A 57,113-nucleotide genomic window follows, 5' to 3' on the forward strand; every position below is an offset into this window, starting at 1 on the left:
GAAACCTGAGGCCGGGGATGTCAACATATCTGGCGTTGACTTTTGGCACGCTGTTGAGTTCTCAAGGAACGGACACTACCTTCGGTCTGCCTTCCAGCAGGCCCTCCGGGCGCTTCGTTCTTTCGTGTTTCCAGCTTATCAGATGTTTTCCGCTCCGTTTTCCCGGAGTTTCATTTCATCGGATTCGCTTTCCGCTTGTCCCCGCTCTCTCGCGGCGACTCCGGAACTGTACGGGGCCGGGCCCGCCACAAGCAAATCGTCCCGCCCTGCGGCTGCAGGGCGGGACGATCCGTCGTTCGGGCACCGTCAGGCGCGGCCCATCTCCTCGGCGATGGCCGCGGCGAAGGCGTCGATGTCGGCCTCCGTGGTGTCGAAGGCGCACATCCAGCGCACCTCGCCGGTGTGCTCGTTCCAGAAGTAGAAGCGGTAGCGCTTCTGCAGCCGCTCGCTCACCTCGCGCGGGAGGATCGCGAACACCGCGTTCGCCTGGACCGGGCGGACGACCTCGACGCCGTCGATCTTGCGGACGGCGGCCTCCAGGCGGCTGGCCATCGCGTTGGCGTGGCCGGCGTTGCGCAGGTAGAGGTCGCCGGAGAGCAGCGCCTCGAACTGCACGGAGACGAAGCGCATCTTCGAGGCGAGCTGCATCGAGGTCTTGCGCAGGTACTTGATGTTGCGCACCCGCTCGGGGTTGAGCACCACCACGACCTCGCCGAGCATCAGCCCGTTCTTCGTCCCGCCGAAGGACAGCACGTCGACGCCCACGTCCGTGGTGAAGGCGCGCAGCGGCAGGCCGAGCGAGGCGGCGGCGTTGGCCAGGCGGGAGCCGTCGACGTGGACGAGCATGCCGAGCTGGTGGGCGTGCTCGGTGATCGCGCGGATCTCGTCGGCGGTGTAGAGGGTGCCGAGCTCGGTGCTCTGGGTGATCGAGACCGCGAGCGGCTGCGCGCGGTGCTCGTCGCCGAAGCCCCAGGCCTGCTGGTCGAGCAGCTCGGGGGTGAGCTTGCCGTCCGGGGTGGGGACGGTGAGCAGCTTGATGCCGCCCATCTTCTCCGGGGCGCCGCCCTCGTCCACGTTGATGTGGGCGGTCTCGGCGGCGACCACGGCGCCCCAGCGCGGGAGCAGGGCCTGGAGCGCGACGACGTTGGCGCCGGTGCCGTTGAAGACGGGGTAGGCCTCGGCCTTGTCCCCGAAGTGGCGGCGGAAGACGTCCTGGAGGTGCGTCGTGTAGTCGTCCTCGCCGTAGGCGACCTGGTGGCCGTCGTTGGCGAGGGCGATCGCGGCGAGGACCTCGGGGTGGATGCCGGCGTAGTTGTCGCTGGCGAAGCCGCGGACGGCGGGGTCGTGCCGCCGTACCGCGTCCGTGCCGGTGGGGTCGGTCATCGGGCTGTCAGCCACAGGTGCTGTCCGTTCAGTTCTGCTGCGGGGCGGTCCCAGAGGCCCGCGAGGTGTCCGGCGAGGTCGGCCGTGTCGGTGAAGCCCGCGAACTTCGCGTCCGGCTTCTCGGCCCGCATCTCGGGGCTGACCAGCGCCTTGATGACCAGGATCGCAGCAGCGGCGGTGGGCTCGCCGTCGGGGTCGGTGGTCTCCTTCTTGAAGGAGTCCGCCATGGCGAGGGTCCAGGCCTCGGTGGCCGCCTTGGCTGCCGCGTAGGCGGCGCCGCCGGCGGTGGGCTTGTGGGCGGCCGCGGCGGAGATCATCGCGTACCGGCCGGCGGGGCTGCGGACCAGCGCGGGCTGGAAGGCCAGCGAGGTGTGCTGGAGGGTCCGCACGACGGTGTCGTGCAGGAAGTCCCAGTCGTCCAGCCGGCTGTCGAAGAAGGTCTTGCTGCCGCGCCAGCCGCCGACCAGGTGGAACAGGCCGTCGACGTGGCCGTGCTCGGCCTCCAGGTGGTCGGCCCAGTCGTGGACCTCCTGCGGGTCGAGCAGGTCGATCACCTGTCCGCTGACCTTGGCGCCGCGCACGGCGATCCGGGTGGCGTCCAGGGCGGACTCGAGGCGCTGGGCGTCGATGTCGGCGCCGATCACGGTGGCACCGTCGGCGGTCAGGCGGCGCAGCACGGCCTGACCGGCCGGGCCGCTGGCTCCGGCGACGGCGATGACCTTGCCGGCCAGCGGGGCGTTGGCGGTCGTGGTCACGCGGCGACTCCCTGGATACCGGCGCCGGTGATGCCGGCGGTGGCGGCGATGACGCCGCCGAGCTTCTTGGACAGGGCCTCGTAGAACATGCTCAGCGGGAACTCGTCCGGGAGCACGGCGTCGCACAGCGCCTTGTTGAGGGCCTTGCCGTCGGTGATGTCGAGCGGCAGCGCCTCGGAGCCCTTCGCCCAGGTGGAGGCGGGGTGCGGGGTGAGGTAGCGGGAGACCAGCTCGTAGGCGGCGATCCAGTGGGCCGGCTTGGGCCGGTCGATGCCGTCGCGGTAGAGGGTCTCGATCTCGGCGCACAGCTCGTTGGTGACCTGCGGGGCCCGCTCCCAGTCGATGCTGAGGCGGTTGTCGCGCCAGCTCAGCGCGCCGTTCTTGTGCAGGTAGGCGAAGAGCAGCTGACCGCCGAGGCCGTCGTAGTTGCGCACGCGGTCACCGCTGACCGGGAAGCGGAACATCCGGTCGAAGAGGATCGCGTACTGGACGTCGCGGGCGTGGGCGTTGCCCTCGGCCTCCAGCTTCACCGCCTCCTTGAAGGTGGTGAGGTCGCAGCGGAGCTCCTCCAGGCCGTACATCCAGAACGGGCTGCGCTGCTTGATCATGAAGGGGTCGAACGGCAGGTCGCCGTGGCTGTGGGTGCGGTCGTGCACGAGGTCCCACAGGACGAAGGTCTCCTGCGCGCGCTGCTGGTCCTGGAGCAGGCCCTCGGCGTCGGCCGGGATCTCCAGGCCGAGCTGCTGGACGGCGCTGGTGGTGACGGCGCGGAAGCGGGCGGCCTCGCGGTCGCAGAAGATGCCGCCCCAGGTGAAACGTTCCGGCGCCTTGCGCACGGAGACCGTCTCGGGGAAGAGGACGGCGGAGTTGGTGTCGTAGCCGGCCGTGAAGTCGGTGAAGGTGATCGGCACGAACATCGGGTTGTCGAAGCGGGTGCGCTCCAGCTCGGCAAGCCAGTCGGGCCACACGACGCTCAGCAGGACGGCTTCCAGGTTGCGGTCCGGGTTGCCGTTCTGGGTGTACATCGGGAAGACGACCAGGTGCTCGAGGCCGTCCTCGCGCTGCTCCGCGGGCTGGAAGGCCAGCAGCGAGTCCAGGAAGTCGGGCTCGCGGTAGCCGGTGTCGGCCCACTTGGCGAGGTCGGCGTCGACGGCGGACAGGTAGGCGGCGTCGTGCGGGAAGTGCGGGGCGAGCTCCTCGACGGCGGCACGCACGGTGGCCACCAGCGGGTCGACGGTGTGCCGCTGTACGGCGGCGAGGTCGATGGAGCCGTCCTTGGACTGCAGCGGGCGCAGCGTCTCGACGGCCTCCTTCAGGCGCAGCCAGGCCGGGTGGCCGGCGAGGGTCGAGACCGGAGCGTCGGCCGCCGCAGCGAGCCTTGGCGAAAGATTCTGCATCGTGGACTCACTTCGACAGGAGTTATTTCAACGGGGACACCATAAGTACGAAAGGTTCTCCTGTTCAAGGGGGTCTCGACCGCCGAACCTCCGGCGGCGCCCCGGGTTCGCCTCCGCTTCGGCGCGGCGTCGGCCCCGGGTCGGCCGCGCGTCGGCTCCGGGCGGGCCGCGCCCCTTCCCGCGCCGGTTCGGAGGGCGAGACGGCGGCGGGCCGGCCGCGGGTCGGGGCCGAGTCCGGGGCCGGCGGCCGGCCGGGCGTCAACGCGGCCTCGCGGCACGCCCCCCGACGGTCCGTCGGGGCCCCGCGGCACCGCGGCCGCGACCTGGGCCCGCGGCCGGGTGTCCGGCATGTGGACAAGCTTCTGGATGTTCTGGACAGATGCGCCGTCGGGATGCGAACCTCCCGCCATGCTCCCGGCGGTGATCACGGTGGCCGAGCGCCACACCGACCTGTTCCGGGTGCCCTCTCGTTGTCGCGACTGCTGTCGCGCGTGCGGCCGCTGCCGCCGCTGTCGCTGATCCGGCTCGAAGGGCGCCGCGGACGCGGGCCCGTACGCCGACCATGCCGCGTGTGTTCCGGCGCCGCCACCGGGGGGAAGTGACCCGCCGGGCTCGCGGCCCGCGCCGCCGCCTCCGCCGTCCCGCCCGGTCCTTCTCCCTGGAGCCCCGCCATGACCCTCCGCAAGCCGTCCGCCACCGCCCTGCCCCTCGCCGTCCTGCTGGCCGCGGCCGCCGCGCTGACCGCGTGCGCGCCGCAGGACGCCAAGTCCGACGGGGCCGCCGCGGGCGCGTCCGGGAGCGCCGGAACGGCGGCGGGCTGCGCACCGGGGGCGCTGGCGACCCGGACGGCCGGCACGCTGACCGTCGGCACGGACAAGCCCGCCTACGACCCGTGGTTCGCCGAGGACAAGCCGGAGAACGGCAAGGGCTTCGAGTCCGCCGTCGCCTACGCCGTCGCGGACCGGCTCGGGTACCCCAAGGACAAGGTCACCTGGGTGGTCGCGCCCTTCGGCAAGGCCACCTCGCCGGGGGCCAAGGACTTCGACTTCGACATCAACCAGGTGTCCGTCAGCAGCGAGCGCAAGCAGGCCGTCGACTTCTCCTCCGGCTACTACGACGTGCGCCAGGCGGTCATCGCCCTGAAGAACTCCAAGGCCGCGGGGGCGAAGAGCATCGCCGACCTCAAGGGCGCCAAGCTGGGCGCACAGGTCGGCACCACCAGCCTCGACACCATCACCGGCACCATCAAGCCGAGCGTCCAGCCGGCCGTGTTCGACTCCAACGACCTCGCCAAGGCCGCGCTCAAGAACGGCCAGGTCGAGGCACTCGTGGTGGACCTGCCCACCGCCTTCTACATCACCGGCGCCGAGGTGCCGGAGGCACAGGTGGTCGGGCAGTTCGAGGGCGCCTCGCAGGGCGAGCAGTTCGGCCTGGTCCTGGACAAGGGCTCGCAGCTGACCGGCTGCGTCTCCCGGGCGGTCGACGCGCTGCGCTCCGACGGCACCCTGGCCAAGCTGGAGAAGCAGTGGCTCTCCGACGCCGTCTCGGCACCGGTGCTCAAGTGAGCGGCGAGGCGACGGCCACCGGGGCGGTGGCACCGGCGAAGGACGGGGGCGACGACTACCGCCCGTCCGAACGGCGACTGGCGCACGAGGCGTACCGGCGCGGCCGGGCCCGGCGGTCGGCGCTGATCGCCACCGCGTCCACCCTGGCGACGGCGCTCGTGCTCTACCTGCTGGTGGTCAACTCGCCCGGTTGGGAGGTGACCCGCCGGACGTTCCTCAGCGCCGACTACGCCCGCCAGGCGCTGCCCGAGGTGCTGAAGGGCCTGCGGCTGAACCTGGAGCTGATGCTCGGCTGCGGGGTCCTCATCCTGGTGTTCGGGCTGCTGCTGGCGGTGCTGCGGACGCTGCGCGGGCCGGTGTTCCTGCCGGTCCGGCTGCTGGCCACCGCGTACGTGGACTTCTTCCTCGGACTGCCGATGATCATCTGCCTGCTGGTGATGATCACCGGGGTGCCGGCGCTCCGGCTCACCGGCGTGACCACCGACCCGCTGCTGCTCGGCGGGGCCGCCCTGGTGCTGACGTACTCGGCGTACGTGTCGGAGGTGTTCCGCTCCGGGATCGAGTCGGTGCACCCGAGCCAGCGCGCCGCGGCCCGTTCGCTGGGGCTCACCAACGCGCAGGCCATGCGGTACGTGGTGCTGCCGCAGGCCGTCCGACGGGTGGTGCCGCCGCTGCTGAACAACCTGGTGAGCCTGCAGAAGGACACCGGACTCGTCTCGATCGGCGGGGCGATCGACGCCGTGTACGCGGCGAAGATCATCGCGGCCCGGTCGTTCAACTTCACGCCCTACCTCGTGGCGGGTCTGGTGTTCATCGTGCTGACCATTCCGCTGACCCGGTTCGCGGACTGGCTGACGGCCAGGACGAACCGCCGGCGGTTCCAGGGCGGTGCGGTGTGAACGCGCGCGGCGGGCGGGGGCAACGCCGCGGGCGGGGCCGGCACGGCGGGCGCCGGACCGGCGGGTACGAGACGGGGTGGCCGGCCGAGCGGTGCGGCCGAACGGGTGAGGTGAGCGGATGAGCACGGCCGAAGTGCTCCGGCTGGAGTCGGTGCGCAAGACCTACGGCGGCCAGGTCGTACTGCGCGACGTGGACCTCACCGTGCCCGAGCACTCGGTGACGGCGCTGATCGGCGCGTCCGGCTCGGGCAAGTCCACCCTGATGCGGTGCGTCAACCTGCTGGAGGGGATCGACGACGGGGCGGTCTTCCTGGACGGCGAGGAGATCACCGACCCCCGGACCGACGAGGACGCCGTCCGGCGGCGGATCGGGGTGGTCTTCCAGTCCTACAACCTGTTCCCGCACCTGACCGTGCTGGAGAACATCACGCTGGCCCCGCGCCGGGTGCACCGGCTCGCGCGGGCCCAGGCGGAGGCGAAGGCGCTGGAACTGCTGGAGCGGCTCGGGCTGGCGGCGAAGGCCCGGGAGTACCCGGACCGGCTCTCGGGCGGCCAGCAGCAGCGCGTCGCCATCGTGCGGGCGCTCGCCACCGGGCCGCGGCTGCTGCTGCTCGACGAGATCACCGCGGCCCTCGACCCGGTCCTGGTCGGCGAGGTGCTCTCGGTGGTGCGCGACCTCAAGGAACAGGGGATGACGATGGTCCTCTCGACCCACGAGATGGGGTTCGCCCGCGAGGTGGCCGACCAGGTCTGCTTCCTGGACGACGGCGTGGTCCTCGAACAGGGACCGCCGGAGCAGGTCCTCGGCGACCCGAGGGAGGAACGGACGCGGCAGTTCCTCAGCCGGGTCGTCGCCTCGGGCCGGCTGCAGGGCTGATCCTGCCGGAGCGGGTCCGGCGGGGTGCGCGCCCGAGGACGCACCCCGGCCGACACCACCGTGCGCCCCGGTGCGCGCCCTGGCCGCGCCCCGGCGGCAACGGTGATCGTGGACGGGACGGGGCCACCCGTCACCGATCGCGGGGGAGGCCGCCGTTGCACGGACCCGTCCTGATCAGCTGGCTGCTGGCCCTGCTCACCGCGGCCGCCGGGGCCTACTGCCTCACCCGGCTCCGCCGCTCCCCCTGCACCGCGGGCGCCCCGCCCCGCGCCGGCACCCGCCGACTGATCGCCCGCGAGTCGGACGCCGCCGAGGCCCTGATGGGGCTGGGCATGGCGGCGATGGCCGTCACCGGTGGAGCCGTCCCGGCCGCCGTCTGGGCCTCGCTCTTCGGGCTCCCGGCCGCGGTCTTCCTGCTCGCCGCCGCACACGCCCCGGCCCGCCGGGCGCACCGGCTACACCACGCGGTGGGCGCGCTCGCCATGACCTACATGGCCCTCACGATGGCCGCCGGCACCGGCCACCACCACGGAACCGGCGCCGGAACGCCGCTGGTGACCGGCGCTCTGCTGCTCTACTTCGGCGGGTACTCGCTCTGGGCCGGCGCCCGGCTCCTGCACACCTCCGCCGGAACCCTGGTGGTGGGCGCCGCCGGACTGCCGCGGGCCTGCCGCCTCACCATGGGGATCGGCATGTTCGCCATGCTGCTGACGATGTGAGCCGGCCCCTCCCCGCGGACGCGGAACCGCGGCCGCGGCCGTGCCCGAACCAACGCCCGCGCCCGCGCCCGCCGGAGGGGTGCCGTTCGGAGCCAAGGCCCCGCCCCTCGCGTGGCGTTGGTCACTGGCCGGTCGAAAGCCGTTCCTCCGGACGTCGCCAGCGCATAGGTTGGCAGGGAGCGCCTCGTCGCGTTCCGTGCGTACTCGGGGAGCCCATGCGATGCCTGCCCTGATCGGTCTGCTGCTGCTCGGACTGCTGCTCTCGACCGTCGCGCCCCGGCTGCTGGCCCGGGCCCGCTGGGTGGAGCGAGAACCGGTACTGGCGCTGCTGGTGTGGCAGTGCCTCGTCGTCGCCGTGCTGCTGTGCTGCGTCCTGAGCCTGCTGCTGGCCGCGTCCGCCGCCCTGCCCGAGCTGCGCGCCCTGGTCTTCGCGGGGGCCCCGCACGGCGTCGAGGCCGCGTACGGTCTGCAGGACGCCGAGGGCTGGGGCCGGCTGTGCGCCGCGGTGCTGGCGGCGGGCGGGTTGCAGACGGCTTTCGCGCTCACCCGGGAGGTCCGGACGGCCAAGGCGGTGCGCGATCGTCGGCACGCCCAACTGACCAGCCGGGCTCCCGAGTTGCCCGAGGCCATCGCTGCCGCCCGGAGCCGCCGGGAGCGGCTGGTGGTCCTGGAGAGCGTCCGCCCGGAGGCCTGGTCGCTGCCGGGCCCCGACTCCCGCCTGGTGGTGACCACCGGCGCGCTCCAACAGTTGACCGACCGGGAGCTGGCCGCCGTCCTGAGCCACGAGCGCGGGCACGTCCGGGCCCGGCACCACTGGCTGCAGCAGGCGTCGCAGGCGCTGGCCTCGGGCTTCCCGGGTGTCGGCGTGTTCAGCGCCTTCCGGGACCAGGTGGCGGAGCTGGTCGAGCTGGCGGCCGACGACCGGGCGGCACGGCGGCACGGCCGGCACACCACCGCCCTCGCGCTGGCCGAGATCAACCTGGACCGCGGGGTGTTCGGTTCCTGCCCGCCGGGGCTGGCGCAGTCCCCCCGCCGGGTCGACCGGCTGCTCGCCGGCCGGCCGCGGCTGTCCGTCCCCCACCGGCTCCGACTCACCCTGGTGGCCCTCGCCGCGCCCGCCGCCGCCGTACTGCTGGCGGTCGCTCCGGGGCTGGTCTCGCAGTTCTGAGGGCGGCCACCACCGGCCCGCCGGGCGCACGGAAGCGTCGCCCCGGTCGATCGCAAAGGCAGTACCGGCAGCACGGTTGACAGAACGTCAGGCGGATGGTCCGGGCTACCCCTCGACCGCCCCGCCCGAAGCGGTCGACCCACTCGACCCGGACGACGCGCTGGACCCGGACGGTCCGATCGGCCCGCCCAGGGTCAGTTCGAGCACCTCGCGGTGCAGCGGCCTGGCCTGCAGGTACCGCTCCTTGCCGGCCTCGGTCAGGGTGAGCATGATGCCGCGCCGGTCGCTCTCGCACATCGCCCGGGTGACCAGTCCGGCCTTCTCCAGTCGGGCGATCAGCCGGGAGAGCGCGCTCTGGCTGAGGTGGACGGTGTGGCCCAGCTCCTGGACCCGCACGGTGGGCCGGCCCTCTCCCGAGCACGCTTCGGCCAGGCGTTCCAGCACCTCGAACTCGCTCATGCCCAGCCCGCACTTCTCGCCCAGCTCGCGGTCGAGCATACAGGCCGTGGCGGCGTGCCGGGCCAGCAGGTCGCGCCACTGCGCGACGAGACCGGCCTCCGCCGGGGAGTCGAGTTCAGCCACGCCGCCACGGTAGCACATGCATCGGCAACATATGTGTTCACATCTTATTCATTTGCATTGAATGCACACGCATGTACTGTCCTCCCCATGACCACCGCGACCGCCACGCCACCCGACGCCCCGTCAACCAGCGGGCTGAACTGGACCCCCCGCCTCTGGGGCACCCTCATCGTGCTCTGCGCCGCCATGTTCCTGGACGCCCTGGACGTCTCCATGGTGGGCGTCGCCCTCCCCTCCATCGGCTCCGAGCTGCACCTCTCCACCTCCGCCCTGCAGTGGGTGGTCTCCGGTTACGTGCTCGGCTACGGAGGCCTGCTGCTGCTCGGCGGCCGCGCCGCCGACCTGCTCGGCCGTCGCCGGGTCTTCCTCGTCGCGCTGGGCGTCTTCGCCGCCGCCTCCCTCGTCGGCGGCCTGGTCGACGACGGCGGCCTGCTGATCGCGGCCCGCTTCCTCAAGGGCGTCAGCGCGGCCTTCACCGCTCCCGCCGGCCTGTCGATCATCACCACGACCTTCGCCGAGGGCCCCGCCCGCAACCGGGCCCTGTCCATCTACACCACCTGCGGCGCCAGCGGCTTCTCGCTCGGCCTGGTGCTCAGCGGCCTGCTCACCTCCGTCGGCTGGCGCTGGACCTTCCTGATGCCCGTGCCGGTCGCGCTGCTCGCCCTGCTCTTCGCGGTCCGCCTGCTCCCCCGCCCCGTCGAGGAGAAGGCCAAGGGCGGCTACGACGTGCTCGGCGCGATCACCGGCACCGCGACCGTCCTGCTGCTGGTCTTCACCGTCACCGAGGCACAGGGCGCCGGCTGGCTGAGCGCCCGCACGCTGGGCTCCCTGGTCGTGGTCCTCGCGCTGGCCGCCGCCTTCCTGCTGATCGAGAGCCGTACCGCCCACCCGCTCGTCCGGCTCGGCATCTTCCGCAACGGCTCGGTCGCCCGGGCCAACGTGATCGCCTTCGCGATGACCGGTGCGTACGGCGGGTTCCAGTTCGTCGTCACCCTCTACCTGCAGCACCTGCTCGGCTGGTCGGCGCTGCAGATGGCGCTCGGACTGCTGCCGGCCGGCGCCTTCATCGCGCTCTCGGCACCGTTCATGGGCCCGATCGTGGACCGCTTCGGCACCGGCCGGCTGCTGCCGATCGGCCTGGTCGCCCTGGTCGGCGCGTTCGCGCTGTTCCTGCGGCTGGACGAGCACAGCTCGTACCTCGGCCTGGTGCTGCCCTCGATGCTGCTGCTCGGCGTCGGCTTCGCGCTGGCCTTCCCCTCGGTGAACATCGCCGCCACCGACGGGGTGGACGACGAGGAGCAGGGCCTGGCCTCCGGGCTGGTCAACACCGCGATCCAGGTCGGCACCGCCGTGGTCCTGGCCGGGGCGACCGCGATGATCACGGCCGGCAGCGCCGGCGGCGACAGCCCGCAGGCCCAGCTGGACGGCTACCGGCCGGCCCTGGCGTTCGTCACCGCGGTCGCGCTGCTCGGACTGCTGATCGCCGCGGCGGGCGCCCTGACGGACCGGCGCAGGAATTCAACTCCCCTGACCTCGGCCGACTATGATGACTCGTCAGCCGGTTCGAAGGAGACCCGGGAGGAAGTGCTGACCACCCGCTGAGCCTCGGTCGCCACCCTGGCCGCCCCCCGGCGGCCATCGGCGATGTCGCCGGCTCCACCAAACCCCCGTCTTGGTGGAGCCGGCCGTCTTCGTACCGGTCGCGGGACCGGCGCCGAGCGGCGCCCGACCAGCACGCGACCACACGGTGCGACCCTCGGCTCCGCAAGTATATTGGCTCGCAGCCAACGAACGTTCGGAGCAGACACGATGGCACCTCGGGGGGATTCGGTCAATGAGGAGATGCGGCAGCGCTCCCGGCGGCGCATCATGCGGGCCACCGTCGAACTCGTCGACCAGCGCGGATACGCGGGCACCACGCTGACCGACATCGCCGAGCGGGCCGGACTCGCCCGCGGGCTGCTCTCGTACTACTTCGACGGCAAACGGCTGCTGATGCAGTCCGCCACCCACCGGATGATGCACCAGGCCCTTTCCGGCGCCCTGGCCGAACTGGCTCCGGACGCCTCGCCGGAGGCCCGGCTCGCCCGCGCGATAGACGCCGTCCTGGCCCTCGCGATGGAGCACCCGCGGGTCATGCGCTCGCACCTCGCGCTGATCCTGGACCCGGACACCGGGGCCTTCGTCCAGGATCCGGAGCAGCAGCAGCTCGGCGCGATCCTGCAGGGCCTGCTCGCGGACTGGGGCGCCCCCGATCCGACCGCCGAACACGCCGTCCTGCGCAGCGCGCTGATGGGCGGCTGCATAGGCGTGCTGCTGCCGGGCGCCGAGCTCCCGCTCGCGCCGATCCGGGCCGACCTGTTCCGCCGCTACGAACTGCCCTGGGAGCTGGGCCGCCCCCCGCAGGCCGCGCCGCCGGAACGCGAACGGCCGCCGGCCCGCGGTTGACGGCGGGAGGGCGGCTCGACGGCACGGGGCCGGACGGGGGCTGGAACCGGGGCGGGGGCGGAGCGCGGAGCGCCGGTCACGGAGGGGCCGTCGGGCGGCCCCGCCTGGCGGCGGCTCAGCGCTCCTTCAGGATCGAGGCCAGCAGGTCTATGGTGCGCTCGGGCGTGAGGCTGTCCACGCAGAGCCGTTCCATGACCTGGATGTAGGCGTCGACGTCGTCCCGCTTGTCCAGGTACAGCGCACTGGTGAGCTGCTCCAGGTAGACCACGTCCGCGAGATCCTGCTCCGGGAAGCGCAGGATCGTGAACGCCCCGGACTCGCCCGCGTGCGCACCGAAGCGGAAGGGCATGACCTGGATGACGACGTTGGCCTGCTCGGCGACGTCGATCAGGTACTGCACCTGACCGCGCATCACCTTGGGCCCGCCGACCGGACGGCGCAGGGCGGCCTCGTCGATCACCGCCCACAGGCGCGGGTTGGCGCCCTCGGTCAGCAGCTTCTGGCGGCGCAGGCGGAGGCTGACCCGCCGCTCGACCTCCTCCTCGCTGATGACCGGCCGACTCTGGCCGAAAACCGCCCGTGCGTACTCCTCGGACTGCAGCAGTCCGGGGATGAACTGCACCTCGTAGGTGCGGATCAGCTGGGCGGCCTCCTCCAGGCCGACGTAGGTCTGGAACCATCCCGGCAGCACGTCGTTGAAGCTGTGCCACCAACCGGACTTGTTCGCCTCGCGGACCAGGCCGAGCAGGGCCTCCCGCTCGATGCCGTCGTCCACCCCGTACAGGCTGAGCAGGTCGGCGACGTCGCGCTCCTTGAAGCTGACGCGGCCGAGTTCCATCCGACTGATCTTGGACTCGGAGGCGCGGATCGCGTAGCCGGCATCCTCGCGCGTGATGCCGCGCGTCTCGCGCAGTCGGCGCAACTGGGAGCCGAGGAGGATCCGGCGGACCATCGAGCCGCCGCCCGGCTGAACTGTGGTCATGCGGTCGAAACCTCCACCTAGGGCAAACAGCGCACAGTCTGCCATCAGTTGAGCGCTCACGGTGCCGATACTGACGGATGTTCCTATCAGTTCCGCACTCCGCGTACCAGGATGCACGTGCAGACGGCGCTTGCATATGCCAATAGTGCGACTGCACGTGAATCGACTCTTGCATCTGCAGTGAGCGCACACCACCATGGTGCACGTGCACCTGCACATCCCTGGCAATCCCGCGGGCTCCGCGTCGACCCCACGCGCGACTCCGTGCACCGACTCGGCAGCGTCCCCGCGCCACCGGGCGTTCGAGTGCGCGCGCGCCTGGTCGAGGGGGCGGCCGAGCGGCCGAGCGAGTCGGAGGTGACCGGCATGACCCCGGCGGGTCCAGCCGTGTCCGCCCCCTTATGGGAGGAGCTCTTCATGAGCACCGGTACGGCTTTGGCGGTTGACCCCCATGTGGTCACCTGTACGCTCGCTCCTCGCTTCGAAGCCGTCAGAACCGCACGCGACTTCGCCAGAACCTCGCTTCAGCGCTGGGGCCTGATGGAGCTGTTCGACGACGTCGCACTGGTGGCGTCGGAACTGGTCACCAACGCGCTGCGGCATGCGGTCGGCGCACGGCCCGACCCGACGGGCGGCGCCCCGGGCGAGTACGACTTTCCCACACAGCCCACCGCGGACGGCCGGCTGCCGATCCGAATAAGCCTCGTCCACCGCTCCCCCCAGGTGGTCTGTGCGGTGAGCGACCCGAGCAGCATCGGCCCGGTCGCCCGCGAGGCGGACTTCGTCGCCGAGTCCGGCCGCGGACTCCACCTGGTGGAGTCGTTCAGCCAGTCCTGGGGCTGGCACCCGCTGGGCAGCGGCAAGGTCGTCTGGGCCCTGTTCGAGGCGGAGCCGCTCGTCGGCTCCGAACTCGGTGGACGGCACCGGCGCTCGGCCTAGGGCCGGGCGGCGCGCGGCCGGCCGCCGACGGCACCGGGAGGACGGCACCCCGGGCCGCGCGGAACGGTGCGACGAGCCGGGCGCGACCTCCTTACCGGCCCCGGCACGCCCCGCGGGCCGATCGGCCGCAGCGATCCGCCGAAGAGGCCGTGCGAGGCATTCCCGTGCAGTTCGGGCCGCGCGTTCCGGCGCCGGCGGCACGGCGGAATTCCGGTGGAACACCGCTCGCGGCGGAATCCGGGCGGGCACCCCCGCGCCATTACCGGAAAGCGCACCGGAAAAGACAAAGGCCGTCGTGGTGTCAGCACCCACGACGGCCCCCCGATGGCGATGCGGCGGCCGGTCAGACCGCCAGGTGGTCGAACTCCCCGTCCTTGGCCCCCAGCAGCAGGGCGGCGATCTCGGCACGGGTGTAGATGAGCGCCGGACCTTCCGGGAAACGCGAGTTGCGCATCGCCACATCGCCCCCCGGCAGGGCCGCGAACTCGACGCAGTTCCCCTGGGAGTTGCTGTGCAGGCTCTTCTGCCAGACCACCCCCTTGAGGTCGGCGGCCGCCATCCCGTTGTAGGTGTCGTACGAGCCGTGCGTGTCCTGCGAGTCGTGCATAGAAATCTCCCGAAGAGCTCCGGAGTGGTCGTCCAGCGCGGCGCCCCCGGCACCCGCCGAACGAACGGACCGGCCCCGTACCGGCCCGGAACAACGCCTCACTTGACGCGATGATAGCTGCAGTGCACGTGCATCAGCACGGGACGTTGCAGGTGCACGATGCTTTTCACCGGCGGCCCCGAACTCTTCACGGACCCTTTTCCTGACGGTACGTAAACGGACATAGCCGACTGAATCGACGAAGTCCCGATAACCGGCCGTGAGCGGACCCCCGCTGAATGTTGATCTTCGAATGCCGGGAGTCGCACTCCTGTGACCCTCCGTCAGACGCATCGGACAGCACCTCCGTGCTGTGAGACATCTCACGCACCGCACGTGCAACGCACAGCCCCGTCCGGGACGTCACGGCAACCACCGGAGCCCTTCCGGGGGTTGGGTGAGATATGTCCGCATTGCTGTGGATCCGCCCGGATCGGCACACGTCGCGCACCGCGCGCGCACCGCGGCCGCGCGGAACCCGAACGGCAGCCGACTGCAGGCCCGACCGGCCGATGTCCTACGATCTCCGGCATGAGCACCGCAGCCATCCCGGGCGCGCCACTGCCCGTCCGCACTCCAGGCTCCCGTGCGCGGGGGCGCCACCGCCGTCCCGAGCGCCCCGAGATTCCGACCGGCGCCCCGGCCCTGGTGCTGGCCGTGCCCGCGACCGCAGGGCCCGAGTCCCGCTCGGTCGTCGAGGAACTGCTGTCGATCGTCCGCAGCGAGCAGGCCGGCGTCCGCACCGCGGTCGGCTACCTCCCCGGTGGGAACACCGAGGCCGACGACAGCGAGGACCGCACCGTCGCCGAGCTCCTGGCCATGGCCGCCGAGGCCGGCCTGCCGGTGCCCGTCGTGGTCCCGCTGGTCCCCGGCCCGCACGGCTTCCTGACCGAACTCCACGCCCTCGCCGCGGAGTACGGCGCGTCCGTCACCGACGTGCTCGGCCCGCACCCGCTGCTCGCCGAGGCCGTCCACGTGCGTCTGTCCGAGGCCGGACTGGCCCGCGCCGACCGGGCCCGACTGTTCGCCATCGCGACCGCCGCGGACGGCGTGGTCCTGACCACCGTCGGCGGCGAGGAGGCCGCCGCGGCGGCCGGCATCACCGGCGTACTGCTGGCGGCCCGGCTGGCCGTCCCGGTCATCCCCGCCGCGCTCGACGTGCCCGGCTCGGTGGCCGCGGCCGTCAACCACCTCAAGGAGACCGGCTCCCTGCGCCCCGCGCTGGCCCCGCTGGTGATCGGCCCGGAGGCCGACTCCGAGCTGCTCGCGACGGCCGCCGAGGAGACGGGCTGCCCGTCCGCCGCTCCGCTGGGCGCCTACCCGACGGTCGGCCAGCTGATCGCCTCGACCTACCTGGCCGCGCTGCCGGCGCCCTCCCCGGAGGAGCTGGCCCAGGCCGAGGCGGAGGCCGCTGCGGAGGCCGCTGAGGGCACCCACGGCGCCCACGCCGCCGCCGGGGGGCCCGAGGAGCAGTAGCGGGACACCACGCGCACCGAAGGGCCCGGAACGGCTTCGTTCCGGGCCCTTCCGGCTTGCCCCGTACGGGAGTTAAGGGGTGAATAGGTGTGATGTCCGTTCTGTCGATGTTTGATCGGTTCTGCCCGGGGCGCGGGCCGGCGGCCGGGAATCGGCCGCGCCTCCCGCATCGCGGACGCACCCGATCGCACCCCGACGCGCCGTCAGCCGTTTCCTGAGGCACGGCCAGTTGTGCGCACCCGTAGCGCCGTTGCGGGAAAACGATCATTTCGGATCATGACGGACGACGGAAACGATCATTCTCGCCAAACCGTGATGCGCATCACAGTGTTTGCGGTTTGAACTTAAGTCTGCTTAACGTGCTCCCCGTTCGTGACCACACGGACCCAGTTCATCCGCAACGCCGAGTCCTGCCGTCGGATGCCCTGGCAGCGCGAAAACGCACCACGGCAGGAGCGGGGGACCCACAGGTAAGTCGCCCCGGACCGTTCCCAGGAACGGTTCAGGGCTAGGGGTGAAGTCGCGTCCACAGCGCGGCCGGGCAACTCCAGCCCGAATCCGACAGCTCACCTCGCAGGCGTGGGAGAGGACCGCGTCTTCATGCTGCCCACCAACGGCACCCGTCTGTCCAGCCGCACCCGCCGCGTCATCGCCGCCATCGGCGTCGCGGGCGTCGGCCTCACGATCCCCTGCCTCACCACCGGCACCGCCTCCGCCGCCTCCGTCGCGACCTGGGACAAGGTCGCCCAGTGCGAGAGCAGCGGCAACTGGAGCATTAACACCGGCAACGGCTTCTACGGCGGCCTGCAGTTCACCTCCAGCACCTGGGCCGCCTTCGGCGGCACCGCGTACGCCCCGCAGGCCAACCTGGCCACCAAGGACCAGCAGATCGCCGTCGCCGAGAAGGTCCTCGCCTCGCAGGGCCCCGGCGCCTGGCCGGTCTGCTCGGTCCAGGCCGGCCTGACCAAGGGCGGCGCCCCGGCCGCCGTCGACACCTCCGCGGGCTCCACCGCCGGTGCGACGGCCACCAAGCCCGCCCCGGCCGCCAAGCCCGCGCAGACCCCCGCCCCGGCCGCCAAGCCGGCCGCGCCGGCCCAGGAGCAGACCTCCGGCGACTCCGCCAAGAGCACCTGGACCCAGAAGCACCAGGAGCAGGCCCAGGGCGGCGCCCAGGCCGAGAGCGACGACTACACCGTCGTGGCCGGCGACTGGCTGTCCTCCATCGCCGACAAGCACAACATCGACGGCGGCTGGCAGCGGCTCTACGAGCTCAACCGCGGCACCCTGACCGACGGCCCGAACACCATCTACCCGGGCCAGCACCTGTCCTTCAAGGACGCCGGCCAGGGCCGGCAGGCGGCCACCGCGACCAAGTCCGGCTCGGACTTCAGCTGGTTCGACCGTTCGAAGAAGTCCGGCCAGACCACCGACGGCGGTGCCGTGAACGCCAAGCCGGCCGCGCAGACCCAGGCCCCGGCCGCCCAGGCCCCGGCCCAGGCCGCCACCGGCAGCATGGCCGCCGCGGTCTCCTTCGCCGAGTCGAAGGTCGGCCAGGCCTACGTCTACGGCGGCACCGGCAACGGCGGCTGGGACTGCTCCGGCCTGACCCAGGCCGCGCTGCGCGCCGCGGGCGTCTCCATCCCGCGCGTGGCCGCCGACCAGGCCGCCGCCAGCACCCACGTCTCGCTGGACAACCTGCAGCCGGGCGACCTGCTGTTCTGGTCCAACAACGGCCAGGACTCCGGCGTCTACCACGTCGCGATCTACGTCGGCGGCGGCAAGTACGTCGAGGCCGCCAACCCGAGCTCGGGCGTGCGCGAGCAGACCGTCGCCAACTGGGCCCCGGACTTCGCCGGCCGGGTCTGAGGCACGCCGGCGGGCCACGGGCAGCACGGCACAGCCGACGGCTGACGGCTGACGGCTGACAGATTTCAGATTTCAGATTTCAGCCGACAGATTTCATCATCTGAAACCTGTCATCTGTCACCCGCCCCCGTCGCCCGCCGCACGGAACCCCCGGGGGAGAGCCCGATCGCTCTCCCCCGGGGGTTCCGGCGTACCCGCCCTCCGCCGGCCGAAGGTCATGGTCAAAGCCGGCCACAACGGGCATGCTGCTGCTCTGCACCCGAGGAGGAGCCACCATGGCCCAGGTCACCGTCACACTCGACGCCAACCTCGCGATCGACGCGATGCTGCTCTCCGGCACCAAGAACCCGCAGGACGCCGTCGAACTGGTCCTGCGGGACTACCTGGCCCGCGGCCGCCGCACCGGGACCCGGACCGGCGACGCCGCCGACGACCGGCGGCTCACCCGCAGCCGCCCCACCGACCAGCAGGGCTGACCCGCCCCACCCGCCGCCGTCCGCGCCACCCCCGCACACGGCACACGGCACCCATGCGAAACGGGCCCCGGGGAGCGGTCGCTCCCCGGGGCCCGTCGGCCGTCCACGGCCCGTCGCTCAGCGCGCGCAGGCCCCCGTCGAGCCCCGCATGACCAGCTCCGGCTGGAACATGAACTCCCCGCGCTGGGCCGCGTTGCCGCCGACCTCCTCCAGCAGCGCGTCCACCGCCGCCGTGGCCATCGCCTCGACCGGCTGGCGGATCGTCGTCAACGGCGGCTCGGTGAAGGCGATCAGCGGCGAGTCGTCGAAGCCGACCACCGACACGTCCTGCGGCACCGACAGCCCGCGCTGGCGCACCGCCCGGATCGCCCCGAGGGCCATCATGTCGCTGCCGCACACGATCGCCGTGCAGCCCTTGTCGAGCAGCGCCCCGGCGGCCGCGTGCCCGCCCTCGACGCTGAACAGGGTGTGGTGGACGAGGTCCTCGGCCTCCTCCGCGCTGCGCCCGAGCACCTCGCGCATCGCCGCCGTGAAGCCCTCGATCTTGCGCAGCACCGGCACGTACCGGCGCTGCCCCACGGCCAACCCGATCCGCTCGTGGCCGAGTTCGGCCAGGTGCTGGACGGCCATCCACATCGCGGCGCGGTCGTCCGGCGAGATGAACGGGGCGGCGATCCGCTCGCTGTAGCCGTTGATCAGGACGAAGGGCACCCCGCGGCCCGACAGCCGGGCGTACCGGTCGTGGTCGGCGGTGGAGTCGGCGTGCAGCCCGGAGACGAAGACGATGCCCGCCACGCCCCGGTCGACCAGCATCTCCACCAGTTCGTCCTCGGTGGATCCGCCCGGCGTCTGGGTGCACAGCACCGGCGTGTACCCGTGCCGGCTGAGCACCTGCTCGATCACCTGGGCCAGCGCGGGGAAGATCGGGTTGCTCAACTCCGGCGTGATCAGACCGATCAGGCCCGCACTGCGCTGGCGCAGCCGGGTCGGCCGCTCGTAACCGAGCACGTCGAGCGCGGCCAGCACGGTCTGCCGGGTGGCGGCCGAGACGTTCGCCTTGCCGTTGAGTACGCGGGAGACGGTGGCTTCGCTGACCCCCGCCTGCGCCGCGATGTCTGAGAGTCGCGCCGTAGTCACGGTCCCAGAGCCTATTGCAACCACGTCAGACCGCCCACCAGCCGGTGCTGTCCGGTGCGAGCACCGTCTCGCCGCCGTCCACCACCGGGTCCGCCGAGGAGAGCAGCAGCCGCCCGGGCACGGGTATCCGGACCGGCTCGCCGGTGGTGTTCACCGTGCAGACGAAGGCGCCGCGGCGGAACGCCAGGGTGCCCTCGGGGCCCTCCAGCCACTCGACCTCCGTCCCGGCGCCCAGGTCGGCCTGGGAGCGGCGGACGGCGAGCGCGCTGCGGTAGAGCTCCAGGGTGGACGTCGGGTCGCCGGTCTGCGCCTCGACGCTGAGCTCGGCCCACTGCGCCGGCTGCGGCAGCCAGGAGGGCCCGCCGGCGACCGGGCCGAAGCCGTACGGGGCCTCGGTGCCGGACCACGGGATCGGGACGCGGCAGCCGTCGCGGTAGCCGTCCTGCCCGGCCTGGCGGAAGAAGGACGGGTCCTGGCGCACCTCGTCCGGCAGGTCGGTGACGTCGGGCAGTCCGAGCTCCTCGCCCTGGTAGACGTACGCCGAGCCGGGGAGCGCGAGCATCAGCAGGGTCGCGGCGCGGGCGCGGCGCAGGCCGAGCGCGCGGTCGCCGGCGGTGCGGATCTGGGTGCCGAGGCCCGGCTCGTTGGCGAAGCGGGTGGCGTGCCGGGTGACGTCGTGGTTGGAGAGCACCCAGGTGGTGGGGGCGTCGACCGGGCGCATCGAGTCGAGCGAGACGTCGATCACCTCGCGCAGCGCGGCGGCGTCCCAGTCGGTGCCCAGGTACTGGAAGTTGAAGGCCTGGTGGAGCTCGTCGGGGCGCACGTAGTTGGCGGTGCGCTGGACGGTCGGCGTCCAGGCCTCGGCGACGCCGATCCGCTGGCCCGGGTACTCGTCGAGGATCTTGCGCCAGCTGCGGTAGATCTCGTGCACGCCGTCCTGGTCGAAGAAGGGCATGACGTCGTTGCCCAGCAGCTTGAGCTGGTCGGAGCCGCCGAGGTCGGGCAGGCCGGGGGCCTTGACCAGGCCGTGGGCGACGTCGATGCGGAAGCCGTCCACGCCCATGTCGAGCCAGAACCGCAGGATCGAGCGGAACTCGTCGCCGACGGCCCGGTTCTCCCAGTTGAAGTCGGGCTGCTCGGGCGCGAACAGGTGCAGGTACCAGTCGCCCGGGGTGCCGTCGGGGTTCTCGGTCCGGGTCCAGGCCGGGCCGCCGAAGATGGACTCCCAGTCGTTGGGCGGCAGTTCGCCGTTCTCGCCCTTGCCGGGAAGGAAGTGGTAGCGCTCGCGCAGCGGGGACGCAGGACCCTCGCGCAGGGCGCGCTGGAACCACTCGTGCTGGTCCGAGGAGTGGTTGGGGACGAGGTCGACGATGATCCGCAGTCCCAGCTCGTGGGCGTCCCGGATGAGGGCGTCGGCGTCCAGCAGGGTGCCGAACATCGGGTCCACGGCGCGGTAGTCGGCGACGTCGTAGCCGGCGTCCGCCTGCGGCGAGGCGTAGAACGGCGAGAGCCAGACCGCGTCCACGCCGAGGTCGCGCAGGTACGGCAGGCGGCTGCGGACGCCGGGCAGGTCGCCCATGCCGTCGCCGTTGGAGTCGGCGAAGCTGCGCGGGTACACCTGGTAGATGACCGCGTCCCGCCACCAGTCTCTGGAGGCGCCGCCAGTCGCAGGAGCCGGGGTGGCCGCCTCGTGGGCGGTGGCGTCGGCGGCAGGCCGGGAGGTGTCGGCCAGGTTCTGGGTCATGGACGGTATCCCTTGGGGACTAGAGGAGCGAGGAGCGTTACGACTTGGAGGCACCGGCGGTCAGGCCGGTGACCAGGTGGCGCTGCACCAGGTAGAAGAAGACCGAGGACGGGATGGCGATCAGCACGGCGGTCGCCGCCATGAAGTTCCACTGCGCGTCGTGCTCGCTGACGAAGGTCTGCAGGCCCACGGCCAGCGTGTACTTGTCGGAGCTGAGCATGAAGGTGGAGGCGAAGGCGACCTCGGCCCACGCGGTCAGGAAGGAGTAGAACGCGGCCACCGCCAGGCCCGGGCGGGCGAGCGGCAGGACGAGCCGCCAGAAGGTGCCGATCGGGGTGAGACCGTCGACCCGGCCGGCCTCGTCGATCTCCACCGGGATGGTGTCGAAGTAGCCCTTCAGCAGCCAGGCGCAGTACGGCACGGTGGTCGTCGAGTACACCAGGATCAGGCCGGTGTAGCTGTCCAGCAGGCCGAGCTCGGAGAGGATCGTGTACATCGGCACGATCAGCACCGCGATCGGGAACATCTGGGTGACCAGCAGCGACCACATCAGCGGCTTGTGGCCGGGGAACTTCATCCGGGAGACGGCGTAGCCGGTGGTGGCGGCGACCATGACGCCGAACACCGTGGTGACGCCGGAGACCAGGAAGGCGTTGCCGAACCAGGTGAAGAAGTCGGTGTCGAACAGCACGTGGTGGTAGTTCGACAGGGTCAGCTTGTCGAGGATCCCGCCGGGGTGCAGGTAGTCGGTCTTGTCCGGTCCGAGGGAGATGTAGAGGATCCACAGGACGGGGAAGAGGGCGACCAGGCTCGCCAGGATCAGGGCGCCGTGGGACAGCGCGGTGGCCAGCGGGCTGCTCCGGCCGCGGCGGCGGACCTTGGCGGGCCGGGCGGCGGGGGTCGCCGCCGGCGCCGCGGCGGGGCGTTCGGTGGTGGTGCTCATCGGGGTTACCTGCCTTCGTGGGTCAACTGGGTCCGGGGCCTCAGCCGTTGGCCTGCTCGTTGCGGGCGAGCCAGCGCCGGTAGAAGGCGGTGAAGACGATGAGGATGGACAGCAGGATCACGCCGTACGCGGCGGACTGCGCGTAGTCCCGGGGCTGCTGGCCGAAGCCGAGCCGGTAGGCCCAGGTGACCAGCAGCTGGGCGTCGGAGCCGCCGCTGGTGCCGAACAGCAGGAAGATGACGGCGAACTGGTTGAACGTCCAGATCACGCCGAGCAGGACGACGGTCGAGGAGACGGTGCGCAGCCCGGGCAGGGTGACGTGCCGGAAGCGCTGCCAGGCGGTGGCGCCGTCCATCTCGGCCGCCTCGTACAGCTCGGCCGGGATCGACTGCAGGCCGCCGAGGAGGGAGATCATCATGAACGGCACGCCGACCCAGGTGTTGACCAGGATCGCGGCCGCCTTCTGCGCCAACGGGTCGTCCAGCCAGCCGGGTTGCGGCAGGTGCAGGGCGGAGAGCAGGCCGTTGACGGCGCCGCCGTCGGCGAGCATCAGGCGCCAGGAGAAGACGGTGACGAAGGTGGGGACGGCCCAGGGCAGGATGAGCAGCATCCGGTAGACGGCGCGTCCGCGCAGCTTCTGGTTCAGCAGCAGGGCGAGGCCCAGGCCGATGGTGTAGTGCAGGACGACGCAGAGCGCCGTCCAGGTGATGGTCCAGACGAAGTGCGACCAGAAGCGGTCGTAGGAGCCGGGGCCCCAGAGGATGTCGGCGTAGTTGTCGAGGCCGACGAACTTGTAGGACGCCGGGATGTGGTTGACGCCGATCGTGCGGGCGGAGTTGAGGCTGTTGGCGTCGGTGAGCGTGAGCCAGACGCCCTCGACCAGCGGGTAGATCACCAGCACGCCGAGCACCAGCACCACGGGGGCGATCATCGCGTAGGCGTACCAGTGCTTGGCGTAGGAGCGCTTGAGGCGTTCCAGCAGGCCCGGACGCTGCTCGCGCTCCCGGCTGCCCTTGCCGGTGGCGCCCTGCACGGCGACTGACATCGATTGCACCTTCTCGGGGTGAGGTCTCGGGGAGAGCGGGTCCGGGCGGGGGGGGCCCCCCGGCCCCCCCCCGGCCCCCCCCCCGGGGGGGGCCAAAAAACCCCCCCCCCCCCCGCCGGGGGCGATAGCGGGGGCGGTGGAGCTCGGGGGGGGCGGTGGCGGGGGTTTGCTTGTTGTGGTGGTGGGGGGGGGGGGGGGGGGGGGGGGGGGGGGGGGGGGGGGGGCGGGGCCGCGCCCGCGGCCCCCCCCCCCCGCCCGGGGGGGACTACTTGGCGAAGCCCGGCAGGAGCTTGGCGTAGTCGGTGGCGATGGTGCTCAGGGCGTCCTGGGTGCCGGTGCCCTGGACGGCCTTGCCCAGGTTGGTGCCGAGCGAGGCGAACAGCGAGCTGTACTCGGGCAGCTCGGGGCGCGGCTTGGCGCTGGGGAGGACGGCCTGGAAGCCGGCGATGCCCGGGTCGGCCTTGACGTCGGCCGTGAAGGCGTCGGAGCGGGTCGGCAGGGTGGAGTTCTTCTGCGCGATGAAGGCCTGGCTCTCCGCCGAGGTCATGAAGGCGGCGAACTTCTCGGCGGCGGCCTTGTGGGCCTGGTCGGCACCGGCGTAGACGGAGATGTTGTGGCCGCCGGTGGGGGCGCCGCCCTTGCCCGCGGAGCCGGCCGGGACGGGCGCGATGCCGAGGTTCTTCTTGTCGGCGAACGCGGCACCCTTGTAGATGTTGGTGATCTCCCACGGGCCCTGGATGATCGCCGCGACCTTACCGCTGTTGAAGGCGTCCATCATGTGCGCGTAGGCGTCGGTGGTGACGTCGGCCTTGGCCATGCCGGGCGCGGTGAACATCGTCTTGTACGTCTCGACGGCCTTGACGGCCTCCGGCGAGGCGACGGTGATCTTCTTGCCGGCGGCGTCGACGGTGTCGGTGCCCTCGCCGAACAGGAACGGCATGGCGTAGTAGCCGTCCGCGGCCTTCAGCCAGAAGCCGTCGACGCCCGCCTTGTCCTTGAGCGCGGCGGCGTCGGTCTTCAGCTCGTCCCAGGTCTTGGGGGCGTCGGTGATGCCGGCCTTGGCGAACAGGTCCTTGTTGTAGAGCAGGCCCAGGGTGTCGGTGACCAGCGGCACGCCGTAGAGCTTGCCGTCGTACTTGGCCTGCTGGATCAGGCTGGGCTGGAAGGCGGAGGTGTCGGCGGCGGCTGGGGTGCCGTCCAGCGGCTCCAGGTAGCCGGCCTTGGCGAAGGCGGCGGTCCAGCCGACCTCGGAGCGGAACACGTCCGGAGCGCCCTTGGCCCCCATGGCGGTCTGCAGCTTGTTCTGCGCCTGGTCGAACGGGACGTTGACGAAGTCGACCTTGACGTTCGGGTTGGCGGCCTCGAACTTCTTGACGAGCTCCTGGTAGTTCGGCGCCTCGTTGGTGGCGTTCGAGGTGTCCCAGTACGTGAGGGTGACCGGCCCGTCGGCCTTGCCGTCCGAGCTGGAGCCGCTGCTGCCACAGGCAGCCATCGAGACCGCGAGGGCCACAACGAGGGCAGAGGCCGCGATGCCACGCCGCATGAGAACTCCTTGGGAGGGTGGGGGTGCCCGAGATGTTCGGAGACAGGCGCATAATGGCTGCCTCGTGCCGACCGCACCGTTGCTGCCGTCGGGCTCGGGAAGGAAGTTAACAGCGGCGCAATAGCGACGGAAAGTCCTTGCAGCAAGTTTCTGCAAGAAATGGCGATCGTTACGCCCGCGTGTCCTGGACGTAGCCGCACGGTAGTGGACGGCGCGGCCGGATGTCCGACTTGGCAGCAAAGCGCCCGGTACGGCATGGCCGAGAACACCACCCTGCGTGGCTGAAAGACGCTTGCAGCAGACTGGGTGCATGCAGATCAGAGCCGCCTCGAAGGACGAACTCCCCCTGCTGTGCGCACTGGAACGGGCCGCCGGAGCCCCGTTCGCCGCCATCGGCATGCCGGAGATCGCCGAGGACGAACCCCCGACCCCGGACGAACTGGCGCACTTCCTCGACGCGGGCACCGCCCTGGTGGCCCTGGCAGCGCCCGACGGCCCCGTCGTCGGCTACCTGCTGGCCGAGCCGGTGGACGGCGCCCTGCACATCGAGCAGGTGTCCGTCCACCCCGACCGGGCCCGCCGCGGCATCGGCCGGGCGCTGATCGAGCACCTCGCCGCGGGCACCGACGCCCCGGCGCTCACCCTCACCACCTTCGCCGACGTCCCCTGGAACGCCCCCTACTACGCGCGCCTAAGCTTCCGCCCGCTCGCCGACCGGGAGCTCACCCCGGGCCTGCGGGAGATCCGCCGCAGGGAGGCCGAGCACGGCCTGGACCGCTGGCCCCGGCTCTGCATGCGGCGCGAGCTCGACGGGCGTCCGCACGCCTAGCCTGGCAGCACGTGCCCGGCGCGCACCCCGCGCGCCGGGCGCACGGGGCCCGCGGTGCGCGGGGTGCTAGTTGGTCCCGAAGCGCAGCACGGTGGTCGAGCGGAACTCCTCCCCCGGCCGCAGCACGGTGCTCGGGAAGGCCGGGTGGTGCGGGGAGTCCGGGAAGTGCTGGGTCTCCAGCGCGATCCCGGCGAACGGCCCGTACGGGACGCCGCTCGCCCCGGTGACCGCGCCCTGGAACTTGTTGGCCGTGTAGACCTGGACGCCCGGCTCGGTGGTCAGTACCTCCAGGGTGCGGCCGCCGACCGGGTCCTCCAGCAGCGCCGCCCGGACCGGGGGGCCGTCCGCGGGGCGGGGGCGCAGCACCCAGTTGTGGTCGTAGCCGCCGGGACCGACCAGCTGCGGGTGGTCGTCGTGGACCGACTTGCCGATCGGCGTGGCCACGGTGAAGTCGAACGGGGTGCCCGCCACGGGTTCGGTGCGCCCGTACGGGATCTGCCGCTCGTCGGCGGGGGTGTACTCGTCGGCGTCCAGGGTGAGCAGGTGGCCGAGGACGTCGCCGCTGCCCTCCCCCGCGAGGTTGACGTACGCGTGGTTGGTCAGGTTGACCACGGTCGGCTTGGTGGTGACGGCGCGGTAAGCGATCACCAGTTCCCCGGCCGCGTCCAGGGTGTAGGAGACGGTGACGTCGAGCGCGCCGGGGAAGCCCTGGTCGCCGTCCGGGCTGTGCAGCCGCAGTCGGACGCCGCCCTCGATCTCCTCGGCCTCCCACATGCGGTGCGCAAAGCCGTCCGGGCCGCCGTGGATGGTGACGCCGCCGCCGGTCGGGGCGAGCGGGTGCTCCTCGCCGTCGATGGTGACCCTGGATCCGTCGATCCGGTTGGCGTACCGGCCGACCACGGCGCCGTAGTGCCGGGCCGGTCCGAGCAGCTGGGCCAGCTGGTCGGCGGCGAGGAGCAGTTGGGCGGGCCGGCCGGCCCGGTCGGGCGCCGTGAGGGTGTGCAGGGTGGCGCCCAGGGTGAGCACGCTCGCCTCGTACGGGCCGGCGGAGAGCGTCCAGCGTTCGATCGCGGCACCCGCGCCCGAGGGCTCCAGGGGGTGGTGCCGCACGCTGGTGGCCTCGCTCGCCATGGCCTGCTCCTCACTGGCGACCGCGGCGCGGCGCGGTCGCCCGGTTCCGGGTCCGTCCGGGGCCGCAGCGGCGCGGCGCCCCCGTGTGCGTCAGCCTAGCGACGGCCGCCCCCGCGGGGGCGCTCCTGCGCCCCCGCGCGCCGCCCGGACGCCCCCGCCCGCCGCCGCGGGACGTCCGTCGTACGTCACGTTCGGTAGCCGACGGCCGTCACCGAACGCCACCGTTCGGCAGGTTCCGCGAGGCCCGGTGTGAAGGCCCCGCGTGAAGGCCCCGCGTGAAGGCCTGCCGCGAACGCCCGACGGGGGCACCCGCCACGGGCACCGGCCCCGCGCACCCGACGGGGCCCCGCCACGTCAGTCGCCCCGACTCGCCCTACGCCCCGGCCCCGTCCTCGGGCTCCCCCTCGTGCCGGGCGGTCTGCCGCGGCTGCACCGGCAGCCCGAGGGCGGAGGCGAGGCCGTCCGGCCCGCTGCCGGCCTTGCGGTAGACCGCGGCCAGCCGCCGGTTCACCAGGCTGAGGTGGACGCCGAGCTCCTCGGCGATCCGCTGCGGCGGCAGGCCCTGCACGGCCCGGGTGGCGACGTCCCACTCGGGCTTGCTGAGGGTCTCCCGGAAGTCGGCGAGCCCCAGCCGGTTGGGCCGCAGGCCGTAGTTGGCCAGCTCCCGCCGGGCCTGCTCGACGAGCCCCTCCGCCGAGCAGTGCTGCGCCAGCTCGATGCCCTGGTACAGGTACTCCTGGGCGTCCTCCAGCCGCCCGACGCGGCGCAGCGCGGCACCGAGGTCGACCAGCGCGACGGCGTGCTCGTACCCGGCCGGCGACTGCCCGAGGTGCATCACGGCCTCCTCCAGCAGCTCGACCGCCTGCTGGCCGTCCTCGATCTGGGCGTGCAGCCGCAGGGCGGTGCCGATCGCGGAGGCGGTGCCGAAGGTGCGGGCGTCGTGGACGGCCTTCTGGGCGTACTCGCGGGCCCGGTCGGGCTCGTCGGCCGCGATCGCGATGGCGAGGTGGCCGGCCCAGGGCGCCCAGACCGTGTTGTGCCAGCCGCGGGCCTCCAGCTGGGCGCCGGCCTCGGTGAGCGCGGCGGCCGCACCGGCGTGGCGCTTCATGGCGATCAGCAGCTTGCCGTACAGCGAGGCCGCGTCCGGCAGCACCATCGCGGTGGCGTGGTACGGCGGCTGGAAGCCGAAGGAGCTGGCGAGCTCCCAGGCCTCCTCGACCCGGCCGCGGGCGAGGAGGGTGTCCGCCAGGACGCCGACGGCGTCCCAGGCGAGCGGCAGCTTGGGGCCGATGCGCTCGGAGAGCCGCAGCGCGCGGCGCAGGAAGTCCTCGGCCTCGGCGAGCAGGCCGCGCCGGAAGCGGGCCAGCCCCATCAGGAAGTAGGCGAACCCGCGGTGGGCGCCGCTCCACCCGGCCACCTCGAACTGGATGATGGCGTCGGCGAACAGCCGCTCGGCCTGGGCGATGCGGTCGTTGTAGGTGTAGGTGAGGCCGAGCATGGAGGGCAGTTCGAAGCCCCAGGTGCTGTCGGTCCAGCCGAGGCCCTTGGGCAGCCGGCCGGCGTCGAGGACGGCGTCGGCGTGCGCCAGGGCGTCGACGGAGGGCTTGCCGCGCAGGGTGAGGTCCCAGGCGCGCATCGCGAGGACGGCGCGGTCGGCGGCGTCGCGGCCGACGGCTTCGCGGCCGGCGAGTCCTTCGCACATCTCGCCGAGCCGGGCGGAGCGGCCGGGGCCGTCCTCCTCGGACTTGCGGAAGGCGTGCCACATGAACGAGGCGGCCTGGAGGCGGCGCCTGCCATCCGGGTCGACGGTGTGTTCGGCCTCCTCCTGGCAGACCAGCGCGGCCTGCCGCAGTTCGCCGCTGTGCGCGAGCACCTCGGAGAGCCGGAAGGTGGCGTCGACCCGCAGGGCGGGGCGCAGCGGCACCTCGTCGGGGTCGAGGGCGAGCTTGAGCTGGTTGACGGTGGCGACCGGGTCGGTGAGCAGCGCGGAGCAGCCGAGTTCGTAGAGCACCTCGGCCTTGAGGTCGTCGGCGGGCGGCTCGTTGAGCGCGCGGTGGAGGCAGCGCTGGGCGGCCTCGGGGGCGCCGATGAGCAGGTGCTCGGCGGCGGCGCGGCGCAGTTTGCGCACCGTCCGGTCGTCGCCCTCGCCGGAGAAGGTCTCGACGAGGTGGCGGGAGGCGGCGAGCAGGCCGAGTCCGGCGTTCTCGATCTCGGCGGCGGCGACGCCGTGCATGCCGGTGCGGGTGGCCTCCGGCATGGTGTTGTAGATCGAGCTGCCGATCAGCGGGTGGACGAACTCGAGGTTGCCGTTGGGGGTCTGGGTGAGCACGCGCTGCTTGCGCAGCTGTTTGATGGAGTCGCGGGCGCCCTCGGCGCTCTGGGTGGAGATCCGGGTGGCGAGGTCGACCCGGATGTCGGTGCCGAGCATCGCGCAGGCCCAGGCGAAGCGCAGGGTGGAGGCGCCGAGCCGGTCGAGCCAGCTCTTGAGGGTCATCCCGGTGGCGTCGACGGCGAGTTCGCGCAGCTGCTGGGAGTTCTCCTCGACGGGTTCGAGGTCCTGGTCGCGCACCTGGTCGAGCAGGGCGACGGCCTCGAAGGGGTTGCCGTTGACGACGTTCCAGAACTCGTAGCAGAAGGCGTCCTCGGCCTTGTCCCCGAGTTCGGCGCGGATCATGTCGGTGACGGAGACCAGGGAGAGCCGGTTGAGCTCGTGCTTGCGGGTGGCGCGGCCGAGGACGTCCTTGCGGTGGTCCAGGATCCCGGCCGGCCAGTCGTTCTCGTCCTCGCGGAAGGCGAAGACCAGCAGGACGGGCAGTTCCCGGGAGCGGACGGCGAACTGGGTGAGCCAGGACAGCGACTCGGCGTCGGCCCAGTGCAGGTCGTCGACGATCATCACCAGCGGGGCCCGGCGCGGGGCGAGCTGGGTGAGGACGTAGTCGAGGCCGTCGCGGACGCCCTGCGGGTCGAGGCGGCGCGCGCCCGCCTTGGGCTGCTTGAGGCCCATGGCCGGTCCGACGACCTCCTCCCAGGTGCCCATGACCTGGCGGAACTCGTCGGCCGCCAGGCTGGTGAGGGCGGGTTGGAGGAGCTGGCGCAGCACGTGGTAGGGCTCTTTGAACTGGCGTTCGCCACCGCGGGCGAACAGCACGGTGGCGCCCTCGCGGAGCTTGGCGATGCGGCGCACCTCGTGCAGCAGGCTGGTCTTGCCGATGCCGGGCCGGCCGGAGAAGGCGAGCAGTTCTCCGATCTCGGTGCCGCCGGCCGCGAAGTCGCGGCAGAGTTTGTCGACGGCCGCCTCGACGGAGCGCAGTTCGGCGTCGCGGTCGCGGAGCCTGGTCCGCGGTGCGGCGTTCTCGCCGTCCCGGACTGAACCGGCTCCCGCCCGAGACTCGTTGTACTGATCGGTCACCGTCGCGCCTCCGCCTCGCCGTTCGCGTCACAGCTCGCGTCACCCTTCGCTCACTGCTCGTGGAGCCGAGGTTAGCGCTGCGTGGCGCTCACCGTGGGGCATTCGCGCAGGCTGGGGCGGACGGTGAGGGTTCGGACGGCTTGCCAAGGGCAATTGCCCTATACCCCTAACGTCGGATCATTACATCAGATACCCTACGGCCCGCGAGGCGCAGATGATCTTGCGAATCCACCTTCGCCCCCGGAGCCTCGCCACGTCAACTCCCCCCACATCCCCACCCGATCAACGCCCGAACCACAAGCGCCCCCACCCTCCGCTGCACCGGGAGTCCGATGTCTGACGACACCTCACTTCAGATTCCGTTCCCGCACCGCCGCAGCCCGCACGGCCCGAAGGCCACCGCGCTGCACCGCGCCTGGCTGACCCGCCACCCGCTGCTCCCCGACGTCGACCACCCCGGCTACGCGCACTGGGACGTGGTCGACCTCGCCGCCCTCGGCTACCCCGACTCCGGCCCGGAGGAACTCGCCCTCGCCGCCGACCTGATGGGGTTCTACTTCCTCTTCGACGACCAGTTCGACGGCCCGCTCGGCCGCCGCCCCACCGAGGTCGCCCCCATCTGCGAACGACTGATCGCCGTCCTCCACGGCGCCCGCCCCGACCAGGGCTCGCCCGTCGAGACCGCCTTCGCCGACCTCTGGGACCGCAGCGTCCGCGGCATGCCCGCCCGCTGGCAGGCGCGGGCGGCCTACAACTGGGAGTGGTACCTGGCCAGTCATCCGGCCGAGGCCGCCGGACGGATCTCCACCCGACCGCCCGACCGCGACGGCTACCTCGTGCTCAGACGGGGCACCGCGGCGATGGAGACCATCTTCGACATGGTCGAGCGCCTCGGCCAGTTCGAGGTGCCCGCCGCCGTCCTGCACCACCCGGTGCTGCGCCAGATCCGGCAACTGGCGGCCGACATCCCCTCGCTCAGCAACGACGTCCGGTCCCTCCCGCTGGAGGCCCCGCGCGGCGACGTCAACAACCTGGTGATGATCGTCCAGCGCGAGCGCCGCTGCTCGGCCGAGGAGGCCTGCGCGGTCGTGCTGGAGGAGGCCCAGCTGATGGTCGGACGCTGCCACGAGCTGCACGGCCGGCTGCCCGACGTCTACCGCGAACTGGGCCTGTCCCGGGTCGAGCAGCGGATAGCGCAGCGGTACGCCGACGGGCTGCTCACCTGGCTCGCCGGCTACCTGAGCTGGGAGTCCCGCACCGGGCGCTACCACGAGGTCTGACCGCACCGGGCGATCCCGCCGACCCGGGGGCGGCGGGCCGCACACCCCGCTCCGCGCGCGCCGGCGCCGCACCGCGCACGGCCCGCCGCGCGGCACCGCACCGCGCGGCACTGCACGGCCTGCGACCGCAACGACCGGGGCCCACAACGGCCGGAACGCACACCCTCCGTACGGGACTCCCGCACGGACCGTAGCCGCACCCGCGTCCGGCGGCTATCGTGCTCGGCGGCGGACGCCCCGGCGGGCGCCGCCCCGAAGTGCGTGTCCGCCCCCTCCCGCCGGAACGCCCCAGCCGGGGCGTTCCGGCGAGCCGCCCGCGCCGCGCGCTCCGGGCGGCGCCCGACGTCGCGAGGAGACACCCGAGCATGACGGTCTACCAGCCCCCCGGCAGCCCCGGAAGCATCGTCGCCTACCGCTCCCGGTACGAGCACTGGATCGGCGGCGGATGGACGCCGCCGGTGCGCGGCCAGTACTTCGGCGACCCGACCCCCGTCACCGGCGAGGTCTTCACCGAGGTCGCCCGCGGCACCGCCGAGGACATCGAGGCCGCGCTGGACGCCGCCCACGCCGCCGCCCCCGCCTGGGGCCGCACCCCGCCCGCCGAACGGGCCCTGGTCCTGCTGCGGATCGCCGACCGGATGGAGGCCAACCTGGAGCAACTGGCCGTAGCGGAGAGCTGGGAGAACGGCAAGCCGGTGCGCGAAACGCTGGCCGCCGACCTCCCCCTCGCGGTCGACCACCTGCGCTACTTCGCCGGCGCGCTGCGCGCCCAGGAGGGCGGCCTCTCCCAGCTCGACGAGGACACCGTCGCGTACCACTTCCACGAGCCGCTCGGCGTGGTCGGCCAGATCATCCCGTGGAACTTCCCGATCCTGATGGCGGTCTGGAAGCTCGCGCCCGCGCTCGCGGCCGGCAACGCCGTGGTGCTCAAGCCCGCCGAGCAGACCCCGGCGTCGGTGTTGCTGTGGGCCGAGCTCACAGCCGACCTGCTGCCGCCCGGCGTGCTCAACATCGTCACCGGGTTCGGCGAGGAGGCCGGCGCCCCGCTGGCCTCCAGCAGCCGCGTCCGCAAGATCGCCTTCACCGGGGAGACCACCACCGGCCGGCTGATCGCGCGCTACGCCAGCGACAACCTGATACCGGTCTCGCTGGAGCTCGGCGGCAAGAGCCCCAACCTGTTCTTCGGGGACGTCGCCGACGCCTCCGACGCCTTCTACGACAAGGCCGTCGAGGGCTTCGCGATGTTCGCCCTCAACCAGGGCGAGGTGTGCACCTGCCCCAGCCGCGCGCTGATCCAGTCCTCGGTCTACGACCGGCTGCTCGCCGACGGCCTGGAGCGGGTGCGCGCGATGCGCCAGGGCGACCCATTGGACACCGAGACCCAGGTCGGCGCGCAGGCCAGCGCCGAGCAGCTGAAGAAGATCCTCTCCTACTTCGAGATCGGCCAGGCCGAGGGCGCGAAGGTGCTGACCGGCGGCGAGCGGGCCGACCTCGGCGGGGCCCTGGCCGGCGGGTACTACGTGGCGCCGACGGTCTTCGAGGGCGTCAACAGCATGCGGGTCTTCCAGGAGGAGATCTTCGGGCCGGTCGTCTCGGTCACCCGCTTCGAGGACTTCGCCGAGGCGATCGGCCTCGCCAACGACACCCAGTACGGGCTCGGCGCCGGCGTCTGGACCCGCGACCTCAACACCGCCCACCGCGCCGGGCGCGCCATCCAGGCGGGCCGGGTGTGGACGAACTGCTACCACGCCTACCCCGCACACGCGGCCTTCGGCGGCTACAAGAACTCCGGCATCGGCCGGGAGAACCACAAGGCGCTGCTGGAGCACTACCAGCAGACCAAGAACCTGCTGGTCAGCTACTCCCCCGACGCGGTCGGCCTCTTCTAGGGCACAGCGCGCGCTCCCCGCTCCTCCCGGTCCTCCCGCTCCCCCGGATCGGCGGAGCGGGAGGCCGCTCCCGGCCTCCCGCTCCGTCGCGCCACTCCCCGTGGCCCGCGCCGGGCGCCCGTCCGGACGCCGACGCCGTGCAACCCCCTCGATCGGGTGACCCGCGGCCCGGACTCCCCCGGTCAGGAAGCGCACCGCCCGGCAAATCACCCTTTTCGGGATCTAAGCACATGAATCCTCGATTTTCGTGACGCGCCGCCGACATGCCCGGACGCGCCCGGCGAACGCCTTAGACAGGAGTCCCGCACCCGACTTCCAGGAGCCCAGGAGTCTCAATGACCATCGCCCCCGCCAAGCTCTCCGACCCGATCGTGCGCGCCTTCGTCACCGCGGTCAACGCCGGGGACCGGGCCGCCTTCCTGGCCACGCTCACCCCGGACGCGACCATGTCCGACGACGGCTCGGACCGTGATCTCGACCAGTGGATCGACAAGGAGATCTTCACCGTTCGCGGCCGGATGGACGTCCAGTCCGAGTCGGACGGCGGGCACGCCCTGGTCGCCGCCTTCACCAACGAGACCTGGGGCGAGATGCGCACCGCCTGGCGCTTCACCGTCACCGACGGCCGGATCAGCCGCTTCGAGACCGGCCAGGCCTGAGCCGTCCGCCCACCCGCCGGCCCGGGCACGGCCCAGGCCCCGGCCCTGCCGCCGTGCCACCGCCCCCGCCGGCCCCCTGGCTGCCGCCCCCCGCCGGCCCGGGCCCCGGCCCTGAGCGGCCCGCGGCCCGGAGCCCGTCCGCTCCGGTCGTCAGACCGGCAGCCCCAGGCAGCCCCGCACCGCGCGAATCAGGTTGCGCGAGCGGATGTCCCCCGTGACACCGGGCTGCATGCCGTTGGTCACGTAGCCGAAGCCCAGCCCGAGCTCCGGATCGGCGAACCCCAGCGAACCGCCCCGGCCCGGGTGGCCGAAGCTCGCCGGGGAGGCCATCGGCGCCGTCGGGCCGTGCCGCCAGAACCCCAGGCCGAAGGTGGAGTTGACGATCAGCACCCGGTCCGGCCCGCTCACCGTCGGCCCGACGGCACGGGTCAGCACCTCGGGGCCGAGCAGCGGCGGCAGCAGCGCGCCGGAGCCGTCCGGGCGGTCCGCGGCGCCGATCAGCGCCGCGTAGAAGCGGGCCAGCGAACGGGCCGTACCGATGCCGCCGGCCCCCGGGATCTCGGCGGCCTGCACCGCCGGGTCGTTGAGGTCCACCCCGGGGAGCACCGAGGCGAAGGACCGCGCGGTCAGCGAGGCCGGGTCCTGGTAGGCGTCCCGGACCGACTGCTTGGGCCGCAGCCGCAGCCCGCCCGGCCCCGTCCTGGCCTCCTCAGGGGCGGGCAGGTCGACCAGCCGGCCGACCCGGGGCGCGGCCCCGGCCGGCAGCCCGATCCACAGGTCGAGCCCGAGCGGCCGGGCCACCTCGTCGGCGAAGTACCGGCCGACCGTCCGCCCGCTCACCCGCCGCACCACCTCCCCGACCAGCCAGCCGAAGGTGTACGGGTGGTAGCCGTGCGCGGTGCCGGGCTCCCAGGCCGGTGCCTGAGCGGCGACGGCGGCGGCCGCCCGCTCCCAGGTGAGCACGTCCTCCAGCCGCAGCGGCGCGTCCAGCGCCGGCACCCCCGCCTGGTGCGACAGCAGCCAGCGCACCGGCATCCCGCCCTTGCCGGCCGCCGCGAACTCGGGCCAGTACGAGGACACCGGAGCGTCCAGGTCGAGCAGGCCGCGCTCGGCCAGCAGCAGCGCGGTGGTCGCGGTCAGGCCCTTGGTGACGGAGCGCAGCACCTGCGCGGTGTCCGCCGTCCAGGGCACCGCGGGAGCGGGCCGCCCGCCGACCTCCGGCCGGGCATCACCGCCCCACAGGTCGACCACCTTGCGGCCGCGCACGTACAACGCGAAGGCCGCCCCCAGTTCGCCATACGCGTGGAAGTTCCGCGCGAAGGCCTCCCGTACGGGCTCGAACCCCTCGGCCGTCTCGCCCCAGATCTCCACCGCGCGCCATCCTCAGACTGTCCGGTTGCTCCGCCTGCCACCCGCGTTCGACCTGCCGCAGGAGCGTTCGAGACGGGCTCCGAAACCCTAACCTGTCCGTCATGACCAACCCTGCCGAAGACCCTGCCGAAGAACTGCTGGACGTCGTCGACGAGCACGACCGGGTGATCGGGACCGCGGTGCGCGGGGAGGTGTACCGGCTGGGGCTCACCCACCGGTCCGTCTTCGTCCTGGTCCGCGACCGGGCCGGGCGGATCTTCGTCCACCGCCGCACCGACACCAAGCTGTTCGCCCCGGGCGCCTACGACATGTTCGTGGGCGGCGTGGTCGGCTCCGGCGAGACGTACGCCGACGCCGCCGTCCGCGAGGCCGAGGAGGAGCTCGGCGTGCACGGGATCGAGCCGCGCCCGCTGTTCAGGTTCCTGTTCCGGGAGGACGACCTCTCCTGGTGGTGCGACACCTACGAGGCCGAGTGGGACGGCCCGGTCTCGCCGCAGGAGTCCGAGGTCGCCTGGTACGGCTGGCTCACCCCCGCCGAACTCGCCGACCGCCTCACCCGCGACGACTTCGTCCCCGACGGCCGCGAGGCCTACCGCCGCTACCTGGAGCTCCGCGGCTAGGGCCTGGGGGGGCACGGTCGCGGTCGCCATGCCCGGGAGACGCCCGCCACCGTGCCGGCCGGCCGCCGCCCCCGGCGCCATGGGCCCCGACCGGCCCGACGGATAGGGTGGCCGCATGGCCTCCCGCACGCCGTCTCCCACGACCGCCCGCGCCGAACGGACCCCCGCCCCGGACCGCTCCCCCGGCCGGACGGCGGACCGGAACCCGGACCGGACCGCGGCGGGCGAGCGGCCCCGCCGGCGGCTGAGCGTGGACGAGCGGCGCGAGCAGCTGATCGCCGTCGCCCTGGAACTGTTCAGCCGGCGCCCGCCGGAGGACGTGTCCATCGACGACATCGCCGCCGCCGCGGGCGCCTCCCGGCCGCTGGTCTACCACTACTTCCCCGGCAAGCAGGCCCTGTACGAGGAGTCGCTGCGGCGGGCCGGGCGCGAGCTCTCGGCGCGCTTCGAGGAGCCCTCCGACGGGCCGCTGTCCGAGCGGCTGTACCGGGTGATGGGCCGCTACCTGGACTTCGTGCAGAGCCACGGCCCGGGCTTCGCCGCACTGCTGCGCGGCGGCTCGGTCGCGGCCAGCCCGGACACCTCGGCGGTGATCGACGAGGTCCGGCGGGCGGCCCACGACCAGATCCTCTCCCACCTCGCCATCCCCGCCCCCAGCCCCGGGCTGCGGCTGACCGTCCGGGCCTGGATCGCCAATGCCGAGATCACCTCGCTCGAGTGGCTGGCCGACCGCTCGGTGCCGCTGGAGGAGCTGCAGCTTCACCTGGTCCAGGAGTTCGTCGCCGCCCTCGTCCTCACCGCCGCGCGGGAGCCTGCGCTCGCCGCCGAACTCGCCGGGTTCCTGGCCACCGAGCGGCCCGACGGCCCGACCGGGCGCCTGGTGCGCGAGCTCGCCGCGCTGTTCACCGTCCCCGGGATGACCGAGGCGGTCACCGACCTCGCCGCCGCCCCGGCGGGCGAAACGTCACCGCAGGCCACGGAGGGATCCGCCGCGGGCCCCGTCGGGTGATCCGCGGGTTCGGCACCGACAGCGGGCTCTGATAGGAATGGGCGGGGATCCGGCGGCACGCCACTGCGGGCGGCCCAGGACCGACCCTAACCAGCGACCGCAGACGGAGCAGAGCGGGGGGCTCACCAGTTGACCCAGGACGTCCAGTTCAGCGCGGAGGCCAACCCCTTCGCGGCGGCGGAGCAGGTCTGCGCGACCCTCGGCACACTCACCGACGCCCTCTTCGACGAGCACACCACCCGCCACCCGGCGGGCTCCCTGAGCGCCCTGCGCCCGGCCGAACACCCCGCCGCCGAGGCACTGTTCGGGCTCCCGCTGGCCCCCAACGGCCCGGTGCACGCGGCCCTGGACGGGCTCGGCACGGTGATCACCGCGGGCACCGGGCGCCCCGGCACGGGCGCCCGGGTCGCCGAGCGGGTGACCACCGCGCTGCACCACCGCTACGGCGGCGGCGCCGTGCGCGGAGCGATCGCCGACCGCGGCACCACCTCGGCCGCGCTCTTCCAACTGCCCGTCACCGGCGAGTTCGCCGACCCCAAGCTGCGGCCGCCGTTCGCCCCGGCCCTGGCCGCGCTCGCGGCCGGGCAGCAGACCCGCCAACCGGTCGAACTGGCCACCGGCGCCGGCGCCGAGGTACGCCTGGTGGTCCCGCCCGGCTTCCACCCGCTGACCTCCCCGGGCGGCCCCGCCGGGGTCTCGGCCCGTACGGTGCCCGCGCCGACGGGTGCGGCGGCCGGCGACGACCCGGCCACCGTCGCGGCGGCCGAGGAACTGACGGCGCACCTGGCCGAGGTCGCCGAGGAGCTGTTCAGCGGTGGCGGCGCGCAGCCGCGCCGCGACTTCGCGGTCATCGCGGCCACCCTCGCCGACCTCGTCCACGACGCGGGCGCCGTCTACGCGGGCGTCTGCGCCCTGGAAGTCGAAGACCGCGCCTCCGAGGCCGCCCTCGTCGTCTCGCTCGCCCAGCACCCTCAGCCGATCACCGCGCTCGCCACCGAACTGGCCACCGTCCGTCGGCACGCCGAGGTGTGGACCGTCCTGCTGCCGGCCGGACCGGCCGCCGTCCTGGTCGAGGGGCGGACCGCGCCGGTGCCCGGGCCGCTGGCCGCCGACGGGCAGCGGCGCTGGGTGGTCACCTCGGCGGTGGAGGCCTTCGTCCCGCTGCCGGACGGCGGCACCGTGCTCTGCGTCCAGCTGTCCACCGCGCAGCCGGAGGACTGGGAGCTGTACACGGAGGCGTTCGCGGAGCTGCTGAAGAGCGTGCAGTTCGGTTGGGACGGGGAACCGGCCCGGACCTCCGCCGACACCCCCGCGGCCGCCCCCGACCCCGCCGCTGCGGTTGCGGCTGCCGCCGCCGACCCCGTCGTGACGGAACCCGGGCAGGCGCCGGTGGACGGGCGCGGCACGCCGGTGCTGGTCCCGCCCGCGGACTTCGACCCCTTCGCGCCGGTCGCGGACGCACCGGCGGCCGACGCCGAACCGCAGGAGCGGGCTCCGCGGAAGGGCACGCCGGTCATGATCCCGCCGCCGGACTTCGACCCCTTCTCCCCCGAAGCCGTCGCCTCCCTGCTGAACGACACCCCCGCCCCGGTCGCGGCCGCTCCGGCCACGGACCCGTTCGGCACCGTGACGGCGGAACGCTCGGACCCGTTCGGGACGACGCTCGCGCCGCAGGGCCCGGCCGTCCCGCCGCCGCCCTCCGCGCCACCGACCGTTCCCGCCCCTGCGGCCCCGGCGGCGGAGGCGCCCCGCAAGGGGACCCCGGTGATGATCCCGCCGCCGGACTTCGACCCCTTCTCCCCCGAAGCCGTCGCCTCCCTGCTGAACGACACCCCGGCAGCCGACCCCTCGGCGAGCACCCCGGAGACCAGCCCCTTCGGCTGAGCCCGAGCATCCGGGGAGCGGCGAACAGATGACAGCGAACAGATAACAGATTTCGAAATCTGTTATCTGTTCGCTGTCATCTGTCGGCTGTCATCTGTTCGCAGCCGGCTGTCAACGGCCACCTGCCGCCCCTCAGCCGTTCGCCGCCCCGGCCCGGCGCTCGATCACCACGCCGATCCCGTCGAGCATCCGCGCCATCCCGAACTCGAAGAGCGCATCCAGCCCCAGGTCGACCTCCGGCCCCCGGGTGAGCTCGTCGAACATCGGGAAGCGCTCCGGGTCCGCCAACAGCTGATCGTGCTCCTCCGCCTCCAGCCGGTCCATCCACTCGTCCGCCGACATCCCGCTGTCCTGCTCGGCCTGCGCCTCCCGCTCGAAGTGGACGGCGAGCCCACAGACGAAGGCCGCCAGCGCGACGGAAGCCTGGGCCGCCTCCTCGACACTCAGTCCGAGCCCCGCCAGGGCGGCCAGCGACCGCTCGGTGTGCACGGCCGCGTCGGGCGCCAACACCGGCCGGGTGAACGACATCGTCGAGGCCAGCCAGGGGTGGCGCCGGTAGATGCTCCACTGCAGCCGCGCGACCTCCTCCAGCCCCTCCCGCCAGCCTCCGGGCAGCCGGTCCGGCAGCGGCTGCTCGCGGAAGGCCTGGTCCATCATCAGCCGCAACAGGTCATCCTTGCCGGGCACATGACGGTAGAGCGACATCGTCGCGGCGCCGAGTTCGGTCGCGACCCGGCGCATCGACAGCGCCGCGAGGCCCTCCGCGTCGGCCACCCGGACGGCCGCCGCGACGATCCGCGCCCGGGTGAGGTCACGCTCGCCACCACCCCTGACCCGCCGCACCCCGACGCCTGCACCGCCGCCCGCGGCGACCCGCCCGGCTTCCCCCTCGGCCCCCTCGAAGGACTGCCGCCCTGCCGCCCGCGACGTCGACGAAGCACCACCCGGCCCGACCACCACCGTCCCCACCCCGGGGACGGCCCGGACCAGGCCCTCCTCCCGCAACCGGGTGAGCACCCTGGTCGCGGTGGCCATCGCCACGCCCCACTCCCGGGTGATCCGCCGGGTCGAGGGCACCCGCGCCCCCGGCGCCAGCTCCCCGCAGGTGATCCGCCGCCGCAGTTCCGCCGCGATCCGCTCCGACGGCGTCCCGCCCTCCACCACGCCCACCACTCCTCCGCCCTACCCGCCCGGCCCGGCTCCATGCCGCACCGCACACCCGACACCCGACACCAGACGCCGCACACCGCACACCGCACTAGTGCACCGTCCCGTCCGAGGCTAGCACCCACCCACCCCACCCAACTGGTACAGACCTATTGCGAGTTGGCGACCGGCTCCCTACCCTCGGGTGCACAGGACCCTCCGCGCACCCCGACGGCCCGAGGCTCCGTCCCGGCCGCCCCCAGGCCGGGCTCCCGCACGCACCTGCCACCTCCCCACAGGTATCGGGGCATCCGGGCACCTCCGGCCGCCCCGGGACAGGAGCCACTCCATGCGCAGACGTCGGATCAGACTGCCGCTGCTCGCGGCCGGAACCCTGCTCGTCCCGATGCTCGCCGTCGCCCTCCCCCAGGCGTCCGCGAGCGCCGCCGGCTCGGCCACCGCCACCCTCACCAAGGGCAGCGACTGGGGCAGCGGCTACGAGGGCTCGTACACGATCACCAACGGCACCAGCGCCCCGCTGAACGGCTGGACGCTGGAGTTCGACCTGCCCGCGAACAACACCGTGGCCTCGCTCTGGAACGCGACGTACACCACCGCGGCCTCGCACGTGACGGTGAAGAACCCCGGCTGGGCGAGCCCGATCCAGCCCGGCGGCACCTACGGCCTGGGCTTCAACATCGCCTACTCGGGCAGCTACCAGCCCCTGCTGAACTGCAAGTTGAACGGCAAGCCGTGCGACGGCGGCGGAAACGACCAGACCCCGCCGAGCACTCCGGGCGGCCTCCGCTCGACCTCCGTGACGCAGACCTCGGTCGGGCTGGCCTGGGCGGCCAGCACCGACGACGTCGGCGTCACCGGCTACGACGTCTTCCAGAACGGCGCCAGGGTGGCCACCACCGACGGGTCCACCACCGCCGTCACCGTCAACGGCCTGACCGCCAACACCGCCTACCAGTTCACCGTGCAGGCCTTCGACGCCGCCGGCAACCGTTCGGCAGCCGCCGGCCCGGTCAGCGTCACGACCCAGCCGACCACACCGGACAACCAGCCGCCGACCACCCCCGGCACCCCGACCGTCACCGGCTCCGACTCCAGCAGCATCTCGCTGAGCTGGGCGGCGAGCACCGACAACGTGGGCGTGGTGGCGTACGACGTCTACGCCGGCACCGCCCTCGCCGTGACCGTCACCGGCACCAGCGCGACGGTGGGCAACCTGGCGCCGAACACCTCGTACACCTTCACGGTGAAGGCCCGCGACGCGGCCGGCAACGCCTCACCCGCCTCCGGCCCGGTCACCGCCGCGACCAAGCCGGGCGGCGGCACCCCGGGCGGCGCGCTGAAGATCGGCTACTTCAGCCAGTGGAGCATCTACGCCCGCGGCTACAGCGTGAAGCAGCTGGACACCTCCGGCTCGGCGGGCCGGCTCACCACGCTGAACTACGCCTTCGCCAACATCCACCCGACCACCAAGCAGTGCTTCATCACCAACAAGGCGGCCGGGAACGACTCCGACCCGAACGCGGGCGACGGCGCCGGTGACGCCTGGGCCGACTTCGGCAAGGGCTGGGACGCGGGCAACTCGGTGGCGGGGACGACCGACACCTGGGACCAGAAGCTGGCCGGCAACTTCAACCAGCTCAAGCAGCTCAAGGCGAAGTACCCGAACCTGAAGATCCAGATCTCGCTGGGCGGCTGGTCCTACAGCAAGTGGTTCTCGGACGCGGCGAGTTCCGACGCCTCCCGCAAGGCGCTGGTCAGCTCCTGCATCGACATGTACCTCAAGGGCAACCTGCCGGTGATCGACGGCCGCGGCGGTCCGGGCAGCGCGGCCGGCATCTTCGACGGCATCGACCTCGACTGGGAGTGGCCGAACTCCGACGGGCACACCGGCAACATCTTCCGGCCCGAGGACAAGGCCGACTACACGCTGCTGGCCCAGGAGTTCCGCCGCCAGCTGGACGCGCTGGGCGCCACCACCGGCAAGCACTACACGCTGAGCGCCTTCCTCCCCGCCGACCCGGCGAAGATCGCCGCCGGCATCGACGTCCCGGGCCTGTTCGGCGCGTTCGACTTCGCCACCATCCAGGGCTACGACTACCACGGAGCCTGGGAGATGACGACCAATCAGCAGTCTGCGCTGAAGGTCGCGGCCGGCGACCCGAGCACCCCGGACCGCCGCTTCAGCTCCGAGATCGCCATCAACGCCTACGTCAACGGGGGCGCTCCGAAGAGCAAGCTGACACTGGGCATCCCGTTCTACGGCCGCGGCTGGACGGGCGTGCCGCGCGGCAGCACCAACGGCCTGTTCCAGAGCGCGACCGGCCCCGCGCCGGGCAGCTACGAGAACGGCTTCGAGGACTACCACAAGCTCAAGGACATGGCCACGAGCGGCGGTTACACCCTCTACCGGGATCCGGTGGCCGGCTTCGCCTACATCTACAACGGCACCGTGCTCTACACCTACGACGACCCGACCGAGATCGCCCGCAAGACCGCCTGGATCAAGGCGCAGGGGCTGGCCGGCGCCATGGTGTGGTCCTTCGACGGCGACACCGCCGGCGGGGAGCTGATGGCCGCCGTGGACAACGGCCTCAAGTAGCGCCCGCCGCGGCGCGGCGCGCGGTCAGCCCGCGCGCCGCGCCAGGTGGACGACGTCCGGCACACCCCGGCTGACCGGGATCTCCAGGGTTGCGACGCCGGAGAAGCCGGCTGCGCGCAGCGCCTCCTCGAACGCCGCGGAGGGCTGCGCGCTCCACACCGCCAGGACCCCGCCCGGCTGCAGCCGGTGCCAGAGCACCGCGAGGCCGTCCGCGCCGTACAGTCCGGCGTTGGAGTCGGTGACGGTCCAGTCCGGGCCGTTGTCGATGTCCAGGCAGAGCGCGTCGTAGCGCTCGCCGTCGGCCGCGGCCAGGTACTCCAGCAGGTCGGCGTGGAGCACCCGGACCCGCTCGTCCTGCAGCGCGCCGGCGGAGAAGGCGCCGAGGGGCCCGTTCCGGTGCCAGTCGATGACGGCGTTCTCGCGCTCGACGACGGCGATCCGCCCCCAGCGCGGCTCGGCCGCCGCGTGGGCCAGCGAGAAGCCGACCCCGAGGCCGCCGATCAGGACGGACGGCCGCCCGGCGGTGGCACCGCCGCCGGTGCGGTCCAGTTCGTCCAGCGCCGCCTGGATCAGCAGCCGCTCGGAGCGGCCGTCGGCGGTGTCCATCAGGAAGCACCCGTTGGCGATGATCTCGAAGTGCCGTCCGCGGCGGCGCAGCACCACCTCTCCGAACGGGCCCTCCCGCCGGTCGACGGTGCTGACGGCCTCGCGAGCGTCCCGTTCGGGCAGTGCGGTGGACATGCGTCTTCCTCAGCGGACTCGGGTGCAGGAGCGTCCCGGCGGACGAGTACCCGCCCGACAATAGCCGAGTCCGCCGCCCCACCCGTCAGGTCGTGATCAGCACCCCCGCGTACGAGACGCCGGCGACGACCACCCAGGAGCCGAGCCCGAGCAGGGCGATCCGGCCGCCGGTGCGGGCCATCGTCGGCAGGTGCACGGCGCTGCCGAGACCGAACAACGCGGCGGCCAGCAGCAGCTCCTGGGCGTCCCCGGCCAGGGTGAGGGCGTGCTCCGGCAGCACCCCGGTGGTCCGCAGGACGATCATCGCGAGGAAGCCGGCCACGAACAGCGGGACGATCGGCGGGCGCTTCGCACCTTTTGCCGTTTTGTTACCGGCATGTTCACCAATGCCCGCCTCGTCCCGCCCGGACGGTTCGTCCTGCCCGTCCCGCCCGGCCGCCGGCGAGCCCCAGCGGGACCGGCGCCGCACCGCGACGGCCACCCCGGCCACGAGCGGCGCCAGCAGCACCACGCGCATCAGCTTGACCAGGACGGCCTCCCGCAGGGCGCCCGCCCCGCCGGTCTGGGCGGTCGCGACGACCTGCCCGACGTCGTGGACGCTCGCGCCGACCCACCGCCCGAACTCCAGCTCCCCGAGCCCGAGCGGCTGCTGGAGCAGCGGCAGCACGGCGATCGCCAGCGTCCCGCACAGGGTGACCAGGGCCACCGAGGCGGCGACGTCCTCCTCCTCGCTGCCGGCCGCCTGGCTGACCGCGCCGATCGCCGAGGCCCCGCAGATCGAGTACCCGGTGGCGACGAGCAGCGGCTGGTCGCCGGGCAGTCCGAGGCGGCGGCCCAGCCACATCGTGCCGGCGAAGGTGGCCGCGACCACCGCGAGCACCATCGCGACGGTGGCCCAGCCGAGGCCGAGCACGTCGTCGAGGCTGAGCTTGAGTCCGAGCAGCACGATGCCGAGCCGCATCAGTCGCTTCCCGGCCGTGGACAGTCCGGGCCGGGCCACCCCGCGCACCACCGGGCGCAGCCCGGGCAGGTGTGCGGCGGCCATGCCGAGCACGACGGCGGCGGTGAGCTTGGGCACCGCGGGCACGGCCGCGTGGACGGCCAGCGCGGCGGCCACTCCGGCGACGGCGAGCAGCAGGCCGGGGGCGTCGCCGCCGAGCGGGGGGAGCGAGCGGGTGCGGGTGGCCCGCTCCCTGATGGTCAGCGCCACGCCGGCCTCACTGCTGCTCGTCGGCGGGCAGCCGGTAGACGCGCCGGATGCTGGTGCCGAGCCGCGAGACGTCCGCGCCGTACACGTGGATGGAGATGGCGGTGGTGCTACAGGCGTTGCGGACCAGGTGGATGTCGCCGGGCGGGGCGAAGGCGGCGACGGTGCCGGCCGGGCCTGCGACGTGCTCGGTCTCGACGAGCCGGGCGGTGCGGCCGTCGGAGACCAGCCGGTAGCGGGTCTCGCTCTCCTGGCCGCGGTGGACGCCGGCCACGCACCAGGAGACGTGGTCGTGGATCGGGGTCTGCTGGCCGGGCAGCCAGACCAGGGCGACGACGGAGAAGCTGCCGTCCTCCTCGGCGTGCAGGACGTGCTGGCGGTAGCGCTCGGGGTCGCCCTCGGTCTGCTCTGGGGTCAGCAGCGCGTCGGGCCCGTGGGGGTCGGCGTGCAGGTGCGGGGCGAGGCGTTCACCGACCAGGTAGGCGGTGAGCTCCGGGGGCAGGCCGCGGTCGACGACGGCACGGATCTCGCCGATCAGGGCGGTCATCCGCTCGGTGAGGTGGTCGCTGCCGACCGTGGCTGAGGGTGTCATGGCAGCAGGTTCGACCGAACCCACCTATCACGTCTAACGAGGGTTCTTAAGCTCTCCCCAAACTCCAGCTTATGGAATCGGTCGCCCTCAGCACCCCACCCGGCTCGCCGCCGCCTGCCGCAGGTGGTCGAGCACCAGCCCGGTGGCCGGGATCCGCCGGTGCTCGCGCAGCACGTACGCGCTCACCTGCCGCCGCAGGTGCGGCTCGACGGCCCGCCCGGTGACCTTGCGGTGGCACATGAAGGAGAGCACCAGCGCCGGCATCAGCGCGATGCCGACGCCCGCGGCGACCAGGCTCTGCACCGCCAGGTTGTCGTCCGTCGAGAAGACGATGTCCGGTGCGAAGCCCTCCTCCGCGCAGACGTGCAGCAGGTTGGCCCGGCAGCGCGGGCACCCGGCGATCCAGCGCTCGCCGTCGAGGTCGGAGAGCCGGACGGCGTGCCGGCGGCCGAGCGGGTGCCCGACCGGCAGCAGCACGGTGAGCAGGTCCTCCATCAGCGGGATCTCGTCGACCCCGTCCGGCACCTCGGTCGCGGCGCCCGGGTAGCGGAAGGCCAGGGCGATGTCGCACTCCCCGCGCAGCAGGCGCTGGACGGACTCCGGCGGCTCGGCCTCCAGCAGTTCGACCCGGACCCCGGGGTGCTCGGCGAGCAGCCGGGCCATCGCCTCCGGTATCAGGGTGGCGTTCGCGCTGGGGAAGGCGCAGACCCGCACCCGGCCGGCGCGCAGCCGGGCGAGGGCGGCGAGCTGCTGCTGGGCGGCGGAGAGGCTGCCGAGGATCAGTTCGGAGTGCCGGGACAACGCCTCGCCGGCCTCGGTGAGCCGCAGGCCGCGCCCGGCCCGGGTGAACAGCGGGACGCCGACGGTGCGTTCGAGCGCCTTCATCTGCTGGGTGATGGCGGGCTGGGTGTAGCCGAGCTCGCGCGCGGCGGCCGAATAGGAGCCCGCTCTGACGACCTCGTGGAACGTCCTGATGTGCCGCGAGTCGAACACCGGCTCCATGGGCCCTCCGTCGGGTCGTCGTCCAGCCTCCGCAATCATAAGAGGAAATTGGAGACGCCCGGCCGATCCCCACCCGCACCTATGGTTCCGCGGGGAACCAGGGCCCTCACTGCTGCGCGGAGGGCGGCAGACCCATCGCCACCTCGGCCTTGGCCACCGGTGCGCCGCCCCGGGCGCTCGGGCTGCGCCGGCTGCGGCGCTCGACCCAGCGGGCGAACCAGGAGAGCAGCAGGCACATGCCGATGTAGACCGGTGCGATCACCATCACCACCGGGATGAACGGCAGGTCGTAGTCGAGGTTGGTGGCGATCAGCTTGCCGGCGTGCAGGAACTCCTCGTAGGTGATCAGGAAGCCCAGCGAGGTGTCCTTGAGTGCGACCACCAGCTGGCTGATGATGGCCGGCAGCATCGCCCGGTTGGCCTGGGGCACCAGCACGTAGGCCATCACCTGAGTCTTGCGCATGCCGAGCGCGAAGGCCGCCTCCCGCTGCCCCCTGGGCACGGCGAGCACCCCGGCCCGGAGCACCTCGGCCAGCACCGAGCCGTTGTACAGCACCAGCCCGGTCACCAGCGCCCACAGCGGCGGGGCCTTGAGCGCCACGAAGACGAAGAAGATCATCACCAGCAGCGGCATGGCCCGGAAGAACTCCACCACCAGCGTGCAGACCCAGCGCACCGCCCGGTGGTCGGACAGCCGGCCGGCGGCGAACAGCGCGCCGAAGGGCAGCGCCAGGAGCACCGTCCAGCCGAAGGCCTTGAGGGTGTTGCCGAGGCCGCGCAGCAGCAGCTCCTGGACGCCCCGGTACTGGAAGGCCGTCCACTTCTCGTACGTGAACTGCTGCGTGTGGAAGAGCATGTAGACGATCCAGCCGATCAGCGCCGCGATCAGCAGCAGCGCGATCCCCCCGTAGAGCCGGTGCCGGGCGAGCGCCCTGGGGCCGGGGACGTCGTACAGCGCGGAGGATTCGACCGTCATCGCGACACCGCCACCCGTCGTTCCAGCAGGTTGAAGACGAGGCTGACGGCCAGCGTGATGATCAGGTAGCCGACGGCGATCCAGACGAAGGTCCAGACGATGCCGTAGCCGAGCTCGTTGATGGTCCGGTAGGTGCCGAGCAGCTCGGTGACGCTGAACGAACCGGCGATCGCCGTGTTCTTCGCGAGCGCGATCATCACACTGCCGATCGGGGCGACCACCGACCGGTACGCCTGCGGGAGCACCACCAGGCCCATGGTCTGCCCGAAGCCCATCCCCAGGCTGCGCGCCGCCTCCCCCTGCCCGGTCGGCACCGTGTTGATGCCCGCGCGCATCGCCTCGCAGACGAAGGCCGAGGTGTAGCAGCCGAGCGCGGCCACCGCGAAGGTGAAGAACGGCAGCGTGATGTCGAAGCGCGGCAGGCCCAGCACCACGATGAAGAAGAGCAGGGTGAGCGGCGTGTTGCGCAGCAGCGTCACCCACACCGCCCCGAACACCCGCAGCGGCCTGACCGGCGAGACCCGGAAGCCCGCGATCAGCACGCCCAGCACCAGCGACACCGCGGCGCTCACGAGGAAGAGCTGCAGCGTGCCGAGGAAGCCCTCCCAGTAGGTCGACCAGTTGTCGATCAGCGTTTTCACGGCGCGGCCCTCTCAGTACCGGTCGATCGGCGGCGGGGTCGGCGCCGGCACCCCGGACAGGCCCAGGGTGGCGTCGTAGGCCTTCCGCCAGTCGCCGTTCTGCTCGTGACGGGCCAGCGCGTCGTCGAGCGCGTACCGCAGCGCGGTGTCGCCCTTCGGCGTGCCGATCCCGTACGGCTCCCGGGAGAACGGCCGGCCGACGACCTTGAGCTCGTCCGGCACCTTGGCGGCGTAGCCCATCAGGATCGTGTCGTCGGTGGTGACGGCGTCGACCTGGCCGGTGATCAGGTTGTCCACGCAGGCCGAGTAGGTGTCGTAGCCGATCAGCCGCGCCTGCGGGTACTGCGACTGGATCCGCTGGTACGGCGTCGAGCCGGCCGCCGAGCAGACCTTCCGGCCGTTCAGGTCCTCCGGGCCGTGGATCCTGTCGTCGTTCCGGCGCACCAGCAGCGACTGCCCGGCCAGGTAGTAGGGCCCGGCGAAGCCGACCAGCTTCTTCCGGTTGTCGTTGATGGTGTAGGTGCCGACGTAGTAGTCGACCTGCCCGTTCTGCAGCGCGGTCTCGCGGTTGGCGGAGGCGATGGTCCGGAACTGGATCCGGTCCGGCGCGAAGCCGAGGTCGGCGCCGACCATCTTGGCGATCTCGATGTCGAAGCCGGAGTACTCGCCGGTGGCCGGGTTCTTCGAGCCCAGGTACGGCTGGTCCTCCTTGGCGCCGACCACCAGGTGGCCGCGGGCGCGGGCGGCGTCCAGCGTCGGCGAGCCGGTGACGGCGGCGGCGTCCTGCACGGGGTAGCCGGGCAGCGCACTGGCCTGCGGGCCCTTGGGCGGCGGGGTCCCCGGCTTGCCGCAGCCGGCCGCGGCGGCGGTCAGGAGGGCCGTCAGGAGGGCGGCGGCGAGCCTGGTCTTCCTCGTCACGGCGCCGCCTCAGTGCTTGAGGATCTTGGACAGGAAGTCCCGGGCGCGCTCGCTCTCCGGAGCGCCGAAGAAGTCCTCCGGGGTGCGGTCCTCGACGATCCGCCCGTCGGCCATGAAGACCACCCGGTTGGCGGAGGCCCGGGCGAAGCCCATCTCGTGGGTGACCACGACCATCGTCATGCCCTCGTGTGCGAGCTGGCGCATGACGTCCAGCACCTCGTTGATCATCTCGGGGTCGAGCGCGGAGGTCGGCTCGTCGAAGAGCAGCGCCTTCGGGTCCATCGCCAGGGCCCGGGCGATCGCCACCCGCTGCTGCTGGCCGCCGGACAGCTGGGCCGGGTACTTGGCGGCCTGCGCCTCCAGTCCGACCCGCTCCAACAGCGCGCGGGACCTCGTGTCCGCCTCCGCCCTGGACCGCCCGCGCACCTTGACCTGGGCGAGCGAGACGTTCTGCAGCACCGTCTTGTGCGCGAACAGGTTGAAGGACTGGAACACCATGCCGACCTCGGCCCGCAGCCGGGCGAGGCCCTTGCCCTCCTCGGGCAGCGGCTCGCCGTCGATCAGGATGGTGCCCGCCTCGATCGGCTCCAGGCGGTTGATCGCCCGGCAGAGCGTGGACTTGCCGGAGCCGGACGGCCCGATGACCACCACGACCTCGCCGCGGCCGACGGTCAGCTCGATGTCCTGCAGCACGTGCAGGTCCCCGAAGTGCTTGTTGACGCCGCGCACCTCGATCAGGGGTGCGAAGCCCACGGGTCCCGCCGGGTCCGGACCGGGTCCGGTGATCACCGGTCGCGACGCCCCTTCAGCAGCCAGCCCAGCGCCGCACCGGCGACCAGGGTGGCCAGGAGCGCGATCCACAGCGGTGCGGTGACGGTGAAGACCCAGAACTGGATCTGCACCCGGTCGAGGTTGGCGAACAGGAACCACACCGCGAGGACGACGATGACGCCGATCCCGATGTAGCGGGTGGGGACCCCGCCGATCTCGCTGCGCTTGGAGGACGATCCGTCCGAAATCTTGGTCACCGGAGCAGTCTGCGGGCGCCGGTGCCGATTTGCCCGGTTACGCGCCCTTGCGGGTCGGCGAGTAACCCGTACGGGGCAATCCCGCCCCGTACGGGTTTACCGCGCCGCCGCTACCGTTCGTCCCGCCAGGAGCGCCACAGCGCCGCGTACGGGCCGCCGGCCGCCACCAGCTCCGGATGGCTGCCGTACTCGCTGATCCGGCCGCCCTCGACCACCGCGATCACGTCCGCGTCGTGCGCGGTGTGCAGCCGGTGCGCGATGGCGATCACCGTGCGGCCCTCCAGCACCCGGGCGAGCGAGCGCTCCAGGTGCCGGGCGGCCCGCGGGTCCAGCAGCGAGGTGGCCTCGTCCAGCACCAGGGTGTGCGGATCGGCCAGCACCAGCCGGGCCAGGGCCAGCTGCTGCGCCTGCGGCGGGGTCAGCGCGGTGCCTCCGGAGCCGACCTCGGTGTCCAGGCCCTCGGGCAGCGCGTCCACCCAGGCGCCGGCGTCCACCGCGTCCAGCGCGGCCCGCAGCTCGGTGTCCCTCGCCTGCGGCGCGGCCAGCTGCAGGTTGTCCCGCAGGGTGCCGACGAAGACGTGGTGCTCCTGGTTCACCAGGGCGACCTCCGCCCGGACCCGCTCGGCGGGCATCCGCGACAGCGCGGCCCCGCCCAGCGTCACACTGCCGCGCCCGGGGGCGTAGATCCCGGCCAGCAGCCGCCCGAGGGTGGACTTGCCCGCGCCGGACGGCCCGACCAGCGCGACCCGGCTGCCGGGGGCCACGTCCAGGCTGATGCCGTGCAGGACGTCGGCGCCCTCTCGGTAACCGAAGCGGACGTCCCGGGCCTCCACCCGGCGCCCGTCAGGACGGGCCGACTCGTCGCCCTCGTGCGGCTGCACCTCCCGGACGCCGACCAGCCGGGCCAGCGAGGCCTGCCCGATCTGCAGCTCGTCGTACCAGCGCAGGATCAGGTCGACCGGGCCGGTCAGCATCTGCGCGTAGAGCACCCCGGTGGTCAACTGGCCGACGGTGATCCAGCCCTGGAGGGTGAACAGGCCGCCGAGCACCAGGGTCGCCAGCACCGCCGAGGCGTACACAGCGTCGATGGTCGGGAACCAGAGCGTCCGCAGCCACAGCGTGTAGCGTTCCCAGGCCAGCCACTCGCGCAGCTTGCGGTCCGTCAGGGCGATCCGCTGCTCCCCCAGGCGCAGCGCCTCCACCGTCCGCCCGGCGTCCACCGTCTCGGCCAGCACGGTGTTCACCGCGGCGTACCCGGCCGACTCGTTGCGGTAGGACTGCGGCGCGCGCCGGAAGTACCAGCGGGAGCTGGCCAGCAGCAGCGGCAGCCCGACCAGGGAGGTGAGGGCCAGCAGCGGGGAGGTGACCAGCAGGGCCCCGAGCACCAGGAGCAGCGAGACGACGGCGACGGCGAGCTCGGGCACGGCCTCGCGCACCGACTTGTCCAGCCGGTCGACGTCGGTGGTGCCGCGGGAGACCAGGTCACCCGTGCCGGCCCGCTCCAGCACGCCGGTGGGCAGCGCGACGGAACGGACCAGGAAGTCCTCGCGCAGGTCGGCCAGCACCCGCTCGCCGAGGACCGCGCCGCGCAGCCTGGACCAGCCGGTGAAGGCGGACTGCACCACCAGCGCCAGCAGGTACCAGGCGACCGCGGTGGCGACGGCGGCCCCGGCGGTGTCGGTGGCCAGCGACTCGACCAGGGCGCCGAGCACCCACGGCCCGACCAGCCCGGCCAGGGTGGCCACCGAGTGCAGGCCGACCACCGCGGAGAAGCCGCGGCGGTGGCGCCGGGCGAGCAGCCGCAGGTACTCGCGGACGGCGGCCGGGGAGCCGACCGGCAGCGTGGTGGCCGGCCCCTGCTCCTGCTGGACGGGGGGCTTCATGACGTGCTCCTCAACGGTTGGTCCGATCGAACGGACGGCTCGACACGGTCGGCCCGGTGACCACGGTCGCCACGGTCCCCGCCGGCGGAACGGGCGGAACGGGCGGAACGGGCAGGGCAGGCAGGACGGCGGGCACGGGCGGGCCGCCCCGAAGAGCCGGACGGCCCGGCGCCCGGGCGGCTCATACCGGCTCCTCCAGCTCCGCCGTCGCGACCCGGCCGCCCGTCGCGGCCCGGCCGCCCTCCCCGACCCGGGTGCCCTCCGCGGCGCGCCCCGCCCCGGCGGCCCCGCGCCCACCGGCCCTGGCCGGGGCCCGCACCGGTTCCTCGTCGCGGGTGACCACGGCGCGGTAGGCCGGCTCGGTGTGCATGAGTTCGCGGTGCCGCCCGGCCGCGACGGCCCGGCCGTCCCGGACCAGCACCACCCGGTCCGCCTGGTCGAGCAGCAGCGGGCTGGTCGCGAACACCACGGTGGTGCGCCCCGCCCGGGTCTCCCGCAGTCCGCTGGCGATCCTGGACTCGGTGTGGGCGTCCACCGCGCTGGTGGGCTCGTCCAGGACGAGGACCGGCGGGTCGGCCAGCAGGGCGCGGGCCAGCGCCAGCCGCTGGCGCTGGCCTCCCGACAGCGAGCGCCCGCGCTCGGTGATCCGGGCCTGCAGCGGGTCCCCCGCGCAGTCCGGCGAGCCGTCCACCAGGGCGTCCAGTACGTCGTCCGAGCGGGTGGCCGCGAGCGCCTCGGCCACCGGGACCCGGCCGGACGACGGGATGTCGAACAGCCCGGCCAGTGTGCCGGAGAGCAGCACCGGCTCCTTGTCGTGGACCAGCACCGCGGCCCTGGCCTCGGCCAGCGGCACCGCGTCCAGGTCCGTCCCGCCGAGCCGGACGGAGGGCGGCTGCGGCTCGCCCTCGGCCACCGGGACGTGCCCGCCGAGCCGTTCTGCGAGCGCCCCGGCGAAGTCCGGGTCCCCGCAGACGACGGCGGTCAGCTCACCGGCCCGCGCGCTCAGACCGGTCTCCGGATCGAACAGGTCGCAGTCCCCGGGCCGGTCCAACGCCGCCTCGGCCGTGCCGGTGGTGCGGCTGAGCGAGAGCACCCGGACGGCCCTCCCGGCGGAGACCCGGGCGACGCTCCAGGCGTGCGCGGCCTCGCCCAGGATGCGCAGCGGCGCGGCCAGGAAGGCGGTGGCCCCGTACACCGCGATCAGGGTGCCGACGGCGAGTTCGCCGGCGGCCGCCTGCCTCGCGCCGTACCAGGTGACCCCGACCACGAACAGGCCGGGGAGCAGCACCTGCTGCGCCTGCATCAACGACCACAGCCGGGCCGAGCGGACGGCCGCGGCCCGGACCTTCTGGGAGGCCGCCCGGTACCGTTCGAGGAACAGTTCCTCGCCGCCGATGCCGCGCAGCACCCGCAGCCCCGCCACCGTGTCGGCGGCCAGCTCGGTGGCCTTGCCGCCCAGCGTGCGCTGTTGCTCGTACCGCCGCTCGAAGGGGCCGATCAGCGGCCAGACGGCGGCCGCGAGCACCGGGACCCCGAGCAGCACCCCGAGGCCGAGCACCGGTTCGGCCACCAGCACGGCCGTGCTGACGGCCAGCCAGACGATCACCGCGGCCCGCACCCGGGCGACGAGCTCGACGTACCAGCCGATCCGCTCGACGTCCCCGCTGCCGACCGCGACGACCTCGCCGGTGGCGATCCGGCGGGACAGCCCGGCCCCGAGGTGCGAGGCCTGCCGGGCCACCAGCTGCCGCACCTGGCAGGCGGCGTGGATCCAGTTCCAGACCGCCTGGCGGTGCAGCAGCACGGTGCCGAGCACGGAGACGACGGAAAGCAGCACGGCAAGCGCGCCGGCTCGCCAGATCCCGGCGGCGTCGGCGTCGACGGCGGCCTGCACGCCCCACCCGAGCGGCACCGGCAGCGCGGCCTGGCCGCCCATCTCCAGTAGCGCCCAGCAGGTGGAGAGCACCTGCCCGCGCCGCTGGCCGCGCTGGAGCCAGCGCAGGAAGGCCAGGGGTGAGGAGAGGTCGGGACTGCCGGGGTCGGCCAGCGGCAGGGGGGTGAGCAGCATGACGCTCCGATGCGGGAGGGTGCGAGCGAGGTGCGGGAGGGCGCGCGGGCAGGGCGATGCGCCCTGCGAGGGCGGGTGCGGACGGATAGGGGCGGACGGGTGCGGCCGACGGACCGGGCGCGGGACGCACAGCACCGGGAGCCGGACCGGCCCGCCGGGAGGCGCCGGGGACGGCGACGTCGCCGCGCCCGGAGCGGGCGCCGCGGGCGGGGAGCACGGGTCACGCGTACCGACCGGTCGAACCGGCCGGGCGGACGGACGGGGGTGGGGGCACGAAGGGCCCGGATCTCAGGAGGCCATGTCAGCGAGCGTGCCAACCGCGATGTGATCCGCGCAACAGGTTTTCCGCCCGTCGGCCCGCGGTTCCGGGCCCCGGCGGCCGCGGGCCGGCGCAGGATTCGCCCGATTGGCGGGAACAATCCCGTCCGAACGCCAGTTGCCCCCTTCTGGAAACACACGGACGACCAGGAGGGCACCCCTTCCCGTGAGCAACATCCCCAGCGTCACCCTGAACGACGGCGCCCAGATCCCGCAGCTCGGCTTCGGCGTGTGGCAGGTCCCGGACGGCGAGGCCACCGCCGCCGTCCGCAGTGCGATCGAGGCGGGCTACCGCTCCATCGACACCGCCGCCATCTACGAGAACGAGGACGGCACCGGCAAGGCGATCGCCGAGGCGCTGGCCGGCGGCGTCGCCCGCGAGGACCTCTACATCACCACCAAGCTCTGGAACTCGGGCACCCGGGACTGGTCCGGCGAGCAGGGCCGCGACGCCGTCCTGCGCGAGTTCGACGCCTCGCTGGCCAAGCTCGGCCTCGACTACCTCGACCTTTACCTGATCCACTGGCCGCGGCCGATGCACGGCAGCTACGCCAACGTCTGGAAGGCCCTCGAGCAGCTGAAGGCGGACGGCCGGGTCCGGTCGGTCGGCGTCTCCAACTTCGGCACCGAGCAGCTCACCCGCCTGCTGGACGAGAGCCCCGTCGTGCCGGTGCTCAACCAGGTCGAGCTGCACCCGTACTTCCCGCAGACCGAGCTGCGGGAGTTCCACGCGAAGCACGGCATCGCCACCGAGGCCTGGAGCCCGCTGGGCCAGGGCAAGGAGCTGCTCGCCGAGCCGGCGCTGGTGGAGATCGCCGCGAAGCACGGCCGCACGGTCGCCCAGGTGGTGCTCCGCTGGCACCTGCAGAGCGGCGTGATCGCGATCCCGAAGTCGGTCACCCCCTCCCGGATCCGGGAGAACCTGGACGTGGCCGGCTTCGAGCTGGACGCCGCCGACCTCGCCGCGATCGCCGCCGTCGCCACCGGCAAGCGGATCGGTCCGGACCCGCAGGAGTTCGACTGGAACTGACGGCACCCGCCGTCCGACCACTACGACGGGCCCGCCACGTCGAAAGACCGCCCTCCCCGGCAGGGGCGGGCGGTCCTCGTCGTGTCACGGTCCGCCGGATCCGGCCGCCTGGGTCCCCTCGGCAGGCCGGTCGTGCGGTCCGTCGTGCGATCGGTCGTGCAGGTGGTCCTGCGATCGGCCGTGCGGTCGCGGGTCACTCGGCACCCGGCGATCCGGGTCCCTCGTTTCCCCGTGCTCCGCGGTCACCGCGTTCCCCGGTCACCGTCCTGCCCCGTCACCGTTCTCCGGCGACCGCGCTCTTCGGCGACCGCGTTCCGCGGTACGTGAGCCGCTCAGTACGTTGGCGAATCGTTTTGGCTGGAGCTCGAAGAAGGACGGCTAGAGCCTGGCCGCCTTGGCGATGAGCGCCAGGGCCGGCGCGTGCTCGCCCTCGTCCAGCGGGGCCAGTAGCAGTCGCTGCACCTCGCCGACGCCGGCCGCCGAACGGTGCAGCAGGTCCTGACCGGCCGGCGAGAGCGACAGCAGGTTGCGGCGGCCGTCCGAGGGGTCGCGCCGACGCTGCACCAGGCCGCGGCGCACCAGTCGGCTCACCATCTCGGCCATCGTGGCCTTGTCGAGCGAGGCCAGCTCGCCGACCGTGCGCTGGTCGGCGCCCGGCTCCAGCTCCAGCGCGTCCAGCACCGCGTACTGCGGCGCCGTCAGCTCCGCTCCGACGTGCTCCGACCAGAGCTTGGTGTGCACCTGCTGGCTCACCCTGATCAGGTAACCGATCGCCCGCTGGGCGTCCAGTATCGGCCGCGCGTCCGAGAAGACGGCGACCGCGGCGGGCTCCAGCCTGGCTATCTTGGCCATCACCCGCACGATCTCGACCTGCTCCTCCGCCGTCAGCGGCTCGAACAGGGTGCGCTGCACGCGGACCACACCACCGGTGGCCTCGCGCACCGCCTGGGCGCCGCCCTGCGAGAGGGCCAGCAGCTTGCGCCGGCCGTCGGCCGGGTCTCGCCTCCTCAGCACCAGGCCGCGGCGGACCAGCCGCGCGACCATCTCGGCCATCGTGGCCTTGTCCAACGAGGCCCGCTCGCCGACCGTGCGCTGGTCGGCGCCCGGCTCGAGGGCCAGGACCAGCAGGACCGCGAACTGCGGAGCCGTGAGATCGGCTCCGACATGCTCCGACCACAGCCGGGTGTGAACCTGCTGTGCAACGCGAATCAGGTGCCCGGGCGACTGCTGCAGTCGCGCGGACACGCGGGTCGTCGGGATCTCCCCCAGCACCATGTATCCGTCCCGATGTCACACCCGGTGTGTGTGGGACACCCGGGTGGGGCAGTAACGGCGAGTGGGCGTCCAGCTATGAGGGAGGGCGCTCCAGCCGTGCAGCCGGTGGCTGCTGGCGGACACTATACAAACGGCGGGCCCTTGCTGGCAGGCAGGGGCGGATAGTAGACGCAGGTTCGGCAACATTGGCATATTTACGCGCCCGCCACGCCCTCTCGGTAACCCGTTCTCAGTAGAAAGCCGACCGGTCGGTCCTTACCGACCGTCACCTGCGGCTCTCCGGCCCTGGCCGCCCTCCCTACTCACCGGTAGGGTGTGGCCACCCTCCCGGGGCGCTCCCCGCGGAGGCCTTCCCGAGAGAGACGAGAGCGAGCATGACCGAGCAGAGCACCGCCACCCGGGTCGCCGTCGTCACCGGCGCCGCGCGCGGCCTGGGCGCCGCCACCGCCGAGCGCCTGGCCGCCGACGGCTACGCCGTGGCCGTCCTCGACCTGGACGAGGCCGCCGGCAAGGACACCGTCGACCGGATCACCGCCGCCGGCGGCCGGGCCCTGGCCGTCGGCGCCGACGTCTCGGACGCCGCGCAGGTGCAGGCCGCCGTCGACCGCGTGGTCGCCGAGCTCGGCGCCCCGGTCGTCCTGGTCAACAACGCGGGCGTACTCCGCGACAACCTGCTCTTCAAGATGTCCGAGTCCGACTGGGACACGGTCATGAACGTCCACCTCCGCGGCGCCTTCCTGATGACCCGCGCGGTGCAGAAGCACATGGTGGACGCCGGTTTCGGCCGGATCGTCAACCTGTCCTCCTCTTCCGCACAGGGCAACCGCGGCCAGGCGAACTACTCGGCCGCCAAGGCGGGGCTGCAGGGCTTCACCAAGACTTTGGCCATCGAGCTCGGGAAGTTCGGCATCACCGCCAACGCCGTCGCCCCCGGCTTCATCGCCACTGACATGACCGCGGCCACCGCGGCCCGGGTCGGCATGGACTTCGAGGACTT

Annotated in this window: 48 protein-coding genes and 1 riboswitch (1 of these 49 running past the window's edge); of the genes, 21 read left to right on the forward strand and 27 right to left on the reverse strand. The window is 73.0% G+C overall.

The features are described 5' to 3' along the window. Nucleotides 1-306: 306 nt before the first annotated feature. The 3 genes from ACIRS1_RS00005 to ACIRS1_RS00015 are packed head-to-tail and all read right to left on the reverse strand — an operon-like array spanning nt 307 to nt 3,535. Nucleotides 307-1,383, reverse strand: coding sequence for a low specificity L-threonine aldolase (locus ACIRS1_RS00005; protein WP_360221895.1), 1,077 nt, complete (start codon nt 1,381-1,383; stop codon nt 307-309). Beyond that, a complete protein-coding gene (locus tag ACIRS1_RS00010; protein WP_360221898.1) occupies nt 1,380-2,138 on the reverse strand; it encodes an SDR family NAD(P)-dependent oxidoreductase in 759 nt (252 codons plus the stop codon). The genes ACIRS1_RS00005 and ACIRS1_RS00010 overlap by 4 nt, the downstream gene beginning before the upstream one ends. Then, nucleotides 2,135-3,535: a DUF6421 family protein gene (locus ACIRS1_RS00015; protein WP_360221901.1), complete on the reverse strand. Its 1,401-nt coding sequence runs from the start codon at nt 3,533-3,535 to the stop codon at nt 2,135-2,137. The genes ACIRS1_RS00010 and ACIRS1_RS00015 overlap by 4 nt, the downstream gene beginning before the upstream one ends. Nucleotides 3,536-4,206: 671 nt before the next feature. Between ACIRS1_RS00015 and ACIRS1_RS00020 the strand changes: the two genes are divergently transcribed. From ACIRS1_RS00020 to ACIRS1_RS00040, 5 genes are all read left to right on the forward strand, one after another. Next, a complete protein-coding gene (locus ACIRS1_RS00020; protein ID WP_360221904.1) occupies nt 4,207-5,100 on the forward strand; it encodes an ABC transporter substrate-binding protein in 894 nt (297 codons plus the stop codon). After that, nucleotides 5,097-5,999: an amino acid ABC transporter permease gene (locus tag ACIRS1_RS00025; RefSeq protein WP_402835559.1), complete on the forward strand. Its 903-nt coding sequence runs from the start codon at nt 5,097-5,099 to the stop codon at nt 5,997-5,999. The genes ACIRS1_RS00020 and ACIRS1_RS00025 overlap by 4 nt, the downstream gene beginning before the upstream one ends. 118 nt (nt 6,000-6,117) lie before the next feature. Continuing rightward, entirely contained in the window at nt 6,118-6,876 is a 759-nt protein-coding gene (locus ACIRS1_RS00030; protein WP_402835561.1) for an amino acid ABC transporter ATP-binding protein, read from the forward strand. 155 nt (nt 6,877-7,031) lie between these two features. Next, entirely contained in the window at nt 7,032-7,595 is a 564-nt protein-coding gene (locus ACIRS1_RS00035; RefSeq protein WP_402835563.1) for a DUF5134 domain-containing protein, read from the forward strand. Nucleotides 7,596-7,815: 220 nt separating this feature from the next. Further along, nucleotides 7,816-8,763 (forward strand): M56 family metallopeptidase, encoded by a 948-nt coding sequence (locus ACIRS1_RS00040; RefSeq protein WP_360221913.1) that lies wholly within the window; start codon nt 7,816-7,818, stop codon nt 8,761-8,763. Between the two features lie 105 nt (nt 8,764-8,868). On the opposite strand, the gene ACIRS1_RS00045 is transcribed toward ACIRS1_RS00040, so the two are convergent. After that, entirely contained in the window at nt 8,869-9,345 is a 477-nt protein-coding gene (locus ACIRS1_RS00045; protein WP_402835565.1) for a MarR family winged helix-turn-helix transcriptional regulator, read from the reverse strand. 87 nt (nt 9,346-9,432) lie between these two features. On the opposite strand from ACIRS1_RS00045, the gene ACIRS1_RS00050 reads away from it, so the two are divergent. After that, nucleotides 9,433-10,947: an MFS transporter gene (locus ACIRS1_RS00050; protein ID WP_387897461.1), complete on the forward strand. Its 1,515-nt coding sequence runs from the start codon at nt 9,433-9,435 to the stop codon at nt 10,945-10,947. A gap of 240 nt (nt 10,948-11,187) precedes the next feature. Then, nucleotides 11,188-11,793: a TetR/AcrR family transcriptional regulator gene (locus tag ACIRS1_RS00055; RefSeq protein ID WP_402835567.1), complete on the forward strand. Its 606-nt coding sequence runs from the start codon at nt 11,188-11,190 to the stop codon at nt 11,791-11,793. 115 nt (nt 11,794-11,908) lie between these two features. On the opposite strand, the gene ACIRS1_RS00060 is transcribed toward ACIRS1_RS00055, so the two are convergent. After that, nucleotides 11,909-12,775 carry a helix-turn-helix transcriptional regulator gene (locus ACIRS1_RS00060; RefSeq protein WP_360221925.1) on the reverse strand — a complete coding sequence of 289 codons (867 nt, stop codon included), beginning with the start codon at nt 12,773-12,775 and terminating at the stop codon, nt 11,909-11,911. 417 nt (nt 12,776-13,192) lie between these two features. Between ACIRS1_RS00060 and ACIRS1_RS00065 the strand changes: the two genes are divergently transcribed. After that, nucleotides 13,193-13,714, forward strand: coding sequence for an ATP-binding protein (locus ACIRS1_RS00065; protein ID WP_360221927.1), 522 nt, complete (start codon nt 13,193-13,195; stop codon nt 13,712-13,714). Nucleotides 13,715-14,057: 343 nt separating this feature from the next. Here ACIRS1_RS00065 and ACIRS1_RS00070 read toward each other — a convergent pair whose 3' ends face one another. Beyond that, entirely contained in the window at nt 14,058-14,321 is a 264-nt protein-coding gene (locus tag ACIRS1_RS00070) for a DUF397 domain-containing protein (protein ID WP_280679710.1), read from the reverse strand. A gap of 570 nt (nt 14,322-14,891) precedes the next feature. Between ACIRS1_RS00070 and ACIRS1_RS00075 the strand changes: the two genes are divergently transcribed. From ACIRS1_RS00075 to ACIRS1_RS00085, 3 genes are all read left to right on the forward strand, one after another. Then, the gene (locus ACIRS1_RS00075) at nt 14,892-15,836 is read left to right on the forward strand and encodes a hypothetical protein (protein WP_402835571.1); all 945 of its coding nucleotides are present in this window, start codon (nt 14,892-14,894) and stop codon (nt 15,834-15,836) included. Nucleotides 15,837-16,227: 391 nt separating this feature from the next. Then, nucleotides 16,228-16,429: riboswitch (cyclic di-AMP (ydaO/yuaA leader) on the forward strand. Beyond that, on the forward strand, nt 16,416-17,702 hold the full coding sequence (locus ACIRS1_RS00080) for a transglycosylase family protein (RefSeq protein WP_402835572.1): 1,287 nt from the start codon (nt 16,416-16,418) through the stop codon (nt 17,700-17,702). It overlaps the preceding riboswitch by 14 nt. A 275-nt stretch (nt 17,703-17,977) precedes the next feature. Then, nucleotides 17,978-18,178: a hypothetical protein gene (locus ACIRS1_RS00085; RefSeq protein ID WP_402835575.1), complete on the forward strand. Its 201-nt coding sequence runs from the start codon at nt 17,978-17,980 to the stop codon at nt 18,176-18,178. A gap of 117 nt (nt 18,179-18,295) precedes the next feature. On the opposite strand, the gene ACIRS1_RS00090 is transcribed toward ACIRS1_RS00085, so the two are convergent. The 5 genes from ACIRS1_RS00090 to ACIRS1_RS00110 all read right to left on the reverse strand — a co-directional run bounded on the left by ACIRS1_RS00090 (nt 18,296) and on the right by ACIRS1_RS00110 (nt 24,590). Beyond that, nucleotides 18,296-19,315: a LacI family DNA-binding transcriptional regulator gene (locus ACIRS1_RS00090; protein WP_402835577.1), complete on the reverse strand. Its 1,020-nt coding sequence runs from the start codon at nt 19,313-19,315 to the stop codon at nt 18,296-18,298. Between the two features lie 25 nt (nt 19,316-19,340). After that, the gene (locus ACIRS1_RS00095) at nt 19,341-21,059 is read right to left on the reverse strand and encodes a glycoside hydrolase family 13 protein (protein WP_360221943.1); all 1,719 of its coding nucleotides are present in this window, start codon (nt 21,057-21,059) and stop codon (nt 19,341-19,343) included. Nucleotides 21,060-21,096: 37 nt separating this feature from the next. After that, a complete protein-coding gene (locus ACIRS1_RS00100; protein ID WP_387897444.1) occupies nt 21,097-22,002 on the reverse strand; it encodes a sugar ABC transporter permease in 906 nt (301 codons plus the stop codon). Between the two features lie 40 nt (nt 22,003-22,042). Next, complete coding sequence (locus ACIRS1_RS00105; protein WP_363365159.1) at nt 22,043-23,047, reverse strand: sugar ABC transporter permease; 1,005 nt, start codon at nt 23,045-23,047, stop codon at nt 22,043-22,045. 265 nt (nt 23,048-23,312) lie between these two features. Next, complete coding sequence (locus tag ACIRS1_RS00110; protein ID WP_360210774.1) at nt 23,313-24,590, reverse strand: extracellular solute-binding protein; 1,278 nt, start codon at nt 24,588-24,590, stop codon at nt 23,313-23,315. Nucleotides 24,591-24,900: 310 nt separating this feature from the next. Here ACIRS1_RS00110 and ACIRS1_RS00115 point away from each other — a divergent pair, with 310 nt between their 5' ends. Further along, a complete protein-coding gene (locus tag ACIRS1_RS00115) occupies nt 24,901-25,419 on the forward strand; it encodes a GNAT family N-acetyltransferase (protein WP_402835581.1) in 519 nt (172 codons plus the stop codon). A 66-nt stretch (nt 25,420-25,485) separates the two neighbouring features. On the opposite strand, the gene ACIRS1_RS00120 is transcribed toward ACIRS1_RS00115, so the two are convergent. Beyond that, a complete protein-coding gene (locus tag ACIRS1_RS00120) occupies nt 25,486-26,550 on the reverse strand; it encodes an aldose epimerase family protein (protein WP_402835583.1) in 1,065 nt (354 codons plus the stop codon). A gap of 373 nt (nt 26,551-26,923) precedes the next feature. After that, the gene (locus ACIRS1_RS00125; protein ID WP_402835585.1) at nt 26,924-29,959 is read right to left on the reverse strand and encodes an ATP-binding protein; all 3,036 of its coding nucleotides are present in this window, start codon (nt 29,957-29,959) and stop codon (nt 26,924-26,926) included. A gap of 332 nt (nt 29,960-30,291) precedes the next feature. On the opposite strand from ACIRS1_RS00125, the gene ACIRS1_RS00130 reads away from it, so the two are divergent. From ACIRS1_RS00130 to ACIRS1_RS00140, 3 genes are all read left to right on the forward strand, one after another. After that, nucleotides 30,292-31,239 carry a terpene cyclase gene (locus ACIRS1_RS00130; RefSeq protein WP_360210766.1) on the forward strand — a complete coding sequence of 316 codons (948 nt, stop codon included), beginning with the start codon at nt 30,292-30,294 and terminating at the stop codon, nt 31,237-31,239. A 365-nt stretch (nt 31,240-31,604) separates the two neighbouring features. Then, nucleotides 31,605-33,128: an aldehyde dehydrogenase family protein gene (locus ACIRS1_RS00135; protein WP_402835587.1), complete on the forward strand. Its 1,524-nt coding sequence runs from the start codon at nt 31,605-31,607 to the stop codon at nt 33,126-33,128. A gap of 335 nt (nt 33,129-33,463) precedes the next feature. Next, nucleotides 33,464-33,787: a nuclear transport factor 2 family protein gene (locus ACIRS1_RS00140; RefSeq protein WP_402835589.1), complete on the forward strand. Its 324-nt coding sequence runs from the start codon at nt 33,464-33,466 to the stop codon at nt 33,785-33,787. A gap of 150 nt (nt 33,788-33,937) precedes the next feature. Here the strand turns inward: ACIRS1_RS00140 and ACIRS1_RS00145 are convergent, their stop codons facing one another. Next, the gene (locus ACIRS1_RS00145; RefSeq protein ID WP_402835590.1) at nt 33,938-35,158 is read right to left on the reverse strand and encodes a serine hydrolase; all 1,221 of its coding nucleotides are present in this window, start codon (nt 35,156-35,158) and stop codon (nt 33,938-33,940) included. Between the two features lie 101 nt (nt 35,159-35,259). On the opposite strand from ACIRS1_RS00145, the gene ACIRS1_RS00150 reads away from it, so the two are divergent. The 3 genes from ACIRS1_RS00150 (at nt 35,260) to ACIRS1_RS00160 (ending at nt 38,671) form a co-directional block, all read left to right on the forward strand. Then, nucleotides 35,260-35,778, forward strand: coding sequence for an NUDIX domain-containing protein (locus ACIRS1_RS00150; RefSeq protein WP_360210758.1), 519 nt, complete (start codon nt 35,260-35,262; stop codon nt 35,776-35,778). 115 nt (nt 35,779-35,893) lie between these two features. Beyond that, entirely contained in the window at nt 35,894-36,787 is an 894-nt protein-coding gene (locus ACIRS1_RS00155; protein WP_402835592.1) for a TetR/AcrR family transcriptional regulator, read from the forward strand. A 129-nt stretch (nt 36,788-36,916) separates the two neighbouring features. Then, complete coding sequence (locus ACIRS1_RS00160) at nt 36,917-38,671, forward strand: hypothetical protein (protein WP_402835594.1); 1,755 nt, start codon at nt 36,917-36,919, stop codon at nt 38,669-38,671. A 132-nt stretch (nt 38,672-38,803) separates the two neighbouring features. Here ACIRS1_RS00160 and ACIRS1_RS00165 read toward each other — a convergent pair whose 3' ends face one another. After that, a complete protein-coding gene (locus ACIRS1_RS00165; RefSeq protein WP_402835596.1) occupies nt 38,804-39,835 on the reverse strand; it encodes a TetR/AcrR family transcriptional regulator C-terminal domain-containing protein in 1,032 nt (343 codons plus the stop codon). Between the two features lie 331 nt (nt 39,836-40,166). On the opposite strand from ACIRS1_RS00165, the gene ACIRS1_RS00170 reads away from it, so the two are divergent. Further along, nucleotides 40,167-42,437 (forward strand): glycosyl hydrolase family 18 protein, encoded by a 2,271-nt coding sequence (locus tag ACIRS1_RS00170; RefSeq protein ID WP_402835598.1) that lies wholly within the window; start codon nt 40,167-40,169, stop codon nt 42,435-42,437. Between the two features lie 24 nt (nt 42,438-42,461). On the opposite strand, the gene ACIRS1_RS00175 is transcribed toward ACIRS1_RS00170, so the two are convergent. From ACIRS1_RS00175 to ACIRS1_RS00225, 11 genes are all read right to left on the reverse strand, one after another. Continuing rightward, entirely contained in the window at nt 42,462-43,178 is a 717-nt protein-coding gene (locus ACIRS1_RS00175) for a spermidine synthase (protein ID WP_402835599.1), read from the reverse strand. Nucleotides 43,179-43,263: 85 nt separating this feature from the next. Then, nucleotides 43,264-44,382 carry a YeiH family protein gene (locus ACIRS1_RS00180; RefSeq protein ID WP_402836270.1) on the reverse strand — a complete coding sequence of 373 codons (1,119 nt, stop codon included), beginning with the start codon at nt 44,380-44,382 and terminating at the stop codon, nt 43,264-43,266. Nucleotides 44,383-44,395: 13 nt separating this feature from the next. Continuing rightward, nucleotides 44,396-44,977, reverse strand: a complete 582-nt coding sequence (locus ACIRS1_RS00185) for a cysteine dioxygenase family protein (protein WP_360210750.1) — start codon at nt 44,975-44,977, stop codon at nt 44,396-44,398. 87 nt (nt 44,978-45,064) lie between these two features. Further along, the gene (locus ACIRS1_RS00190) at nt 45,065-45,970 is read right to left on the reverse strand and encodes a LysR family transcriptional regulator (RefSeq protein ID WP_360210790.1); all 906 of its coding nucleotides are present in this window, start codon (nt 45,968-45,970) and stop codon (nt 45,065-45,067) included. A 115-nt stretch (nt 45,971-46,085) separates the two neighbouring features. Next, the gene (locus tag ACIRS1_RS00195) at nt 46,086-46,955 is read right to left on the reverse strand and encodes an amino acid ABC transporter permease (RefSeq protein WP_402835601.1); all 870 of its coding nucleotides are present in this window, start codon (nt 46,953-46,955) and stop codon (nt 46,086-46,088) included. Next, on the reverse strand, nt 46,952-47,596 hold the full coding sequence (locus ACIRS1_RS00200) for an amino acid ABC transporter permease (protein WP_360210746.1): 645 nt from the start codon (nt 47,594-47,596) through the stop codon (nt 46,952-46,954). The genes ACIRS1_RS00195 and ACIRS1_RS00200 overlap by 4 nt, the downstream gene beginning before the upstream one ends. Nucleotides 47,597-47,608: 12 nt before the next feature. Continuing rightward, nucleotides 47,609-48,514 carry a glutamate ABC transporter substrate-binding protein gene (locus ACIRS1_RS00205; RefSeq protein WP_387897414.1) on the reverse strand — a complete coding sequence of 302 codons (906 nt, stop codon included), beginning with the start codon at nt 48,512-48,514 and terminating at the stop codon, nt 47,609-47,611. A gap of 9 nt (nt 48,515-48,523) precedes the next feature. Beyond that, nucleotides 48,524-49,267 carry an amino acid ABC transporter ATP-binding protein gene (locus tag ACIRS1_RS00210; protein ID WP_402835604.1) on the reverse strand — a complete coding sequence of 248 codons (744 nt, stop codon included), beginning with the start codon at nt 49,265-49,267 and terminating at the stop codon, nt 48,524-48,526. Nucleotides 49,268-49,299: 32 nt separating this feature from the next. After that, the gene (locus tag ACIRS1_RS00215) at nt 49,300-49,542 is read right to left on the reverse strand and encodes a LapA family protein (RefSeq protein WP_360210742.1); all 243 of its coding nucleotides are present in this window, start codon (nt 49,540-49,542) and stop codon (nt 49,300-49,302) included. Nucleotides 49,543-49,652: 110 nt separating this feature from the next. After that, nucleotides 49,653-51,425 (reverse strand): ABC transporter ATP-binding protein, encoded by a 1,773-nt coding sequence (locus ACIRS1_RS00220; RefSeq protein ID WP_402835606.1) that lies wholly within the window; start codon nt 51,423-51,425, stop codon nt 49,653-49,655. Nucleotides 51,426-51,606: 181 nt separating this feature from the next. Continuing rightward, the gene (locus ACIRS1_RS00225) at nt 51,607-53,493 is read right to left on the reverse strand and encodes an ABC transporter transmembrane domain-containing protein (RefSeq protein ID WP_402835608.1); all 1,887 of its coding nucleotides are present in this window, start codon (nt 53,491-53,493) and stop codon (nt 51,607-51,609) included. 484 nt (nt 53,494-53,977) lie between these two features. Here ACIRS1_RS00225 and ACIRS1_RS00230 point away from each other — a divergent pair, with 484 nt between their 5' ends. After that, nucleotides 53,978-54,841 (forward strand): aldo/keto reductase, encoded by an 864-nt coding sequence (locus ACIRS1_RS00230; protein WP_402835610.1) that lies wholly within the window; start codon nt 53,978-53,980, stop codon nt 54,839-54,841. A 378-nt stretch (nt 54,842-55,219) separates the two neighbouring features. Here the strand turns inward: ACIRS1_RS00230 and ACIRS1_RS00235 are convergent, their stop codons facing one another. Beyond that, entirely contained in the window at nt 55,220-56,086 is an 867-nt protein-coding gene (locus ACIRS1_RS00235) for a MarR family winged helix-turn-helix transcriptional regulator (RefSeq protein ID WP_360210734.1), read from the reverse strand. A 404-nt stretch (nt 56,087-56,490) separates the two neighbouring features. Here ACIRS1_RS00235 and fabG point away from each other — a divergent pair, with 404 nt between their 5' ends. Then, nucleotides 56,491-57,113: the 5' portion of a 3-oxoacyl-ACP reductase FabG gene (fabG, locus tag ACIRS1_RS00240; RefSeq protein WP_360210732.1), read on the forward strand. It continues 145 nt past the right edge of the window; the window shows 623 of its 768 coding nt (coding positions 1-623); its start codon is at nt 56,491-56,493; its stop codon lies beyond the right edge, outside the window.

The organism is Kitasatospora sp. NPDC101176 (genome assembly GCF_044768035.1).
Taxonomy (GTDB): domain Bacteria; phylum Actinomycetota; class Actinomycetes; order Streptomycetales; family Streptomycetaceae; genus Kitasatospora.

Bases quoted from the DNA above. Each gene is read 5' to 3' on its own strand.
- ACIRS1_RS00005 (WP_360221895.1), bottom strand. From the start codon at position 1,383: ATGACCGACCCCACCGGCACGGACGCGGTACGGCGGCACGACCCCGCC.
- ACIRS1_RS00015 (WP_360221901.1), bottom strand. From the start codon at position 3,535: ATGCAGAATCTTTCGCCAAGGCTCGCTGCGGCGGCCGACGCTCCGGTC.
- ACIRS1_RS00020 (WP_360221904.1), top strand. From the start codon at position 4,207: ATGACCCTCCGCAAGCCGTCCGCCACCGCCCTGCCCCTCGCCGTCCTG.
- ACIRS1_RS00030 (WP_402835561.1), top strand. From the start codon at position 6,118: ATGAGCACGGCCGAAGTGCTCCGGCTGGAGTCGGTGCGCAAGACCTAC.
- ACIRS1_RS00040 (WP_360221913.1), top strand. From the start codon at position 7,816: ATGCCTGCCCTGATCGGTCTGCTGCTGCTCGGACTGCTGCTCTCGACC.
- ACIRS1_RS00050 (WP_387897461.1), top strand. From the start codon at position 9,433: ATGACCACCGCGACCGCCACGCCACCCGACGCCCCGTCAACCAGCGGG.
- ACIRS1_RS00055 (WP_402835567.1), top strand. From the start codon at position 11,188: ATGCGGCAGCGCTCCCGGCGGCGCATCATGCGGGCCACCGTCGAACTC.
- ACIRS1_RS00060 (WP_360221925.1), bottom strand. From the start codon at position 12,775: ATGACCACAGTTCAGCCGGGCGGCGGCTCGATGGTCCGCCGGATCCTC.
- ACIRS1_RS00065 (WP_360221927.1), top strand. From the start codon at position 13,193: ATGAGCACCGGTACGGCTTTGGCGGTTGACCCCCATGTGGTCACCTGT.
- ACIRS1_RS00070 (WP_280679710.1), bottom strand. From the start codon at position 14,321: ATGCACGACTCGCAGGACACGCACGGCTCGTACGACACCTACAACGGG.
- ACIRS1_RS00075 (WP_402835571.1), top strand. From the start codon at position 14,892: ATGAGCACCGCAGCCATCCCGGGCGCGCCACTGCCCGTCCGCACTCCA.
- ACIRS1_RS00085 (WP_402835575.1), top strand. From the start codon at position 17,978: ATGGCCCAGGTCACCGTCACACTCGACGCCAACCTCGCGATCGACGCG.
- ACIRS1_RS00095 (WP_360221943.1), bottom strand. From the start codon at position 21,059: ATGACCCAGAACCTGGCCGACACCTCCCGGCCTGCCGCCGACGCCACC.
- ACIRS1_RS00100 (WP_387897444.1), bottom strand. From the start codon at position 22,002: ATGAGCACCACCACCGAACGCCCCGCCGCGGCGCCGGCGGCGACCCCC.
- ACIRS1_RS00105 (WP_363365159.1), bottom strand. From the start codon at position 23,047: ATGTCAGTCGCCGTGCAGGGCGCCACCGGCAAGGGCAGCCGGGAGCGC.
- ACIRS1_RS00110 (WP_360210774.1), bottom strand. From the start codon at position 24,590: ATGCGGCGTGGCATCGCGGCCTCTGCCCTCGTTGTGGCCCTCGCGGTC.
- ACIRS1_RS00115 (WP_402835581.1), top strand. From the start codon at position 24,901: ATGCAGATCAGAGCCGCCTCGAAGGACGAACTCCCCCTGCTGTGCGCA.
- ACIRS1_RS00120 (WP_402835583.1), bottom strand. From the start codon at position 26,550: ATGGCGAGCGAGGCCACCAGCGTGCGGCACCACCCCCTGGAGCCCTCG.
- ACIRS1_RS00130 (WP_360210766.1), top strand. From the start codon at position 30,292: ATGTCTGACGACACCTCACTTCAGATTCCGTTCCCGCACCGCCGCAGC.
- ACIRS1_RS00135 (WP_402835587.1), top strand. From the start codon at position 31,605: ATGACGGTCTACCAGCCCCCCGGCAGCCCCGGAAGCATCGTCGCCTAC.
- ACIRS1_RS00140 (WP_402835589.1), top strand. From the start codon at position 33,464: ATGACCATCGCCCCCGCCAAGCTCTCCGACCCGATCGTGCGCGCCTTC.
- ACIRS1_RS00150 (WP_360210758.1), top strand. From the start codon at position 35,260: ATGACCAACCCTGCCGAAGACCCTGCCGAAGAACTGCTGGACGTCGTC.
- ACIRS1_RS00155 (WP_402835592.1), top strand. From the start codon at position 35,894: ATGGCCTCCCGCACGCCGTCTCCCACGACCGCCCGCGCCGAACGGACC.
- ACIRS1_RS00170 (WP_402835598.1), top strand. From the start codon at position 40,167: ATGCGCAGACGTCGGATCAGACTGCCGCTGCTCGCGGCCGGAACCCTG.
- ACIRS1_RS00175 (WP_402835599.1), bottom strand. From the start codon at position 43,178: ATGTCCACCGCACTGCCCGAACGGGACGCTCGCGAGGCCGTCAGCACC.
- ACIRS1_RS00185 (WP_360210750.1), bottom strand. From the start codon at position 44,977: ATGACACCCTCAGCCACGGTCGGCAGCGACCACCTCACCGAGCGGATG.
- ACIRS1_RS00195 (WP_402835601.1), bottom strand. From the start codon at position 46,955: ATGACGGTCGAATCCTCCGCGCTGTACGACGTCCCCGGCCCCAGGGCG.
- ACIRS1_RS00220 (WP_402835606.1), bottom strand. From the start codon at position 51,425: ATGAAGCCCCCCGTCCAGCAGGAGCAGGGGCCGGCCACCACGCTGCCG.
- ACIRS1_RS00225 (WP_402835608.1), bottom strand. From the start codon at position 53,493: ATGCTGCTCACCCCCCTGCCGCTGGCCGACCCCGGCAGTCCCGACCTC.